General features: G+C 67.8%; 64 protein-coding genes (1 of these 64 running past the window's edge). 29 read left to right on the top strand and 35 right to left on the bottom strand.

Annotation, left to right across the window (positions count from 1 at the left end; all coding sequences use genetic code 11):
* Together P3X83_RS40095 and P3X83_RS40090 are read left to right on the top strand one after the other, a co-directional pair.
* Window positions 1-1297, top strand: the 3' portion of a protein-coding gene (locus P3X83_RS40095; protein ID WP_277310649.1) for a hypothetical protein. Its footprint begins 692 nt before the window's first position; only the last 1297 of its 1989 coding nucleotides appear in the window; its start codon lies beyond the left edge, outside the window; its stop codon occupies window positions 1295-1297.
* A gap of 151 nt (window positions 1298-1448) precedes the next feature.
* The gene (locus tag P3X83_RS40090) at window positions 1449-1703 is read left to right on the top strand and encodes a hypothetical protein (protein WP_277310648.1); all 255 of its coding nucleotides are present in this window, start codon (window positions 1449-1451) and stop codon (window positions 1701-1703) included.
* Between the two features lie 344 nt (window positions 1704-2047).
* On the opposite strand, the gene P3X83_RS40085 is transcribed toward P3X83_RS40090, so the two are convergent.
* The 11 genes from P3X83_RS40085 to P3X83_RS40035 form a co-directional block, all read right to left on the bottom strand.
* Window positions 2048-2212, bottom strand: coding sequence for a phosphotransferase (locus P3X83_RS40085; RefSeq protein WP_277310647.1), 165 nt, complete (start codon window positions 2210-2212; stop codon window positions 2048-2050).
* Window positions 2205-3320: a hypothetical protein gene (locus P3X83_RS40080; RefSeq protein WP_277310646.1), complete on the bottom strand. Its 1116-nt coding sequence runs from the start codon at window positions 3318-3320 to the stop codon at window positions 2205-2207. The genes P3X83_RS40085 and P3X83_RS40080 overlap by 8 nt, the downstream gene beginning before the upstream one ends.
* A gap of 2 nt (window positions 3321-3322) precedes the next feature.
* Complete coding sequence (gene fxlM / locus P3X83_RS40075) at window positions 3323-4555, bottom strand: methyltransferase, FxLD system (RefSeq protein ID WP_277310644.1); 1233 nt, start codon at window positions 4553-4555, stop codon at window positions 3323-3325.
* A 23-nt stretch (window positions 4556-4578) separates the two neighbouring features.
* The gene (locus P3X83_RS40070; RefSeq protein WP_277310643.1) at window positions 4579-5364 is read right to left on the bottom strand and encodes a thiopeptide-type bacteriocin biosynthesis protein; all 786 of its coding nucleotides are present in this window, start codon (window positions 5362-5364) and stop codon (window positions 4579-4581) included.
* A 68-nt stretch (window positions 5365-5432) separates the two neighbouring features.
* A complete protein-coding gene (locus P3X83_RS40065) occupies window positions 5433-6674 on the bottom strand; it encodes a lanthionine synthetase C family protein (RefSeq protein WP_277310642.1) in 1242 nt (413 codons plus the stop codon).
* Window positions 6671-9679, bottom strand: coding sequence for a lantibiotic dehydratase (locus tag P3X83_RS40060; RefSeq protein ID WP_277310641.1), 3009 nt, complete (start codon window positions 9677-9679; stop codon window positions 6671-6673). Before P3X83_RS40060 ends, P3X83_RS40065 begins: the two co-directional genes overlap by 4 nt.
* Before the next feature lie 236 nt (window positions 9680-9915).
* Window positions 9916-10074: an FxLD family lanthipeptide gene (locus tag P3X83_RS40055; RefSeq protein WP_277310640.1), complete on the bottom strand. Its 159-nt coding sequence runs from the start codon at window positions 10072-10074 to the stop codon at window positions 9916-9918.
* 250 nt (window positions 10075-10324) lie between these two features.
* Window positions 10325-11191: a helix-turn-helix transcriptional regulator gene (locus P3X83_RS40050; RefSeq protein WP_277310639.1), complete on the bottom strand. Its 867-nt coding sequence runs from the start codon at window positions 11189-11191 to the stop codon at window positions 10325-10327.
* On the bottom strand, window positions 11175-11720 hold the full coding sequence (locus P3X83_RS40045; RefSeq protein ID WP_346742789.1) for a DUF6879 family protein: 546 nt from the start codon (window positions 11718-11720) through the stop codon (window positions 11175-11177). The genes P3X83_RS40050 and P3X83_RS40045 overlap by 17 nt, the downstream gene beginning before the upstream one ends.
* A gap of 8 nt (window positions 11721-11728) precedes the next feature.
* Entirely contained in the window at window positions 11729-11935 is a 207-nt protein-coding gene (locus P3X83_RS40040; RefSeq protein WP_277310637.1) for a hypothetical protein, read from the bottom strand.
* 128 nt (window positions 11936-12063) lie between these two features.
* Complete coding sequence (locus P3X83_RS40035) at window positions 12064-12720, bottom strand: ATP-binding protein (RefSeq protein WP_277310636.1); 657 nt, start codon at window positions 12718-12720, stop codon at window positions 12064-12066.
* Between the two features lie 351 nt (window positions 12721-13071).
* Between P3X83_RS40035 and P3X83_RS40030 the strand changes: the two genes are divergently transcribed.
* Window positions 13072-13920: a helix-turn-helix transcriptional regulator gene (locus tag P3X83_RS40030; RefSeq protein WP_277310635.1), complete on the top strand. Its 849-nt coding sequence runs from the start codon at window positions 13072-13074 to the stop codon at window positions 13918-13920.
* 11 nt (window positions 13921-13931) lie between these two features.
* Complete coding sequence (locus P3X83_RS40025; protein WP_277310634.1) at window positions 13932-14150, top strand: DUF397 domain-containing protein; 219 nt, start codon at window positions 13932-13934, stop codon at window positions 14148-14150.
* Between the two features lie 20 nt (window positions 14151-14170).
* Here the strand turns inward: P3X83_RS40025 and P3X83_RS40020 are convergent, their stop codons facing one another.
* Together P3X83_RS40020 and P3X83_RS40015 are read right to left on the bottom strand one after the other, a co-directional pair.
* Window positions 14171-15172, bottom strand: coding sequence for an aminoglycoside phosphotransferase family protein (locus tag P3X83_RS40020; protein ID WP_277310633.1), 1002 nt, complete (start codon window positions 15170-15172; stop codon window positions 14171-14173).
* A complete protein-coding gene (locus P3X83_RS40015; protein ID WP_277310632.1) occupies window positions 15169-17307 on the bottom strand; it encodes a hypothetical protein in 2139 nt (712 codons plus the stop codon). The genes P3X83_RS40020 and P3X83_RS40015 overlap by 4 nt, the downstream gene beginning before the upstream one ends.
* On the opposite strand from P3X83_RS40015, the gene P3X83_RS40010 reads away from it, so the two are divergent.
* The gene (locus tag P3X83_RS40010; RefSeq protein WP_277310631.1) at window positions 17290-17691 is read left to right on the top strand and encodes a hypothetical protein; all 402 of its coding nucleotides are present in this window, start codon (window positions 17290-17292) and stop codon (window positions 17689-17691) included. The genes P3X83_RS40015 and P3X83_RS40010 overlap by 18 nt on opposite strands.
* A gap of 152 nt (window positions 17692-17843) precedes the next feature.
* Here P3X83_RS40010 and P3X83_RS40005 read toward each other — a convergent pair whose 3' ends face one another.
* The 4 genes from P3X83_RS40005 to P3X83_RS39990 form a co-directional block, all read right to left on the bottom strand.
* Window positions 17844-19397 carry a tyrosine-type recombinase/integrase gene (locus P3X83_RS40005; RefSeq protein WP_277310630.1) on the bottom strand — a complete coding sequence of 518 codons (1554 nt, stop codon included), beginning with the start codon at window positions 19395-19397 and terminating at the stop codon, window positions 17844-17846.
* Window positions 19398-19404: 7 nt separating this feature from the next.
* Window positions 19405-19623 carry a helix-turn-helix domain-containing protein gene (locus P3X83_RS40000; RefSeq protein WP_277310628.1) on the bottom strand — a complete coding sequence of 73 codons (219 nt, stop codon included), beginning with the start codon at window positions 19621-19623 and terminating at the stop codon, window positions 19405-19407.
* A gap of 74 nt (window positions 19624-19697) precedes the next feature.
* Window positions 19698-20558 carry a DNA methyltransferase gene (locus tag P3X83_RS39995; RefSeq protein WP_277310626.1) on the bottom strand — a complete coding sequence of 287 codons (861 nt, stop codon included), beginning with the start codon at window positions 20556-20558 and terminating at the stop codon, window positions 19698-19700.
* Window positions 20555-21205 carry a hypothetical protein gene (locus P3X83_RS39990; protein ID WP_277310625.1) on the bottom strand — a complete coding sequence of 217 codons (651 nt, stop codon included), beginning with the start codon at window positions 21203-21205 and terminating at the stop codon, window positions 20555-20557. The genes P3X83_RS39995 and P3X83_RS39990 overlap by 4 nt, the downstream gene beginning before the upstream one ends.
* A 448-nt stretch (window positions 21206-21653) precedes the next feature.
* On the opposite strand from P3X83_RS39990, the gene P3X83_RS39985 reads away from it, so the two are divergent.
* The 10 genes from P3X83_RS39985 to P3X83_RS39940 all read left to right on the top strand — a co-directional run bounded on the left by P3X83_RS39985 (window position 21654) and on the right by P3X83_RS39940 (window position 33334).
* The gene (locus tag P3X83_RS39985) at window positions 21654-22442 is read left to right on the top strand and encodes a hypothetical protein (RefSeq protein ID WP_277310624.1); all 789 of its coding nucleotides are present in this window, start codon (window positions 21654-21656) and stop codon (window positions 22440-22442) included.
* A gap of 226 nt (window positions 22443-22668) precedes the next feature.
* On the top strand, window positions 22669-23013 hold the full coding sequence (locus P3X83_RS39980; protein WP_277310623.1) for a pilin: 345 nt from the start codon (window positions 22669-22671) through the stop codon (window positions 23011-23013).
* A 2-nt stretch (window positions 23014-23015) separates the two neighbouring features.
* A complete protein-coding gene (locus P3X83_RS39975) occupies window positions 23016-24332 on the top strand; it encodes a type IV secretion system protein (RefSeq protein WP_277310622.1) in 1317 nt (438 codons plus the stop codon).
* On the top strand, window positions 24329-25246 hold the full coding sequence (locus P3X83_RS39970; RefSeq protein WP_277310621.1) for a PrgI family protein: 918 nt from the start codon (window positions 24329-24331) through the stop codon (window positions 25244-25246). Before P3X83_RS39975 ends, P3X83_RS39970 begins: the two co-directional genes overlap by 4 nt.
* Window positions 25246-26994: an ATP-binding protein gene (locus P3X83_RS39965; protein WP_277310619.1), complete on the top strand. Its 1749-nt coding sequence runs from the start codon at window positions 25246-25248 to the stop codon at window positions 26992-26994. The genes P3X83_RS39970 and P3X83_RS39965 overlap by 1 nt, the downstream gene beginning before the upstream one ends.
* Window positions 26995-27029: 35 nt before the next feature.
* The gene (locus tag P3X83_RS39960; protein WP_277310618.1) at window positions 27030-29363 is read left to right on the top strand and encodes a type IV secretion system DNA-binding domain-containing protein; all 2334 of its coding nucleotides are present in this window, start codon (window positions 27030-27032) and stop codon (window positions 29361-29363) included.
* The gene (locus P3X83_RS39955) at window positions 29360-30226 is read left to right on the top strand and encodes a replication-relaxation family protein (RefSeq protein WP_277310617.1); all 867 of its coding nucleotides are present in this window, start codon (window positions 29360-29362) and stop codon (window positions 30224-30226) included. Before P3X83_RS39960 ends, P3X83_RS39955 begins: the two co-directional genes overlap by 4 nt.
* Window positions 30223-31125, top strand: a complete 903-nt coding sequence (locus P3X83_RS39950) for a C40 family peptidase (RefSeq protein WP_277310616.1) — start codon at window positions 30223-30225, stop codon at window positions 31123-31125. Before P3X83_RS39955 ends, P3X83_RS39950 begins: the two co-directional genes overlap by 4 nt.
* 43 nt (window positions 31126-31168) lie before the next feature.
* Entirely contained in the window at window positions 31169-32035 is an 867-nt protein-coding gene (locus P3X83_RS39945; RefSeq protein ID WP_277310615.1) for a hypothetical protein, read from the top strand.
* Window positions 32036-32221: 186 nt separating this feature from the next.
* Window positions 32222-33334 (top strand): plasmid pRiA4b ORF-3 family protein, encoded by a 1113-nt coding sequence (locus tag P3X83_RS39940; RefSeq protein ID WP_277310614.1) that lies wholly within the window; start codon window positions 32222-32224, stop codon window positions 33332-33334.
* Window positions 33335-33380: 46 nt separating this feature from the next.
* Here the strand turns inward: P3X83_RS39940 and P3X83_RS39935 are convergent, their stop codons facing one another.
* The 9 genes from P3X83_RS39935 to P3X83_RS39895 all read right to left on the bottom strand — a co-directional run bounded on the left by P3X83_RS39935 (window position 33381) and on the right by P3X83_RS39895 (window position 43276).
* Window positions 33381-34916: a hypothetical protein gene (locus P3X83_RS39935; RefSeq protein ID WP_277310613.1), complete on the bottom strand. Its 1536-nt coding sequence runs from the start codon at window positions 34914-34916 to the stop codon at window positions 33381-33383.
* A gap of 339 nt (window positions 34917-35255) precedes the next feature.
* Window positions 35256-35627 carry a hypothetical protein gene (locus tag P3X83_RS39930; protein WP_277310612.1) on the bottom strand — a complete coding sequence of 124 codons (372 nt, stop codon included), beginning with the start codon at window positions 35625-35627 and terminating at the stop codon, window positions 35256-35258.
* A complete protein-coding gene (locus P3X83_RS39925; RefSeq protein WP_277310611.1) occupies window positions 35624-36037 on the bottom strand; it encodes a hypothetical protein in 414 nt (137 codons plus the stop codon). The genes P3X83_RS39930 and P3X83_RS39925 overlap by 4 nt, the downstream gene beginning before the upstream one ends.
* Window positions 36038-36039: 2 nt before the next feature.
* Entirely contained in the window at window positions 36040-36348 is a 309-nt protein-coding gene (locus P3X83_RS39920) for a hypothetical protein (RefSeq protein ID WP_277310610.1), read from the bottom strand.
* A gap of 32 nt (window positions 36349-36380) precedes the next feature.
* Window positions 36381-37382: a DUF932 domain-containing protein gene (locus P3X83_RS39915; protein ID WP_277310609.1), complete on the bottom strand. Its 1002-nt coding sequence runs from the start codon at window positions 37380-37382 to the stop codon at window positions 36381-36383.
* Window positions 37383-37457: 75 nt separating this feature from the next.
* On the bottom strand, window positions 37458-38387 hold the full coding sequence (locus P3X83_RS39910) for a hypothetical protein (protein WP_277310608.1): 930 nt from the start codon (window positions 38385-38387) through the stop codon (window positions 37458-37460).
* A gap of 550 nt (window positions 38388-38937) precedes the next feature.
* Window positions 38938-39426, bottom strand: a complete 489-nt coding sequence (locus P3X83_RS39905; RefSeq protein WP_277310607.1) for an ATP-binding protein — start codon at window positions 39424-39426, stop codon at window positions 38938-38940.
* 181 nt (window positions 39427-39607) lie between these two features.
* Window positions 39608-41245 carry a BTAD domain-containing putative transcriptional regulator gene (locus tag P3X83_RS39900; protein ID WP_277310606.1) on the bottom strand — a complete coding sequence of 546 codons (1638 nt, stop codon included), beginning with the start codon at window positions 41243-41245 and terminating at the stop codon, window positions 39608-39610.
* 489 nt (window positions 41246-41734) lie between these two features.
* Window positions 41735-43276, bottom strand: coding sequence for a hypothetical protein (locus P3X83_RS39895; protein WP_277310605.1), 1542 nt, complete (start codon window positions 43274-43276; stop codon window positions 41735-41737).
* Between the two features lie 885 nt (window positions 43277-44161).
* Here P3X83_RS39895 and P3X83_RS39890 point away from each other — a divergent pair.
* On the top strand, window positions 44162-44578 hold the full coding sequence (locus tag P3X83_RS39890; RefSeq protein ID WP_277310604.1) for a hypothetical protein: 417 nt from the start codon (window positions 44162-44164) through the stop codon (window positions 44576-44578).
* Between the two features lie 177 nt (window positions 44579-44755).
* Here the strand turns inward: P3X83_RS39890 and P3X83_RS39885 are convergent, their stop codons facing one another.
* The 3 genes from P3X83_RS39885 to P3X83_RS39875 form a co-directional block, all read right to left on the bottom strand.
* Window positions 44756-44959, bottom strand: a complete 204-nt coding sequence (locus P3X83_RS39885) for a DUF397 domain-containing protein (protein ID WP_277310603.1) — start codon at window positions 44957-44959, stop codon at window positions 44756-44758.
* Between the two features lie 10 nt (window positions 44960-44969).
* Window positions 44970-45836 carry a helix-turn-helix transcriptional regulator gene (locus P3X83_RS39880; RefSeq protein ID WP_277310654.1) on the bottom strand — a complete coding sequence of 289 codons (867 nt, stop codon included), beginning with the start codon at window positions 45834-45836 and terminating at the stop codon, window positions 44970-44972.
* A gap of 256 nt (window positions 45837-46092) precedes the next feature.
* Entirely contained in the window at window positions 46093-46347 is a 255-nt protein-coding gene (locus P3X83_RS39875; protein WP_277310602.1) for a GntR family transcriptional regulator, read from the bottom strand.
* A 200-nt stretch (window positions 46348-46547) separates the two neighbouring features.
* On the opposite strand from P3X83_RS39875, the gene P3X83_RS39870 reads away from it, so the two are divergent.
* From P3X83_RS39870 to P3X83_RS39860, 3 genes are read left to right on the top strand one after another with little or no spacing between them, the layout of a single operon-like run.
* Complete coding sequence (locus P3X83_RS39870) at window positions 46548-46772, top strand: hypothetical protein (protein WP_277310601.1); 225 nt, start codon at window positions 46548-46550, stop codon at window positions 46770-46772.
* Window positions 46769-47254 carry an ATP-binding protein gene (locus P3X83_RS39865; protein ID WP_277310600.1) on the top strand — a complete coding sequence of 162 codons (486 nt, stop codon included), beginning with the start codon at window positions 46769-46771 and terminating at the stop codon, window positions 47252-47254. The genes P3X83_RS39870 and P3X83_RS39865 overlap by 4 nt, the downstream gene beginning before the upstream one ends.
* The gene (locus P3X83_RS39860) at window positions 47251-47466 is read left to right on the top strand and encodes a hypothetical protein (RefSeq protein ID WP_277310599.1); all 216 of its coding nucleotides are present in this window, start codon (window positions 47251-47253) and stop codon (window positions 47464-47466) included. The genes P3X83_RS39865 and P3X83_RS39860 overlap by 4 nt, the downstream gene beginning before the upstream one ends.
* A 153-nt stretch (window positions 47467-47619) precedes the next feature.
* Here P3X83_RS39860 and P3X83_RS39855 read toward each other — a convergent pair whose 3' ends face one another.
* The 6 genes from P3X83_RS39855 to P3X83_RS39830 form a co-directional block, all read right to left on the bottom strand.
* Window positions 47620-47868, bottom strand: coding sequence for a hypothetical protein (locus tag P3X83_RS39855; RefSeq protein ID WP_277310598.1), 249 nt, complete (start codon window positions 47866-47868; stop codon window positions 47620-47622).
* Entirely contained in the window at window positions 47869-48213 is a 345-nt protein-coding gene (locus tag P3X83_RS39850; RefSeq protein ID WP_277310597.1) for a DUF6247 family protein, read from the bottom strand.
* Window positions 48214-48436: 223 nt separating this feature from the next.
* On the bottom strand, window positions 48437-48841 hold the full coding sequence (locus tag P3X83_RS39845; protein WP_277310596.1) for an NUDIX hydrolase: 405 nt from the start codon (window positions 48839-48841) through the stop codon (window positions 48437-48439).
* Entirely contained in the window at window positions 48825-49184 is a 360-nt protein-coding gene (locus tag P3X83_RS39840) for a hypothetical protein (protein ID WP_277310595.1), read from the bottom strand. Before P3X83_RS39840 ends, P3X83_RS39845 begins: the two co-directional genes overlap by 17 nt.
* Before the next feature lie 559 nt (window positions 49185-49743).
* Complete coding sequence (locus P3X83_RS39835; protein ID WP_277310594.1) at window positions 49744-50328, bottom strand: hypothetical protein; 585 nt, start codon at window positions 50326-50328, stop codon at window positions 49744-49746.
* A 15-nt stretch (window positions 50329-50343) separates the two neighbouring features.
* A complete protein-coding gene (locus tag P3X83_RS39830; RefSeq protein ID WP_277310593.1) occupies window positions 50344-51054 on the bottom strand; it encodes a GntR family transcriptional regulator in 711 nt (236 codons plus the stop codon).
* Window positions 51055-51283: 229 nt separating this feature from the next.
* On the opposite strand from P3X83_RS39830, the gene P3X83_RS39825 reads away from it, so the two are divergent.
* The 10 genes from P3X83_RS39825 to P3X83_RS39780 all read left to right on the top strand — a co-directional run bounded on the left by P3X83_RS39825 (window position 51284) and on the right by P3X83_RS39780 (window position 55488).
* The gene (locus P3X83_RS39825) at window positions 51284-51514 is read left to right on the top strand and encodes a helix-turn-helix domain-containing protein (protein ID WP_277310592.1); all 231 of its coding nucleotides are present in this window, start codon (window positions 51284-51286) and stop codon (window positions 51512-51514) included.
* 17 nt (window positions 51515-51531) lie between these two features.
* Window positions 51532-51780, top strand: a complete 249-nt coding sequence (locus P3X83_RS39820; RefSeq protein ID WP_277310591.1) for a hypothetical protein — start codon at window positions 51532-51534, stop codon at window positions 51778-51780.
* Entirely contained in the window at window positions 51780-51938 is a 159-nt protein-coding gene (locus tag P3X83_RS39815; RefSeq protein ID WP_277310590.1) for a hypothetical protein, read from the top strand. Before P3X83_RS39820 ends, P3X83_RS39815 begins: the two co-directional genes overlap by 1 nt.
* Window positions 51935-52264 carry a hypothetical protein gene (locus P3X83_RS39810; protein ID WP_277310589.1) on the top strand — a complete coding sequence of 110 codons (330 nt, stop codon included), beginning with the start codon at window positions 51935-51937 and terminating at the stop codon, window positions 52262-52264. The genes P3X83_RS39815 and P3X83_RS39810 overlap by 4 nt, the downstream gene beginning before the upstream one ends.
* On the top strand, window positions 52261-52434 hold the full coding sequence (locus P3X83_RS39805; protein ID WP_277310588.1) for a hypothetical protein: 174 nt from the start codon (window positions 52261-52263) through the stop codon (window positions 52432-52434). Before P3X83_RS39810 ends, P3X83_RS39805 begins: the two co-directional genes overlap by 4 nt.
* Window positions 52431-52625: a hypothetical protein gene (locus P3X83_RS39800; protein ID WP_277310587.1), complete on the top strand. Its 195-nt coding sequence runs from the start codon at window positions 52431-52433 to the stop codon at window positions 52623-52625. The genes P3X83_RS39805 and P3X83_RS39800 overlap by 4 nt, the downstream gene beginning before the upstream one ends.
* Before the next feature lie 170 nt (window positions 52626-52795).
* On the top strand, window positions 52796-53092 hold the full coding sequence (locus tag P3X83_RS39795) for a hypothetical protein (protein WP_277310585.1): 297 nt from the start codon (window positions 52796-52798) through the stop codon (window positions 53090-53092).
* Between the two features lie 87 nt (window positions 53093-53179).
* Window positions 53180-53599 carry a hypothetical protein gene (locus P3X83_RS39790; protein WP_277310584.1) on the top strand — a complete coding sequence of 140 codons (420 nt, stop codon included), beginning with the start codon at window positions 53180-53182 and terminating at the stop codon, window positions 53597-53599.
* 75 nt (window positions 53600-53674) lie between these two features.
* Window positions 53675-55261: a hypothetical protein gene (locus P3X83_RS39785; RefSeq protein WP_277310583.1), complete on the top strand. Its 1587-nt coding sequence runs from the start codon at window positions 53675-53677 to the stop codon at window positions 55259-55261.
* Window positions 55258-55488, top strand: a complete 231-nt coding sequence (locus P3X83_RS39780; protein WP_277310582.1) for a hypothetical protein — start codon at window positions 55258-55260, stop codon at window positions 55486-55488. The genes P3X83_RS39785 and P3X83_RS39780 overlap by 4 nt, the downstream gene beginning before the upstream one ends.
* Window positions 55489-55538: the final 50 nt, after the last annotated feature.

Here is a 55538-nt window from a genome sequence, read left to right as displayed (position 1 = left end):
CGCCACCTATACCCCGATGCGGACGATCACCTGCGAATGCGGCAAAACCGATCGCCTCGCCGATCGCGCTGAGACCTGGCAATGGGAGATCGTCCTCGTCGATAGGTCCAGCCGCACCGCGCGTGAGATCGACATCCCTACCGAGGCCGAACGCGAGCGGGCCGACTCGGGTGGATGGCAGCCAGCTCACGATCTGGGAGCGATCCCGCCAGGCCAAGAAACGAACGTACTCATCCGTCACGGCTTCCAGCGCTGGCAGGACCTGTACCCCAACCGGCAGCGCCACATGCTCGAGCGCATGCTCGATCTGGCAAGCCGTTGTTCGACAGATCCTTCGGTCCTACGCGCGGCGGAACTGGCCGTCGTTGGTAGCGCCGAGATGGCCGGGCACCTGTCCCGCTGGGACCGGTTCTACCTCAAGAGCTTCGAATCAATGGCAGGTCATCGATTCAACCTTACGACCCTGGCTGTCGAGCCGAACGTTTGGGGCGGCGTTGGCCGCGGACGCGGAACCGTCTTGCGACGCCTCAACCAGCTCGTCAAGTCCGCGAACTGGTTGCATGAGAAGACAGGCCGTGAGCTGCTCGTCCAAGGCCCGCTCACCAGCAGTACACCGGCCACCGCCATGAACGAGTGGGACGTACGCGTTGTCGAAGGCAGCAGCGAGCAGATTGTCCTACCATCGGAATCCGTGCATCTGGTTCTGACCGATCCGCCGTACCACGACGACGTGCAGTACGCAGAATTGTCTGGCCCCTTACGCGCGTGGGCTCGTCTCGCGAACGAGAAGCTCACCAACGAGGCACTCACCGGCGAAGCCGTGGTTAATAGCGCCACCGGCCAACTCGTCGACGCCGGCGCCTACGAGGCGCTGCTCGGCCGCATCTTCAAAGAGGCTGGACGTACACTTCGACCGGACGGACATCTCGTCTTCAGCTACGCCAACCGAAGCCCACGCGCCTGGATCGCCGTCTTCGGCGCGCTGCAAAGCGCTGGCCTGCGCGCGGTGGGCTGCGAGATGGTGCACAGCGAGAACGAGACCGACCATGCAAAGCGGGGCGTGCGAGCCTGCACCCTCGACCTCGTGCTCGACCTCGTTCCGGCTGGACCTTGTGCCGTCGAGCAGCATAGGCCGCATCCCGCTCCAGACATCCCGCTCACTGACGAACGACGGTTCCTCAACGTCGTCGCCGACATGTTCCTTCGAGTTGGCGACCTCGAGGACGGATGGCGGTCCGAGGTCCACAAGGCGTTGTCAGAGCACCCCTTCATTACGCCCGTCGAGCGGGCCACATGAGCTGGAGAGACTCGCGCTGCTCGGCCCACGACGCACGCCGCGATTCGGCAATCTCAAGAACGGCTCCTGCAGGGGTGTTCACGAGTGCCTCTCACCTGTGACGAAGCGGAGGGCCGGAAGATCGCTTCCCAGGTCGCGCTGATCGGGGCTCGTGCAGCGACTGCTCGCCGACCCGAACCTGGTCCAGCAGACCCGGGTGAACTCGAAGAAGCAGTTCATGGAGTCGCAGGACTTCCAGTCCGCCGTCGCTGAGGCCGTCGCCGGCAACCAGGACGCGCACAACACCATGGCCGACTACTTCTTCACCGACGGGCCTGCGATCAAGGGGAGCATCGTGGCGCTCGCCGACGCGCTTACGAGGCCGGCGATCGACAAGGGGGCAGGTCAGCCTCGATCCGGATCTTGAGGCATACCCTCACAGTTCCTCCCTCGTGTTCGCGGAGCCTTGCAGATCACACCCCTCGGGGCGGTGCGGGCCCGCAACCGGGCAATTCGAATATCAACGCTCCATGGGTGCTCATGACAGGCGACTGGATTGGTGAGATTTGCCAGGCGGCATTGCGACCGGAAATACGGACCGGTGCTCGATGACGGTTACCTTCCTGCTCACCAGGTCCCGCAATGGTCGCCCACCCCTACGATGCGGATCCGTGCGAGCTGGGCGGCGAATTCCGCTACTCGCTGATGACGTTGTTTCCAGAGGACGGCCGACCACCGGAGGGCGGTAGTGCGTTGGGCCGCGTGGAAGCGTTATCGACGCGTCTCGACTCCGAGTTCTGACACGAGGGCTTCCCAGGTCTCGTCGCTGACGCTTCTGGAGCTGATGTGCTCGATCAGGTCCGCGGCGTCGAAGGCGGGGTCGCTGCGGTCGGCGAACTCGAAGTCGACGCATCCGATTGTGCCGTCGTCATGCACCTCCGAGGGGTGTGAGCGCGCGGGTGAGTTCGGTTTCGCTGGTGGCGAGCGCGGTTTCGAGATCGGTACGCAGGTCGGCGGGCAGGTCGTGCGTGCCGAGCGCGCATGCGATTACTACTGCGGTGAGGTCGCGACTTTGGGAGGGGGTGAGGAGACTGGCACAGTCCGTGTGGGAGAGCAGTTCTCGCGCTGTGTATCCGTCGCTGGCTGCGATGGTGTGATCGATGAGGTCGAGAGCGATCTGGCGAGCCGATGGGCTGGTTGTGCCGCCAAGCGTGTCGATGATGGTCAGGCCGAGCCGGGTATGGAAAACGTCCAGACCGGGAATGGGGGGAAGTAGCTGGTAGCGGTCGATCAAGAGGGTGGAGTTCTGATCACCGAGCTGGCCGGTACAACCGCGGCAAAGTGCGCTCAGGCAGGCGGTGACGGCGTTTTCCCAAGGCTCGCCGGGTTGGGTGTCGTCCAAAAGGGCGAGGGCGCCCGTGGTGTCGCCGGAGGTGGCGTGGGCGAGGATGGCGACTTGGCGACCATCGAGCATGCGTCGGCCGATGCCCTTGTAGCGGCGGAGTTGGGTGTGCGCCTCTTCCCAGCGTCCGGCGATGGCCAGGGCGCGCGCACCGGCGGCCAGCGTATTGGCCCAGAGCCATCGCCGCAGGTCCTGATGGTCCTCGTTGGTGATGGACAGGGTGGCGCCAGGAATGTCTATTCCGTCGATTATGGTGTCGGTGCGGTTGCAGATGGCCGTATACATCGCGTCGAGGAAGTTGAAGGCGCGCTCGCCATCGCCGGCGCGCATGTGGAGACGGGCGATGTTGATGAGGGGTTCGAGAGCGTGGCGCGCGGCCTGTGTGCCCAGAGGGCGGGCGCTCAGATAGACGTTCGACTGGCGAAGACACCAGCGGCGGGCGAGGTCGGGTAGGCCAAGGTCGGAGGCGAGGAGCGCGGCCAGGTTGCACACGGCGGCGGCCCCCGCCATGTCTCCGGCCTGACCGACCGCGCGGGCGCGGTCGGTCAGATCGGCCACCCGCTGTGGCAGCGGTGTGCAGGCGGGGCGGGTGCGTGCGATGAGGGGGAACTGGCGTGCGATCGGGCCGGTGGGATCCAGCATGGTCATTCCCAGGTCACGGTGATCGGGCGGTGGGGGCGATGCAGGACGAACCGGCCGTGATCGGGGTCTGCTGCGGGTGGCGTGTCGGGAAGGGCGAAGCGGACGCTGCGGGTGCGGGAGTCTTGGGCCCAGGTGACGATGTCGCTTCGGACGCGCTCGGCGAGGTCCGGTCCGGCTGAGCCGTGGCCGATGACGCCGACCTCGAACTGTTTGCCGCCATCGGCGGCCGATGGTGCGGTTCGGATAGTGAGGTAGGCCAGGCTGTTGCTCGTTGCGGTGGCCATGGCGACGGTGGGGAACATGGGAGAGACCAGGCCACGTTCCTTGGCGGCGGGCTCGACGTTCATCCGCATGATGGGGTTGTCCAGGCGGCATGCCAGCCACAGGTCAAGCCATTCGAAGGAGACCCCGGATCCGAACAGCACACCGGTCCATGTCTCGTGGCGAGTACTGTTCAGAATCCCGGCGAGCGCGGCCTGTTCACATTCGTGGTTGTCCTTGTGGGCTTGCAAGGTCACCTCACCGGTTCCGGTGAGGTCGATGGTGCGGCGAGCGTCGTCGCCGATGCCGCGCAGGGGCATGAAAACGGCCATTTCGCTGCCGCGGTCAGCCCATCCGTTGGCGTCTCGCTCAAGGATGATGCTGCGGGAGACGGCTCCCGCGAGGCGTAGCGGAACGACGAGGCGGCCCCCTGGGGCGAGCTGCTCCAGCCAGCTGGTGGGGGTTTCGAAGGCGCCCACGGTGGCGATCAACCGGTCGTAGGGGGCCGCTGGGGGATGCCCGAGCGCGCCGTCCGCCAGGACCACTTCAACATTCCTTACGCTGGCGGCGGCCAGGTGCTCGCGGGCGCCGTCGACCAGGTCCTGATCGATGTCGATGGTGATGACATGGCCGCCTTCTCCGACGATCGCGCCGATCAAAGCCGCGTTGTAGCCGGTGCCCGCGCCCAGTTCCAGGACTCGCTGGCCGGGGCGGAGCTGGAGTTGCTCCAACATCATCGCGACGATCTCCGGCTGGGAGGCGGCACTGATGGAGGCGGCGCTGGTTTCGTCGTGTTTGGTGTAGACAGCCTCGTTGGCGTAGGCATCTTCCAGGGGGACGCCAGGAACGAACAGATGCCGGGGCACGGTGCGGATCGCGGAATCCACGGCGGGGCTACGGACGGCGTTGCGGCCGCGTAGGAGGTCGACAAGCTTGTTACGAAGGTGACTAACAGAATCGTTGATCTCACCCATGGTAGTTGTCACGTGGTGGCACCTTACTGATGTTGGATGCGGTTGCCGGTGAAACCCGGTTCTTGGGAGTGGAAGACGGTGGCTGTGGCCAGCGCCGCCAGGGTGGCCTGGTCCGCAGCGGAGAGGCCGGCGCGGTTCGCATGGAAGATGAAGTGATGCGCAAGTACGGCGCGCAGCCCTCGCCGCAGGCACCCGGTCATCGCCAGGTCGAGCAAGACGCCGCCGGTCATGGTGAATGCGAGCATCCACGACGTGCAGATCAGGTCAGACGTCGTACGGGGGTCGATGGTCATCAGCCGCTGCATCGCCCGGCCCAGGCGCGTAGATCTTTCCGCGGTCAGCGTGTGCGAGGCTGGGCGCAGCTCCCCGATTTTCGCCCAGACGTCGCCATACTCGAACCAATCGAGGCCGGCGGCTCGCAGCATGGCGCTGAACAGCAAGACGCTGGTCTCGCGTTGTCCCAGAGCCGCAGCCGAGCCACCGCGCGCGGCCCTAGTGAGGAAATGCCGGGCGTCGTGGTGGAACAGATCGTGGGCGGTTTCCATCGCGGCCGGGCCGCCGAAGGCGAGCGTCTCCGGTTCGTAGATACCGCGCGCCCAGCCGCTGATATGGCCCTGGGCGGCCAGCGTGGCCAGCAGATCCTCCGCGAGCTCGGGCTCGTGGGACCGGTACCGGACGCGCAAGCCGGGCGGCTTGCGGATATACCACCAAGTGTCCAGCAGGCCGACCGCTTGCGCGTGGTTCAGGGCCGGGGCGAGGTGTCGCGCCATGGTGTCGTCTGCTGGGCTACAGGCGGCGAACTCGATCATGTACTGGTGCCAGTCACTTGTCGCCATCGAAGTCGAGGACTCCCCTCCAGGGGCCGGGGTGGGACGGTTCAGGTGATCAGCAAGCAGGTATCCCAACCTGTCGAGGGCGGGCCTATCGTGGGCGTGAGGGCGGCCAGGGCTACACCGGCGGCGCCCTCAAGGACCCCGGGAACCGGCTCGGCTTCGGCGGAGTTCGGGTGGGCCAGCGCCAGGCCGAGCAGCTCGGCCGCGAGCTTCCGCAGCGTTGCTGCCGCGGGCTTCTCGGCGTCGTCGGCAGCACGGGATGCGATGCGGGCGAGCCCGGCGTATCCATGGCACAGCGACGCGTCAGTGGTCGCGGCCCGGAGTGTCGGGTCTGAGAAGGCGCGAATCAGCGCGTGTTCGGCCATGCGGCGGCGCGTCGCGTTACCGGTGGCCAGCGCCGCGAGTTGCTGGGCGCGGCCCAGACCGGCGGAGCCGTAGCACCACGATGGGCGCCGTATCGGTCCGTTGTTGCCCGGCGGAAGGGGACCGGCGTCCAGCTGCGCGCGGCTGATCAGGTACGGCCAGGCGGGGCCGGAATCGGTGTCGGTACGCCAGGAGTCAAGCCAAGCGCAGACGGTTTCGATGGCCTCTACCTGTCCGGGCACGGTGACGCCCTTCAAGGCGGCGACCGCGAGGGCTGCGAGGGGCCCGCCGATGCCGTGGGCCATGCCCGCGTTGCCGTGCCCTTCTGGATAGTCCTTATCGGGGCGTCCGGTCGCGCCGGTGCGCGTCCACCATCCCGGCACGAGCTTCCCCTCGTCGATGCTCACCGGCCTGGTCAGATCGACCAGGTACTCAAGGACAGCGCGTACGGCCTGCCCGCCCGGATCCCGGCGCAGCAGCAATACCGCGATCCCGGCCAGGCCACGGATCGTGTCGAACTCCGCCAGCGCCGGAAGGCGACCGGCGGCGATGCGGGCACGGGCCTCGGCTACGCGGCGGCGCGCGTCCGCGGCGACCGGCTCATCCAGCGAGGCGAGGGCGCTGCGGTAGGCGCCGGAGCGCACGGATGCGGCCGCGGCGAGGGTGAAAGCCAGGGCGGGCGCGCCGTAGAACAGGCCCGTGCTTCGACCGGTCGTGATCGGAGAATGCGCGGTGACGGTCAGCCAGTCCTGGACGCGCTGCCAGGATCGCAGGCCGGCAGCGGCCACCTCGATATGCAGCAAGGCGACACCGGGAGCGCCGTGTGCGAGAGACTGCGGCCACCACGCGTGGGCGGAGGGCAGGCCGCGGGTGGTCGGGACCGCAAGGCGATCCGCGGTCTGGAGGGCGTGTTCGACGTTCACGGACGGACCTGCGTACGGGCGGTCGCGGCCAGCGCGGCAGCTCTGGCCAGGTAAAGGCACACCGACTTGTCCTTCGGGGCGATGCCACTGGCACGCAGAAAGTGGGTGTGCAGGAGGGAGTCGAGGGCGTCGTCGGCCTGGATGCCGGTGGTGTCCGGTCCGGGGAAGTGCGTGCGGTACGCAGTAAGCGCTTCGGCGCGCTGAGTCCAGGCGTCCACTATCGCGGTGCCCCCGGGCACACCTCGCAGGGCGAAGAAGTCATCATGAGGGTCGGCCAGCCGTACGGCTTCGGTGAACACCGGCCGTGGCACCGGCGCCGGCGCGGTGGCGGGAATGCAACGGAGCAGCCACGCCAAGCCGTCGGAGATGCCGCCGGTGAACGCGATCGTCATAGCGACGAAGTTCGCCGCGGCAAGCGCTTGAGCTTTGGGCCGGACGGGGAGGGCGAGCTGGGTGAGCACCGCGGCGGAATCGGCAGCGAATGCCGTTTGAGCCGCGTTCAGCGCGTGGCCGCCGCCCCAACGTCCCGTCTGTGGATAGGAGGTGGCGTAGGCCACGTCGCGCAGCAGCCCGCCCCGGCGCAGCTCATCAGCCCATGCGCTCACTGCGCCCGCCGCCTGGCCGAACGACTCGGCGGTATCCGTCGGCAGGATGATCCGCAACCGCAGGCGGCACTCGCCTCTGTCGCGGAACCGCAGAAACCACCAAACGGGCCACGTATCACCCCACCGGGCCAGCAGAGCCGGCAGGTGCTGGGCAAGGACGGTGTCTTGGCGACTGGCCTCCCCGTACAGCTCGGCGCACAGCACCCGGGACGCCCCCGGCATACAGCCGTAGTCGCGCCCGACGATCCGCTGCCGGACCGGGCGGGGCAGCCGAGGCCACCTCGGTGGCTGCGCTGCGGCCAGCGGCACGACGACCTCGTGCGCGCGCCCTTCGCACCATCCGGCAGCCTGCTCATCGGGGGCCTCTTCCAGGACCGCCAGCAGCTGGGTGTTCATGTGTTCATGCAGCAGAACCCGGTGACCGGCATCGTCCAAATCCAAGGGCAGGCGTTGGTCGTCTACGACCAGGTACACCAGCCGGGGCAAGCGACGCCGAGCGCACCACTCCGCCAGAGCCGCCTCCCAGCTTTTCCAACCGGCAGTGCGTCTGGGCAATTCACCGGCGCCGAGCCGCCACCGTGCCGGGGAGAGAATCGTACGGCCGTGCCGCAGGCGAGGCAGAAACGGCAACTGCCCGGCGGCACCCCAGTCGAAGTCGGTCACCTGGACGGACTGCGCACGGCTGATCTCGGTGACGAAGCGCGCGAGGGGCGGTGTGTGGGTGCGCAGGTTCAGCGCATGCAGTGCCCAGGCCTCAACTCGTTTTCCCCAGGCCGGGACGGCCAGATACAGGCGATGGCCATCACATCCGACCGCCAGGTCTTCCGCCGTCAGTATGTTCGGATCGGTGACGCTATCTCGATGCTCGGCGAAACTGATCACGCTCGGGAGAGCCCGCAAGGTTCGGACGACGTGCGCGGTGGCCGGGTCCAGCGGCGGGAAGGTCAACTGCGCGCATACCGTGTCCGGGTTGCTGCCGGGAAGACGAGCCAGGCCGGAGACAAGTTCCGCCCGTCCCGCCTGGTCGAGGACGGTCAGGAAGCGCCCGCTGACCACTCCCGCCGCCCGGGACACCGACACCATCGTCAGGCGGAAGTCACCGCGCTGCAGGGCATCCAGATCGGCGGCGTGGATGCGGACGCACAGTTCCAGGTGTAGGGGTAGCCGCACCTTTCCCGGAGTGCCCTGTTCCAGTTCGGCGATCAGCGGCTCGTCCAGCACAACCTCATACCGTCCGTCCAAGGCCGCGGTCTGGGCCAAGGCCAGCAGCGTCTCGTCGCGACCGGATCGCGCGGCAGGGCGCGTGGCGTTCGGGGCACCGGGGTAGCCGTCCGGCCACCCGATGCCGCTGTCGGCAACGACGTCCAGCAACGGGACCAGGGCTCCGACGCCGAACCGCTGGTAGAACCGCCGGTGGAAGTCGCTCCACGCGGGCTCGCCGAAAGGATGCGCACTCAGCCGGGCCAGTGCCCGCGCCGCACGTTCGCTCTCGCGGGCCACGGCTGCGGGCAGAACGATACTCGCGTCCCATCTCAGATCCACCGCGACCGGGTGCCGGTGCGTGAAAGCCAGGCCACGCATCCGCCGATTCAGATGCGCCCGGATGGCGCGGCTCTGACGGACGGATACCTTACTGTGCCGGTCCAAAAGCCGATGGATCTCTCGCAGGTCGCCGATTACAGGGGCGACGGAGGGAACCGCAGCGCCATCGAGTTCTTCCAGGTGGGCGAGTATCCATCCCAGCGCGTCCGGCTCGGTGCCCGGTGCGTGCAGGCTGGTGATCAGCGCACGGCGCGCGACCAACGCGGTGAGCATCTCGGTCGCCTTCGCAGGAGCCACGGCAGGGAATGTGGTGACCAGGAGCGCCACCAGCTTTCCGAAAGCGACCGGCGTTCGAGCCGCTTCAATCGCGGTGCGCACGGCGTCGGTGTAGCGCAGCGACACCTCCACCGTTCCCACACGGCCTTCTCCCACCGGCGCCTTGGGCTGGTGGGGGACGATCAACCGATCCCCACGGACGATCGCCATGGAGTTCACGACCACGGCCAGACGCTCAAGGAGCGCTGGGCACCCCTCCAGCGAACCGATGACATCGGCCAGCCAGCCGGCATCGGCCCTGGCCACAGCCCTATGCCCGCTGCCCCATCGCACGAACGGCTGCTCGGCGAACGTGGCAGGAGCCACTCCTGCCAGCAGCCCCACAGGCGTCGGCCGACCGGTCATCCGCCGCACGTATCGGGCCACGGACAGCACAGCCCTTCGGGTCGCCCGCGCCTCGGGCCGGTTCATGGCGAGCAGCGCGCGGACGCGCTCGTCCAGCGCTGGACTGGCGTGGGCGAGGGTGTCGGCGACCTCGGGGGTGGCCCATACTTTGCGAAGCCAGTCGACCCAACCGATCACGCTGGAGGGGTCCGTGCGGGCCGGGTCGATACAGGCCAGGTCGGGCCATGGAGGAAGTGGGAGCCCGGAGTGGTGAGCGGCGCGGATGAGCGCTCCACCCATTACCCGGAAACCCTGCTCGCTGTCATCTGGTGATCTCACGCGGACCCCTGGCGAAGATGCAGAAGTGGGAGGTGGGTGGCCGGACACCACCTGCGGTCGTGCGGCGAGTGGCGTGCGGCCATCGGTGACGCGGGCTAGGCCCCGGTGACGCAAGTGGACTTCTCGCAGGTAGAACCACAGTTGTCGTCGGTCATGTTGACCAGGCCGGCCGGGTCCGATACCTCCAGCAGGGAGATGTCCAGGTCGAACAGGCCGGGTGGTGAAATGGGCTGGGGCGGGCTCGCAGTATCCATCGCTTCTCCCAACTTCCGGGTCCGGACCGCTCCGGCCCGGGCTTCTTCCGGCGGTTTGTCCACCTCTGCCTGGCGGAATCCACCACACCGCCCTCATGGGCGGAGAGCGGTACGCCGTTGCCGACTTCCGCTGATGTCCAGAACTGTGCTGCTCCGCGGTGCCCGTGTCCGGGGCAGGAGCGTTGTCTCAGACGCTAAGAAGACCGCTACCAGCGCATCAAGCAGATTGCGCGAGATTTCTCGACGGGCATCAGGCTTGCTCGCTAGTTTCAGGGAAGAACTGCGCAGCAAGATCGTCGAGGACTCCGGTCATGATCGCTCTCGCCGGTCGGCCGTAGGTGGCGACGTCGTGCATGAGCGCGAAGATCCGGCCGTACAGCTCGATCTCATCCGGCTGGATAAGCGACATCTCCGCCGAAAACGTCTCAACCATGACAAGGGTTTCTTCGTAGATCCAGAAGCCGTGAACGGGGCTTTTGGGCAGGCGAGCCGTGAACGGGATGACACCCACCACCACGTTGGGGAGAGTGCTCGTCGCGATAAGTCGTTCGATCTGGCCCATCAGCACGTCCGGCGGGGCTACCAGGTTTCGCAGCGCCGCCTCGGTCACGATGAAGTGGAATTTACGTCCCGGGCGATAAAGGATCTTCTGGCGCTCCATCCGCGCCTCCACCCCTTCGTCCAGGTCGTCCGGGATTTTGTGCATGGCGATCGCCTGGGCGAAAATGCTTCTGGCGTACTCCGGGGTCTGCAAAAGCCCCGGAACCGTCGCAGGCTCGAATATCCGCAGCAGCGAAGCGCCTGCTTCTATCGCCGCGAGTTGGACCTGCCTGGCTCGGGTGCCCGTACGAAGATGACGCTTCCACTCGGCGTGGGCGAGTTCCAAGCTTCGGAGCTGCGATATCAGCGCGCCGGCCTGCTCGGGTGCGCCACTGGCCACAGCCCAGGCCCTGATCTCCGCGTCGGTGGGTGTCTGCTTCCCATGCTCGATCTTGGAGACCTTGGCGGGTTGCCAGCCCAGCGACTGCGCGAGCTGCCGACCGTTCATTCCCGCGTCGGTACGCAGCTCACGCAGTCGATTTCCCAGCGCCTCACGCGCCTCACGGACGTTCGGCACCGCGCCACTTCTTGACGTACTCAGCGAAGGGAGTGGCCACCGCCCAGGCGGTATCGCGTCCTTCGCTATATCTGGCCACCGTGCCGGGATCGTCGATCAACTCGGTCGAGACCAGCGCATCGTCATCGTCGAAGCGCATCAGCGCCAGACGCCGACGATCGAACAGCCAGTAGTCCTCCGACGGCAAATCCAGATCGTCGGCGACATGGCGGGGAAGATACCTGATGTCCTCACCCGCGTCGGCGTTTCCCGGGTTCAGTGCCAGCTCGAAACGGATGTAGTCGCTCGGCGGCTCCGACACCACCCGGACGCGCTGGACGTGCCGTCCCGTCATGGTCGCCTCGCGCATCAGGCGCATCCAGGTCGCACGCTGGGACTCGTTGAGCCGGTCCAGTTCCGCCCAGTCACGGACCTGGAACGCCTCCCAGCGGGCGCGCTCCTCGGGCACGTTGTACCGGTCACGCAGCTCCAAGCGGAACGCGCCTGACCGCATCTGGGTGAACAAGGCGAGGAAGTCCCCCCCTGCCACCAGGTGTGTCACCGCTCCTCCCGTGCGTGCCGGAGGACGTCGGCGGGGATCTCTACGACCGTCTCGTCGGCGGCGAGGTCGCGCACACCGGCGAGCGCCTCGGCGTCGGTCACTTTCTTCCCCTGTACGACGTATGTCCCTCGGTCGGTGCGGTAGAGCGCAGGACAGTTGCCCTCGTTCGATCCGCCGGTCTTGCCCAAGAACGTTAGCCGCATGACACCCTCCCTGGGTACGGAGTTTCGCATGATTGCGCCACTCAACTCGATGATTGCTGATCATTTCTCGGAGCGGAAGCCCCACAAGGGTGATCACAAGAGCGATGCCACGTGCGGAGGTCGAGAGGTCACGAGACAGTGCGTTTGGTGCACCATGCGGTCTTGCCACTCGGGGCGGGGTCAAAGCCCCAGGTGTCGGCGAGCTTGGCGACCAGGTGTAGTCCGCGGCCATGCTCCTCATCCACGTCGGGCGGCCCGACGTTAGGGGACGGGAAATGAGGGTGATTGTCGGTCACCTCAACGCGAACCAGATTGCCGATGTAGTGAAGGGTGAGGGTGATAGGGGCCTTGCCATACCGCACTGCGTTGGTAACAAGTTCGCTGACCAGGAGGGTCACGTCGTAGATCGCCTCGTCATGCACTTCCCAGGCGGTCAGGATGCGAGTGGTGAATCGGCGCGCTTCACCGACGGCTCGGTCGTCATGAGGAACGGCGTAGTGCGCTTCCTTGGTCATGATGCGGTCTGGACGAGGGTCAGTGCCGACGACAGCAGTGATCCGGGCGAGGAGCGCGCGGAGGTCCTCGTGGGTGTCCTGAGAGTTCAGGCCGAGGACCGCCCGTAGATCGACGGGGGTCGCCTCGCGGTCGAGGCCGGCCTGTTCAGCGGCCTTGATAATGGCCGCACGGCGGTCGGGTACGGCGTCGCCGTACAGGATGCCGGTGAGGAAGCCGGTGCGAAACAGCACTTCATCGGGCGCGGCCCGAAGGGGCATACTGGCGGTCATCGAGGTCAGAAACTCCCTTCCTAGTTCCTGATCCAGCCCCAGGCCGGGTGGCCGCCCGCGCCTGGGGCCATCTTGTTTTCACAGCGTCCGCGAACATCGCAGCGCATACAGGGCGCAGCGTGACCGAGGTGACGTCCTTCGCTCGATCACTCCATCTCCTCCCGGCTTCGGGAGCGGATGGCACGCCAGCTTGTGCCACTATCAGTCATCGCACACTCACTGTCAGCGACCGGCGAGTGCTAGGTTCATACTTGCCCTCGCAGAGCGAATTTGCAAGACAAACGCTTAAGCAAGCAAAGAAGCGCAATACAAAGTCATTCAAATGCCATCTTTCCCCCAAGGAGGTCATTGGTGACCTACAGCCCGACGGTGCGCCGACGCCGTCTCTCATCGCTCCTGCGCCAGCTCCGGCAGTCCGCCGGCTTCCACGCCGACGAGGTCGCCCGCCGCCTGGAGTGGACCGCGTCCAAGCTGACCAGGATGGAGCGCAATGAGTGGAAGCTCCCGAGCGTCCGGGACGTGCGCGATCTTCTCGACGTCTACGGCGTGACTGACAAGGCCCAGCGCGAGGCGGTGATCACGCTCGCTCGTGAAGCCCGGCAGCGCGGCTGGTGGGAGGAGTACAAGGATGTGTTCGAGCTCGGCTCGGTCCCCGAGTTCGAAGCGGAGGCGGCGAAGATTCTCACCTTCCAGGCGCTCCTGGTCCCCGGCCTGCTGCAGACCGCCGACTACGCCGCTGCCGTCTTTCGCGGTGGCCAGGTCGTGCGCGAGGAGACGATCAGCCGTCGCGTCGAGGCCCGGATGGCGCGCCAGCAGATCCTTGAAGGTAAGAAGCCGCCCATCCTCTGGGCCGTCATTGACGAGGCTGCACTCACCAAGCATGTGGGAGGCGTGGCCGTCATGCGACAGCAGCTACTGCACATCGCCAAGATGGCCGAACGCCCGAACATCGGCGTTCAGGTGATACCGCACACGGTCGGCGCCCACGCTGCCGCCGAGAACTCGTTCACGATCCTGGAGTTCGCTACGCCGGACGATCCGAGTATCGTGAACATCGGCATGATCACAGGGGATCTGTACCTGGAGAAACCCGAGGAAGTCAGAACCTATGTGCTGGCATATGATCACGTTCGCGCATCAGCGCTGAGCGCAGATGCGTCGCTGGCGTATCTGGCCGGTTTGGCGGAACAACTTCAATAGAGGCGAGAGTCATGGACCTTACCCAGTCCGAGGAACTCACCTGGCGTAAAAGCTCGTACAGCGGAGCCAACAGCTCTGACTGCGTCGAGATCGCGACGTTGCCCGAGGGAGGCCGGGCCGTGCGCGACAGCAAGGACTCCGGCGGACCGATACTGCGCTTCGCGCCTTCCGAGTGGAGAGCATTCGTCGACGGCATCAAGGATGGCACTCACGCGCCGAAGCTGCAGTAAGCGCATTCCTGCTCGCCAGGTCAGTCCGGCTGGGCGGGATCTCCTTCGCGCAGGAGGGCAGCTACCTGTGCCTCCGTGATCAAGGCGTCATGCTGCCAGACCCTCCCCGCAGCATGAAGTTTGGCGACCAACTTGCGGATCAGATGCGCTTCCTCTGCTTCGTCGAGGGTTTCGGCCCTGATCAGCTGCGTGTAGCGGACGGTGTCGACAATGGATGACTTTACCCGCTCATGCGCGAGGTAGATGTCGAGATCGTCCTTCCAGCCCTCGGTGGACCGTGATGGCATTCCATCCAGCCATCCGCCAAGTACGGCTGCGTGCTCGTCCTCCTGGTACGCCATCTTGTGGAAATGAACGGCCAGCTCGTAGACAGGATCGCCCCATAAAGCGAGCTCCCAATCAAGGAAGACGACACGCCCGTCGCTGAGGATCATGTTCTTGCGGTGAACGTCAGTGTGGATAAGCCCGAACGGCCGTGGGGTCAGATCGGGCCAGCGTGCGAGGACGGAGGCGAGCGGATCGTCGGGAATGCCGAGTGCCGAGAAGAGCGATCGGTACTCGTCCCCAAAAGTCGTATAGACCTGTCGCGTGATGCCGGACAGGAGGCTCGCGAAACCAACCGTGTCCCCATCCTCCGGCCACGATGGTGGAAGCTCGGGCAGTTCCGCCAGCGGAACGCTCGTGAGCTGAACGAACAGCTCCACCACGTCATGCACCACAACCGGCGGAAGGCGCCGCCCGCGAGGCGCGATGTCCGCGATGAGGTCACCGGCGATGAACTCATGTACCTGGAAGCGCGGATCCTGCGATACGTGCAGCAACCGCGGCGCATGGCTTACGTGGGCAGTAAGCGTGGCCAGGACCTCTTGTTCGGGCCAGAGGCGAAGGTCCATCGAGTCGGCACCGGCTATGGGGATACGGACGACGACGGGCCCGGTTTCCGTGTCCACTCGCACGTTGTCGTTGTAGAAACCGCTGGAGCCTCCGCGAGACTGGAGGGCCGCTTCGTAAAGATCGTTCATGCCAACAGCCCTCGCAGGTGGTACTGCAATCGCGCTTCGAGCGCGTCCAACGAGTCCAACGCTTCTATCCTGGTTCTCGCCTCCTCAGCCGCCCGGCTGACCTTGTCATCGGTACGGCCGAGCGCACCGAGGAGGTGCGCCGCCACCATCAGAAGGGTCGGGTAGACCTCGACCTTGACCAGTTCGTCGACGGCCCAGGACACCGATGCCTCCGCCTCATCCGCATGGCCCCGCCGTGCGTGGAGGGTGGCCTTGACCAGCTCGGCTCTCGCCCGACCGGAGCGGTACCCCGCCTTCTCCAGAGCCCGGCACCCTTGATCAAGGGAGCTCTCCGCTTCCTCGAACCGCCCGATGGCCAGGTGTGCGTGCCCCATGGCGGTGTAGGCCTTGCCCACCTCGTGCAGGGCTCCCAGATCGGCATTGGCGGCCACGGCATCGAGCGAGACGTCGATCGCGGAGAACGGATCCGTCCAGGCGAGCAGTTCGGCCCTGTTCGTCTTGATCAGTGCCGCGCCCACGATCGTCCCAGCCTGCTGGTAACAGATCTCCGCCTCACGGAGGTACTGATCAGCATGCTGGAAGTCGTAGCTGAAACGTGCGGCGAGATACAACAGGCGAGCGAGATCGCCCCTGAGGACATAGGCATCCGCCGGACATGTGGCGGCAAGCTCGTTCGCCAGACGGATCGCAGCCCCGAACCTCCCCTGCGCCATATGCAGATCCGCGCTCCACAGCCCCGCAGGGTGCCGTTCCGGTCCTTGGCGGCCCTCCCACACGCTGGCGTAGATGGTCAGGGCTTCGGACGTGTCGCCGGCGATACGGCGCCCGTGACCTGCGGCGACCGCTAGACGCGCACCGGCCATGGTCGCCAGCGACCACGAGCCCGCAGGCGTGAGATCGTTGATCCTGCTGGTGTCGCCCAGCAGGACGGCCGACTCTGCGGCAAGACAACGAGCGGTCTGCTCCAGAGTCTCGTCGGACTTGTGACCGCCGAGATACTCGGTCAGATCGGAGACGAGCACGGCCATTCCCTGCGACCCTCCAGATGCGGTGATCCGGTCGGCGTACTCCAGGAGCCGGTCGCTGGACAGCATCTCGGCGTGGAGTCCGTGGTACACCGCTTCGCACAGGGCATCTGTGGCGTTGTCCTTCTCGGCGCGGTCCCTCCACAGTTCGTGCAGCATGCTGTGGGTGTCGCGAGCGATGGCGGACGAGAGCCGTACGCACAGGGAATTGGCCATGAGCTGGTGCAGTTGGAAACGCTCGTCCGACGCCGGGTAGACGAACGAATAGGCCACCAGCCGTTCCCAGGCGAGTCGGCTGGCGGGCAGGTGGAAAGCCTGTGCGAGCCGGGTGAACAGTTCGAAGTCGAAAGTCCGCGAGGCGCTGAGCAGGTCAAGGTAACGACGCTCGTCTGGGTCCACATGCTGCAGGAAGCGCTGCATGATCTCGTCCTGTGAAACGACGCGTCCCTTGCCCTCGCTGTCGACCGCGAGATGCAAGTAGAACGGGACGCCCACGCTGGCGTTCGCGATGACCTCCTGGAGTTGCGGGTCACTGACTCCGCCGTCTGCCAGCAGTTCCATCCGGGACTCCATCGGAAGCCCCTCCAACGGAAGAACGCGGATCACCTCCTCCCAATCCGCGTCGACTTGGTGCCAGGCCACGGGTTCCCTGCTTGCTATCACCGTGAGACCACGGTCCAGCTGCCCCACCAGGTCACGCAGCCAGGTATCGGCGCTCGGCAGGCCAAGTGCCTCGTACGCGTCCACCACGACCAGGTAGGGGGTGTCCTTGCAGCCGATCCGGAGGTCTTCCGCGAAGAGGTACGTGACCGCGTCCACCAGGTCGGCCCCCGGCAACTGGTCGAGTTGGGCCAAGGTGCCGTCGGTGCGGAGGTGGCGACGCCGTCTCTTCGCGCCGACGCCACGATCCATGAGCTTGACCAGCCCCACCGCGGTGGCGAACACCGGGACGCTCGCGACGCCGTCAAGTATCTCGCTCAGTACCTCGCTGTGCTCGACGAAGGGCAGGTCGCGCCGGCTCAGCCCGAGGTGTGGATGCAGGCGCTGCCACAGCACCGCATAGGCGATGTCGTAGCGATCAAAGCGCACCCCTTGCTCGCCGAGCTGCATCCGCAGTACGGCAAGGGCATCCACCTGCTGCCGGTGCGCCGGGACCTGAAGGTCCAGCGTGGCCACGAGAAAGTCGCTCCTGACATGCCGCTCGAACTCGCGCAGCAGGCGCGACTTGCCGATCCCGCCGACTCCGACGACGTTCAGGACGCGGGGGCCATGACCGATCTTGCCGAGTTCCTCCTCGAAGACAGCCCGCGGGCCTTCACGGTTGACGAAACGGCGATGCAGTGCCGCGACCCGATGAAATCGGGGTTCGAGGGGCATGAAACCTCTCCTGTGATCGGTCCGAATCCGACGCACCAAGACATTGCTCTTCGACAACGCGTGATGCGCAGCCCCACCTGCAGGATCTTGGCGGGGCCACAGACCATCAAAGATTGAGGTGTCGTCCCCGGTCAACACCCATCGCGGAACGCGGTAATTAGGTCACCATTTTCAATCCCGAAACCGGGCAATATCCCGACTGATTCCACAAAAGCTACCTTTTCAGGACGGGCTGCATTGCTGGTTGAATCTGCCATTGTGAGAGACCGCTACCTGCCAGTGAGCCCTGGCCATACCACTCTCAGTCGCCTTGGCCCGGAGGGCCGTCTGCTGCTGCTCACCAGTGCCGCAGTGGACTCGGCGGCGGCCGCGGCCACCTCGGGGAAGACACTGGTGTAGGTGTCCCGGGTGAACGTCGAAGACACATGCCCCAAGGTCTCCTGCACCACCTTCAACTCCACCCCGGCCGCCAGCATCAGCGACGCCGCTCCGTGGCGCAGGTCGTGCAGCCGGATCGGCGGCAGGCCCGCCTCGTACACCAGTAGGTAGAACTGATCGGTCACATACTGCGGGTGCAGGGGACGGCCAAGTTCGTCGGTAAAGGCGAAACCAGTGTCGATCCAGTCCTCCCCCAGCGCCAGCCGTTCCCTCGCCTGCCGGGCGCGGTGGGCCTGGAGCGCCGCCAGCGTCTCGGCGTCCACCGCGATGGTGCGGTCGCTGGCGTCGGTCTTCGGCTTGCCCTGGATCGGGGTCCAGCCGAGCTGGGTGATCTGCCAGTGCACGCCGATCACACCCGCAGCGGCGTTCACATCCCGCCAGCGCAGCCCGACCGCCTCACCCCGCCGCAGGCCACGTAGGGCGATCAGCCGGAACAGCGCGAACAGCCGGTGACTCCGGGCGTGGTCGAGGAATGCCGAGGTCTGGACCGGTGTCCACACCATCACCGGCGACGGGCGCGGCGCGGAGATGTAGGCCGCCAAAGCGCTGCGCCCGTCCTGCGTAGCGAGGTGGCGGGCGTGGTCGGCGTGCCACTGGGTGACGCGTTCCTCGCTCCACACCACCGGCCTGGGCCGTACGGCCACCGGCAGCTCGACCACGGCGGCGGGGTTGAAGTCGAGCAGCCGGTCCTGCTTGATCGCGATGTTGAGGGCGTGCCGCAGCGTCGCGCGGATACTGTGCATGGTCCGCGCCCCGACCGGACGCCGGTACTTCACCCCCGCCAGTTGCTCCGGGTCGCCGCTCGCGCGGGCGGCGGTGATGACGTCGTTGAACTCCTCGATCGCGTCGAACATCCCGGCCACGTCGGAGACCCGCAACCGGTCCAGCCGGATACCGCCCAGGTAGGGATCCAGGTAGAGCCGAATGTGCGTCGCGTACAGGCGGCGGGTGGTCTCATCGATGCGCCGCTTGCGTTTCAGGAACTCCCCCAGCCACTCCCCCACGGTGATCTGCCGGTTCAGGTCCTGGCCGGTGCGGACCTTGCGGCGTACCTCCTCCACCGGCGGCAGTTGCCTGGTGGCCTTGAGCGTGGCCAGCATCAGCTCGGTGATCTGCCGCCTGACCCCGGGATCGGCGTCCAAGGCGAGCAGGCCGCAGGCGTGGTCGAGTTCGGCCTCGGCGTCGGCCAGGGTGGGGAACCCGCTGCGCCGCAGCGGGTTACGGCGTCGCCCGTCGGCGTGCGGGGGCAGCTCCAGCTGGTAGGCCCACCGCCCGTGGGTGGTGCTCCAGCGCTGGCTCCCGCGTCCGTGGAGCTTCGGGCAGCTCTTGCCGAGCCGCCGTCCGCTCTCCTCATCGCGGCAGGAACAATTCTTGTAGATGGCCACTGGCCCCTCATCCTTCCGACCCGTCGTACCCCAGCAGTGATCGCACCCCGCGCGCCGGTACGGCATAGCGCCCGCCGATCCGCAGCACCCGGCACGGGAACTCCCCAGACCGGGCCAACCGGTAGGCCTTGGTACGGCCCATACCGAGCAGCCGCCCGGCCGTGAGCAGATCCAGTACCGGCGGAAGGCGGTCCAGATCCGCCGCTGCCGTAACGTGCTTCGCCACGAATCACCTCCAGGTTGGGAATCGACGAACCCGTCGCGCGGGGGTGGTATCGACGCCCGCCTTCGTACCGCAGGTCAAGCGACACCGTCCGCGGGCATCGGGGGGCACCGGAAGACCAGCAGGTCCTCGTGCGCGACCGCGTGGATCGGGATGCCGCGCGCCCACGCCTTACGCGCCTCATGCAGCTGGAAGAACGAGGCCCGGTTCAGCAGCCTGCCGTCCCCCAGCCCGCACAGCAGGCACACCACCCGGTCGGCGAGGACGAGCCCCGCCCGCTGCCCGACCTCGATGACGTGTCCGGGCAGGTCGACCAGCTCGCCGCGATGCCGGAAGGGCCGTACTGTCACCGCCACGATCCCGTCCGGCCGCAGCAGCCGCGCGCTCCCAGCGAGAATGCCGGCGAACCCGTCCAGCAGTGCGGGAAGGCTCTGGTGGGCCAGGTTGGCGCGGTCGCGGGAGTAGCGGTGGTTCGACTTGCGGATGCCCGGCTCGCCGCTGTCGCGGGTGGAGCGGACGTGCCCGTGTGTGGCCGGGCCGTACGGCGGCGACGTCAGCACCAGCGCCGCCCGCCCGGCCGCCTCCGGCAGGAGCTGGGTGATCCGCCGGGCATCACCGGCGATCACCCGTCCGGTCCCTATCGCGTCCTGGCTGCGGGCGAGCGCGAGATTGGCCACCGCGAGCGCGGCCCAGCCGTACTCGAACTCCACCCCCACCGCGTCCCGGCCCAGGTGAACCGCCTCGACCAGAGTGGTGCCGATCCCGCACATCGGATCGACCACCAGGTCCCCCGGCCGGGTGAACGCGGCGACCGCCCTGGCCGCGATTGCGGGCAGCATCTTTCCCGGATGCTTCATCGACTCCGGCACGTACCGGCCCTGCCGCTGCGCCCGCGACGGCTGCTGCCCGGTCGGCCACACCGAAGAAGTCGATGTCATCGCTCACCGCCCAGCGCAGACCTGGTGAAGATCAGCACATCGCTGTGCGCACGTCTACTCATAACCTCGCCCCGCGAGTACGGCGGAGCGGGCTCCTCGGCACGGCGAAGAGGAATCTGAAGTGCCACGACGTGCTGTAGGTAGATCAGCCCGTTCGCTTTGGCGCAGATGATGATCTGCGGAGCTGGATCGATCACCCTGCGCCCCTTCTGGTGCAGTCCAGCGACGACGGCGAGGTGACCGCCCGGTCTCAACAGCCCGCTCAAGTGAGGGAGCTGGTCCGTCACTCGGGTACGGCAGGTCTGCTTCGCTACGACCGTGGCCGCTGTGCCGTACAGATCGGCGAGTCCCGCACCGGGACCGGCAGGCCCGGTGACACGCAAATCCAGCTCCCCAGGATCGACCGGGCCGACCGCCCGGCGCGCGGCCTCCGCCGCAACCGCGTCGCCGAAGGTGCCGACGGCATGGCAACCGAGCTTCAGCGCGGTGGAGACGACCACGTGGTCGGCGGCGTCGATGTCGACGACTAGATCTCCCGGCCGCGCACAGGCGGTCAGCAGGTGATGCGCCAGCGCATGACTGACCGGGACGCAGCAGGGGTGTGGGCAACCGTGCTTCGACTCCCGGTCGGCGGCGGCCTGCCACACACTCAACGGCAGATGCCGCGAAACTCCGTATCTGGAACGCGAAGGTGCTGTCACGATGACGTGGCCCGATCACACCGGCCACCTGATCCCTGTCACCCTGAGAAATACTGGCCACGGACCACAAGATCGGACACCTCGAGACGAGGTCTTCCAACGCACCTGAGACCGGCGGGCAGCTTGGTGGAAACTTGACCTGTTGAATCGGGATGATCTGCGTTTATGCAGGTCAGCGCTATCCAGAACACCATCCGGCAGCCATGACCAGGCCGGCACGAGAAGTCCGGTTGACCGCTCAGCGGGGGTTGCCGCAGGTCAAAGCATGTATCGATGCATTCCACAGTCTTTGGCGACCTCTTACCCGTGCCGAGGTCCGTACCGATCATGTCCCGATCTTGCGGGACACCGCTGGCACACAGGCAGCAATCGACCGATCACCTCGGGAGCTGCCATGTCGCACATCGCTTCCACCACCGGCACGATCAACTCGGTCACCCTCAAGTATCCGAAGGCCCAGACTTCCACGCTGCCGCTGGACGTCGCTGAGAGAGCCTTCACCCTCCTGACCCGAATGCCCCAGCCGATCAGCATCGACGGAGAGGCGCTCGGCTTGGGCCTGCCCGCACGCCCCGTCCCGCTCGACGAGCTCCGCGCGATCCTGCTCCACCCGTCCTGCTCGCGAACCAGCCGCGACGAGATCTGGCGGCACCTGATCTGCCAAGCCAGAACCCACCGGGGTGACTGGACCATCGCGATTACGGCGCTTGCCATGCCGATGCTGCGCTCTCTCACCAGGTCCCTCGACACGACCGACCGCGAGGAACTCGAAGCCGACGTGCTGGCCTGCTTCATGGACGCGCTGGACCGCGTGAATCTGACCTGGAGTCACCCGGTTCTACGGCTGTCCCGGCTGACCCGTTACGCCGTCCTGCGTGCCCGCGCCGCCGAACGGCCGCAGTTGCTGGCCGACCCCGATCCGGTCGAGGACCGCAGCCTCACCTACCCCGCGGGCAACGCCGATCTGCTGCTGGCCGAGGCCGTACGCCAGGGGATCATCAGCGCCGAGGCCGCGGAACTGATCGGCGCGACACGGCTGGAGGGCGTGCCGCTCAGCGCGTACTGCCGCCGCCACGGGCTGCTCTACTGCGCCGTGCTCAAGCGCCGTCAGCGCGCAGAGAACCGCCTCCGCCAGGCACTCATCGCGGGAGACCTGACCGGCGATCAGCCGGGCCATGGCTGAGCAAAATCCGCGACCGCCGCTGTCCCACCCATCGCCCGTTTCCAAGTCTTTCCGCAGATGAAGAGCAGCGCGGACGGCACCGATCCCGCCGGGGACGCATCGGCCACCGGTCCCTGTCACCACCGGTAGCTCGCACCTCGAAGGAGGACGCCCAACACGCCCGGCGGGATGGTGCCTCCGCCGCTGCTCCTCACCTCCACACGTTCGACGATCAAAGGAGGTGGCAATGTCATCCCGCCTCAAGCTCGCCCTTATCGCCATGATCGTGGTCGCCGCTATCGGGCTCGGCACGCTCCTTGAGGTCGGCATCGCCCGCAGCGCCACGACGCTCGCCGTACCGGCCACTCTGAACCAGGTAGTCGACAATCTGCGCAAGGTCATCGTGGGGTTGCTGGTCGCCCTGGCCACCCTGTTCCTGACCGTTGGCGGAGTCCGATACATCCTCGCCGGGGGCGACCCCGGCGAGGTGGAGGCCGCCAAGAAGACGCTCCGCTATGCCGCGCTCGGGTATGGCATCGCCGCTCTCGCGCCACTGCTGGTGAACATCCTCAAGAGCATCGTGGGCGCGTAGCGGTGCCCAGCCCCGCGCCGAGCTGTGACTGGCTGGACTTCGGATGCAAGATCAACGAAGCGGTGGACGGCTGGTTCACCTCGCTCGTCGTGGGTGCGATCGAGCCTGCCTTCGTCATGGTCGGGCACACCCTGCTGTCCTCGCCGCCGCCGTCGATGCTGTCGCGCGTTCAGGAGCTGTCCGGTCACGTGCAACTGGTGGCCAACGCGCTCCTGGTGCTCTTCGTGCTGGCCGGTGGCCTGATCGTGATGGCACACGGAAGCGTGCAGACCTCGACCGCGGTCAAAGAGGTCGCGCCACGGCTGGTGGTCGCGACCATCGCGCTCAACACCTCGCTCATCCTCTGCCAGCACGCCGTCGAGTTCTGTAACGCGCTGGTCGGAGCCCTCCTTGGCAGCGGCGTGGACGGCAGGCGGGCGGGCAACCTGCTCGCCGGGCAGGTCGGCGCGCTCGTCGCCGATCCCGAGGGCACGGTGCTGTTCCTGGTGCTCATGGCGGGCGTGGCCGTGCTGATGGGGATCATCCTGGCCTTCATCGCCGTCGTACGGATCGCGCTGCTGCTCTTCCTGATCATCGCGGCGCCGCTCGCGCTGCTCTGCCATGCGCTGCCGCAGACCGAGGGCGTGGCGAAGCTGTGGTGGCGGGCCATCACGGGCGTGCTGGCCATCCAGGTTCTACAGGCCCTCGTGCTCATCCTCGGTTTCAAGGTCTTCCTCACCGACGCTCCGGGCGCTTTCGCCCTGCAGCCAGGGCAAGCGGCGATGTCAGTGGTACAGCCGACCATCAGCCGGGCGGTCGACGTCCTGGTGCTGATCGGGCTCTTCTACGTGCTGATCAAGATTCCCGGCTGGGTCGCCCGGTCCATCTGGCGGCAGGCGCACCCGACCCTGCTCACCCGCGTGGTCAAGGCGCTGATCATCTACAAGACCCTCGGGGCGGTCGGCCGCTTCCGAGGAGGACGTAGCCGGCCCGGCTCGGCGGGCACCGCTGTACGGCCTGCCCCTGGAAGGAGGAACCCGGTGATGCCGAAGAAGCCCGCAAGCACGTCAGTCCAGAAGGCCCGGCAACTGGAGCTTCCTCTCGGTATCCCGAAAGCGTCCCGTGACCGCCAGCTGGCGCTGCCGTTCCCGGTGACCCGCGTTGCGCGTCCACCCGCCAGCGCCGCGCCGCCACCTGCGGACACGCCCTGGATCAGGCCGCGCCCGCCGTACGCGCAGGACCGGCTGCCGGGCATGCCGACCCGCCCCGCCCGGCCGCGCCAGTTGCAGTTGCGGCTCGACCCGCCGCCGCGCCGCAGGCCGCGAGGGGAGGGACGATGAACGACCCGCTCATCGCGCGGATTCCGTCCGACGTGGATCAGCCCGACCGCATAGCTTTCGGGCTGACGGTACGCCAGCTCGCCGTCATCGCCGCCACCGGAGCCGTCGCGGCGGGCCTCTACTACGCCTTCCACAAGCTGCTCCCGGTGGTCGTGCTCGCCGGGCTGCTGCTGCCGCCGGTGGCCGCCGGGGTGGCGGTCGCGCTGGGACGCCGGGACGGGCTGACGCTGGACCGCTTCGCCCTGGCCGCGCTGCTGTTCGCACGCTCGCCGAAGAGGCTGGTGGCGGCGCCCGTGGTCGCGCCGCCCCGGTGGTGCCGCGTTCGCGGGAAGCTGCCCGCTCCGCTGCGGCTCCCGGTCCGTGCCGGACGCGCCGATGGAGTGCTGGAGCTGGCCGAGGGCGGGGTGGCGGTGCTGGTAGAGGCGTCCACCCTGTCATTTCATCTGCGTACGGCGGACGAGCAGGCGTCCCTGGTCGGGGCGTTCGGGCGCTGGCTGAACTCGCTGGAAGCGCCCGTGCAGATCCTCGTGCGGACCCGCCCGGTCGACCTGAGCCCGCTGATCGCCGGTGTCGAGCGGCAGGCCGACACCCTCCCGCATCCGGCTCTGGCCCAGGCGGCGGCCGAGCACGCGGCGTTTCTTACCGAGCTCGCGCAATCGGCGGACCTGCTGTCCCGCCAGGTCCTCATCGTCCTTCGAGAGCAGGCCGCGGGCCGCCGGGCCGTACGGCGGGACGCGGCTGCGCCGGTGGTTCTGCGCCGGGCCGCCGAAACCGCGCGGGCGCTGGGCGCGCTCGGCGTCCACGTGCGCGTGCTGGACGTCGAGCAGGCACGGCAGGCGCTCACGGAGTGCCTCGATCCGGGCGGGTGGCACCCGGCCGGAACCGATGAGCTGATCAGTGCCCGGGAGGCTTGATGAAACAGCACACCGGGCTGGCGGAACCCGGTTCCGTGGAGGTCGGCGCGCGGGCGCTCGGCCTGCCTAACGGGATGGCCGCCTCCTTCGCCGTGACCGGCTACCCGTACGAGGTGCATGCGGGCTGGCTTGAGCCGCTGCTCACCTATCCGGGCAGGCTCGACGTCTCCCTGCACATCGAGCCGGTCCCGCAGATGGTCGCGGCCATGCGGCTGCGCCGTCGGCTCGCCCGGCTGGAGTCGGCCAGCCGCGCCGACGCCGAGCATGGGCGGCTGCTCGACTTCGTCACCGAGGCCGCCGCCGACGACGCCACCGAGCTGGCGGCCGGCCTGGCGCGCGGCCATGGCCGCCTGTTCAAGGTGGGCCTGTACCTGACCGTCCACGCCGCCACGGCGGCGGAGCTCGACGCCGAGGTGGAACGGGTGCGGGCGCTCGCCGCCTCACTGTTGCTGGATGCGCAGCCGACCACCTTCCGCGCCATGCAGGGCTGGGTGACCTGCCTGCCTCTCGGGTGCGACGCCGTGGGCATGACTCGGAGCTTCGACACCGCCGCGCTCTCCGCGGCCTTCCCGTTCACCTCCCCGGACCTGGCCGTGCCTGCCGGTGACACGGCGGTGCTGTACGGCATGACCTCGTCCGGGGTGGTGCTGTGGGACCGGTTCGCCCAGGACAACCACAACTCCGTCGTACTGGCCCGGTCGGGAGCCGGCAAGAGCTTCTTCACCAAGCTCGAAGCCCTGCGTCTGCTCTACCACGGCGTCGAGGTCGCCGTAGTGGATCCCGAGGACGAGTACGCCCGGCTGGCCCGCGCGGTCGGCGGCTCCTACCTGCGGCTCGGCGCAGCGGGCGTGCGGTGGAACCCGTTCGACCTCCCCGTCGGCCAAGGCCCGAAGGACGACGTGCTCGCCCGGCGGGCACTGTTTCTGCACACGCTGATCGCCACCATGCTCGGCACGCCGATCGGGCCGCAGGCGCGTGCCGTACTCGATGCCGCGATCATCGGCACCTACGCCGCAGCGGGCATCACCCGCGACCCCGCCACGTGGAGCAGGGCCGCGCCGCTGCTCGGCGACCTGGTCGGCACGCTGGCCAAGTGCCGGGACGGTAAGGAACTGGCCACGCAGCTCGCCCCCTATGTGAACGGCTCCCATCGCGAGCTGTTCGACGGGCCGACCACCACCACGCCAGCCGGTCATCTGATCGTGTTCTCGCTGCGCGACCTGGCCGACGAGATCAAGCCGGTGGGCGTGCTGCTGGCGCTGGACGCGGTCTGGCGGCAGGTCGCCAACCCGCGCAACCGGAAGAAGCGGCTGGTCGTCGTGGATGAGGCATGGTTGCTGATGCGCGAGGCCGAGGGGGCGCGGTTTCTGTTCCGGATGGCGAAGGCGGCCCGCAAGCACTGGGCGGGGCTGGCCGTCGTCACCCAGGACGCCGCCGATCTGCTCGGCTCGGAGCTGGGGCAGGCCATCGTGGCGAACGCGGCCGGTCAGATCCTGCTCCGTCAGGCGCCGCAGGCGATCGGCACGGTCGGCGACGCCTTCGACCTGTCGGAGGGCGAGCGGCAGTTCCTGCTGACCGCGGAGCAGGGTGAGGCGCTCATGGTGGCCGGGCCGGCCAGCCGTACCGGCTTCCGGGTGGTCGCCTCCGCCTCCGAGGCGGAGCTGATCACGAGCGATCCGGCGGAGCTGGCCCGCATCGAGGCGGATGAGGCCGAACCGTACGACGTGGGTGACGGGGACCCGCTGTGAACGGCCTCGGGGAGCTACCGGAATACGGCTTGCTCGTGGCGGCTCTCTTCGCGACGGTCGCCCTGGTGCGCTACCTCGCCGGGTGGCTACGGCATACCCGTTTCGCGTCCGGTGCGCGGCTCGTCGAGATCGCCTGCCCGCCCCAGTCCGATCCCGGCGGCGCGGTCATGCTGTGGAGCCAGTTGGCCGGGCTGCTCCGCCCCCGGTGGAAGCGGTTCCTCGCCGGGCAACCGCACCTGGCCTGGGAGTACGTCGCCGACCAGTACGGCGTCCGCATCCGGATCTGGGTTCCCGGCGGCGTGCCACAGGGCCTGGTGGAGAAGGCCATCCTGGCGGCGTGGCCCGGCACGACGGTGACCACGCAGGCCGCCACCCCGTTTCCTCCGGCGACGAACATTGCGGGAGGCCGGATGGTGCCGGGCCGTGCCGAGCACTTCCCGCTCAAGACCGACCACCAGGCCGACCCGGTGCGCTCGCTCCTCGCCGCGATGAACGGCCTGCGCGACGGCGAGCACGCCGCCGTGCAGATCCTGGCCAGGCCCACCACCGGCAGGCGGCTACGGCACGCGCACCGAGCGGCGGCAACCCTGCGAGGCGCCCGGAGCGGCAGCCCGATCGGGCAGCTCCTGGACGAGCTGGCGCCGGTGTCCGGTCACGCTAACCCTGGCGAGCTGGCCCGGATGTACCCCGAGCGGGCCGAGCAGGTGCGCGCCATCCTCGCCAAGGCGGCCCAGCCCCGCTACGTGGTCGCCATCCGCTACGCCGTCGCCACCACCGCGCGGCACGACACGGCATCGGCCTGGCTACGCGGCCAGGCCCACACTCTGGCCGGAACCTTCGCGCTGTTCACCTCCGGCCACCAGTACCTCCGCCGTCGGCGCGCGCTCCGCCCGGGCTCGCTGATCGGCTCGCGCCGGTTGGACGGTGGCTACCTGCTTTCGGTTGCCGAGTTGGCCGCGCTCGCCCACCTGCCCTGGGACCCCGACGCCCCGGGCGTCACGCGCGCCGGAGCGCGCCCTGTGGCCCCGTCGCCGGACGTCCCGCACGGGCCGGGCGCTGGACCCGTGCGGGTCCTGGGGGACGCCGACGGCGGCCACCGGCGGCCCGTCGCGCTGCCGGTGGCGGACGCCCGGCACCACGTCCACGTGCTCGGCGGCACCGGGGTCGGCAAATCAACGCTGCTGGCGAGCATGGTGCTCGCCGACGCCGAAGCGGGCCGAGGGGCCCTGGTGATCGACCCGAAGGGCGACCTCATCACCGACATCCTCGCCCGGCTCCCGGAACGCGTGATCGGCAGAACTGCGGTCTTCGACCCGCAGGACCCGGCCCGGCCACCCGCGATCAACGTGCTGGCCGGTCCTAACCCCGCCTTCGCGGTCGACTCCGTCGTCACCATCTTTCACCGATGCTTCGCCTCCGCCTGGGGGCCGCGGGTGGACGACCTGCTCCGCTCGACGTGCCTGACGCTCACCAGGGTGCTCGGTCAGCGCGCCACGCTCGCCGACGTGCCACGGCTGCTCACCGACTCCGCCTACCGCGCCCGGATCACGGCCCGGCTGGATGACGAGCTCCTGGCCGGGTTCTGGGACGCCTACCAGGCGCTCACCCCGGCGGGGCAGGCCACGGTGATCGGGCCGGTGATGAACAAGCTGCGTGCCGTACTGCTCCGGCCGTTCGTCCGCCACGCGCTGACCAGTCCCGCCACCACTGTGCCGATCGGGCGGCTGCTCAGCGAGGGCGGGCTCGTCCTGGCCCGCCTGCCCAAGGGCATCCTCGGTGACGACGCCGCCCGGCTGCTCGGTTCGATCCTGCTGGCGCACACCTGGCAGGCCGCGACCCGCCGAGCCGTACTCGCCCCCGGCGACCGGCCGGACGCCGCTTGCTACATCGACGAGTGCCAGAACTTCCTGAACTTGCCCGGCCACATCAACGACGTACTCGCCGAAGCGCGCGGCTACCGCCTGTCGCTCGTGCTCGCCCACCAGCACCTGGACCAGCTTCCCGCCGACCTGCGGGAAGCCCTGTCGGCGGACGCCCGAAACAAGATCTACTTCGCCGTCTCGCCCAGGGACGCCCACGACCTCAAGGCGCACACCGCACCCCTGATCGCCCCGCACGACCTCACCCACCTGGGCGCCTACCAGGCCACCGCCCGGCTCATCGTCGCTGGTCGGCAAACTCCCGCCTTCACCTTGCGGACGCGTCCCCTCCCGCCGGCCACGCCCGGCCGAGAAGAAGCAGTACGGCAGGCATCCCGCGAACGCTTCTCGCATCCCGAGCCGCCCGCGCCCGCTCGCAGGCGGGCAGGCCGCATCGCCACAGAAAGGGACCCGCGAGCCGCACTCACCGATGGGGGAGATCGCACATGACACCGAACCGCCAGCCGCGCTTCGACCGCGCCGCGCTGGCCGAGCTGTCCGGCCGCCTCACACCGCGCGACTACGACATCCTGGCCCACCTGCACCAGCACCGGGTGTTGACGACGCATCAGATCCAGCGCATCTTCTTCACCCTCCCGCAGCCCACCCGGCGGCGGTTGCGTACCCTGCACCTGCTCAACGCCGTGACCAGGTTCCGCCCCTGGGTGCCCTACGGCGGCGGGTCGGCTCCCTCGCACTGGGTGCTCGGCCGCGCAGGAGCCGCCGTCCTCGCCATCAAGCAGGGCGGCACGCTCAGCGACCTCGGCTACAGCCCCGACAGCTCCCTCGCCATCTGCCTGTCCACGCGGCTGGGTCACCAGGTCGGCGTCAACGACTTCTTCACCGAGTTGCATCATCACGCGCGAACCGGTGCGAGCGGCGCGCGGGTGCTCGCCTGGTGGTCGGAACGGCGCTGCGCCAAGCTCTGGGGGGACCTGGCCCGTCCCGACGCCTACGGCCGCTGGGCGGAAGGCGGCCGGGAGGTGGACTTCTTCCTGGAGCACGACACCGGCTCCGAACCGCTGGCGAAGGTCGCGGGCAAGCTGGCCGACTACGCCGGGCTCGCCGAGGCGACGCACATCGTCACGCCCGTGCTGCTCTGGCTCCCGAGCGCCGCCCGGGAGGCGCACCTGCGCGAGCTCATCGCGGGCGCCGAGGTGCCGGTGGCCACCGCCGTACAGACGACGCTCGGCGGCGGACCGGCAGGGCGGGTGTGGCTACCCGCCGACTCCCGGGGTGACCGGCTGGCGCTGGCCGAGCTCGCGGACGCCTGGCCGCATCTCACGCCGCCGTCCGCCCGGCACTCGCGGTGACCTACGCCGTGGCCGGTGCGGCCCTCTTCGTCCTGCTCATGGTGGCCATCATCGGGGCGACCGCAGGCGTTCTCGGCGGCGGCCTCGAAAGCCCGGCGCACTGCCTTCCGGTGACCGGCCTGGACGGCGAGCAGACGCGTAACGCCGCGCTCATCGTCCAGACCGCCGTCCGGCTCCGCCTGCCGTCCCGGGCGGCCGTCATCGCGCTGGCCACCGCCATGCAGGAATCCCAGCTCCGCAACATCACGCACGGCCACCTCGACTCGCTGGGGTTGTTCCAGCAGCGGCCCTCCCAGGGGTGGGGCACCCCCGAGCAGATCCTTGAACCCGGCTTCGCCGCCAACCGGTTCTACGAGCGTCTTCTCCGTGTCCCCCGGTGGGAGCGGCTGCCGCTGACCGAGGCGGCGCAGGCCGTCCAGCGCTCGGCCTTCCCGGATGCGTACGCCCGGTGGGAACCGCTCGCGCAGCGGACCGTCGATGCGCTCACCGGTTCGTGCGTACCGCTGATCGCGGGCGATCGGGCCGCCGCCGTGGTCGCCTACGCTCACGCGCAGCTCGGGAAGCCGTATGTATGGGGAGCCGAGGGGCCCGGCTCCTTCGACTGCTCAGGGCTCACCATGCGCGCGTACCAGGCGGCGGGGATCGTGATTCCGCGCGTCGCGGCCGACCAGTGGCGGCATGGCCGGGGCATACGGGCTGGGCGGGAACAGCCGGGCGATCTGGTCTTCTTCCGCATGGAGGCGGACGGGCCCGGCCACGTCGGGATCGTGATCGGCGGTAGCCAGATGATCAACGCACCCGCCAGCGGAGACGTCGTCAAGGTCGCGTCTTACCGACGCTCAGACCTGGTCGGTTTCACCCGGCCTGTTGGCGGCTCTTCGGCGATCGCCGAATACTGAGCGGCTTCTGATCGATACTTGTCCGGGAAAGGAGGGGGCCCGGATGGAACTGAGCATTGAGAAGTCGCCGTTCAGGGTGCTCATGCCGGATGGCTTGGAGGGGCTGATCGAGGTCGTCTTCGAGTATCCGGGACTGCGAATGGCGGTGGTCGAGCGCGACCTCGCCGGGAAACTCGACCGGAGCTGGCAGGCGGCCGGGGTCTACTTCCTGCTCGACCGCCCGGACGCGCTGGGCCGGTGGGGTGCCTACGTCGGCATGGCCGCCCCCGGTGACCTGCGCGCCCGCCTCCGCTCCCACCTGCACAAGCGTGAGCACTGGTACCGCGCGGTCCTGGTGCGCCGGAACTCCAGCGACGACGGCTTCCACACCGGGCAGGCCGGATGGCTGGAAGGCCACCTCTACGACATCCTGGCGGGTGCCGACACGGTCCGGCTGAACAACCGCAACCGTCCCCGCGACCTCACCATCTCGGCGCACGACCAGGCCAGCATGCGGATCTACATTCCGCCCATCCTCGCCTGCCTGCGCCTCCTCGGGCACGAGCTCAGCCACCGTGAACTGGTTGACGACGTTCCGACACCTCCAGCGCCGGAGCCCGCGAAGAGCGAACCGGTGGCGAAGCGGCGAAGCTCCATCGAGGTCTCTGACCTGCTCTCGGCCGAACTGCTGAGCCCCGGCGCGGCGCTGATCCCGAAGTCCCGCAAGCACACCGAGCGAGCCGCGATCAACGCGGACGGCACGATCCGGTTCAGGGAGAAGAACTGGCCGACGCTGTCCGGACCGGCCCGCGCGCTGACCGGCCACCAGCAGAACGGCTGGGAGTTCTGGCGAGTCGATACCCCGGAAGGCTCGCTGCCGATATCCGCGCTGCGCGACCGGCTCGAACGGCAACGCGACGCAGGGGTCTAGATCGCGAATGGCGGTCTCGTGATGGGACAGGAAGGACTCGTTCGCGCGGCGCGTGCGGCTGAGGCCAGACTCGGTCATACCCTGAATGCCGTGCAGGAGGAGTTGCGGGCGTTTACCGAATGGGTGGGCGCAGGCCGGAAGCTGACTCAGACGGGAAAACTGACGCTATCGGATGCGCGGACGCTGGTGGCACTGCTGGAGACCGGCGACGAGATCGACCCGAAGATCGGCGATCGGGTGTTCCGGACGAAGAGCAGCACCGAACTGCCCGGATTGAACCTGATCGTGGAATGGGCCAAGGCGGTCGGACTGGTCCGGGTGGTCAAGGGGCGGCTGCTGCCGGTGAAGAAGGCAGTGCCACTGCTGATGGACTCGGAGCGGTTGTGGGAGGCGTCGTTCACGGCGTTGGGGAAGATGAGCGACGCGCTCTTCCCCAGGAGCCACTGGTACGCGTCCCTGGTCGGCGAGGAGTTCACGCTCATCTGGCCGGCACTGCTGCGCAGGTTGTACGGCGGGCCCGTGTCGGTTGCGAATCTGCGGGAACTGGCCTGGGAGATCGCGTCGCCGTACTACGAGATGCGCAACCCGGAAGCGCAGCGGCGGATGGCCGACCAGGACATCGATCGACTGCTGGCCGTCTTGGTACGGCTGGATGCGGTGGAACTCACGGAGGAGACGGCGACCCTGTCCCCGGTAGCGGTGAACGTCGTACGGCGCGGCCTGGGTGAGGCCGCACCGGGAGAGCCGATCTATCAGATCCGGGTGACGCTCCCGGAGAGTGCGGATCCCGTGATCTGGCGGCGCCTGCTCGTCTCACCCGGGATCACGATCGACAGGCTGCACGACATCCTGGTCGCGGCGATGGGCTGGGAGGGCCGTCATCTCCACCTGTTCACGGTGGGAGGTGTCCTGTACGGCGAACCGTCACCCGAGTGGGATCTGGACGTTGTGGACGAGAAGAAGACCTCGCTGGCGGAGGTGCTCGCACAGGTCGGGGCAGCCATGGAGTACGAGTACGACCTGGGTGACAGCTGGCGGCATGACATCGTGCTGGAGGAGATCCTCGCCGCGGAGGAAGGTGTCCGTTACCCGGTGCTGGTGGACGGGGTGGGCGCTTGCCCTCCAGAGGACGTCGGCGGCATCGGAGGCTACGCATACTTCCGTCTGGTGCTGGCCGATCCCGACCACCACGAGCACGACGAATATGTCCACTGGGCCGGTCTGGAGAGCGCGCAGGAGTTCGACCCGGCCCGGTTCGCCGTCGAAACCGCTCGCCGAACGCTGGCCTCGGCCGGGTGATCAGATGCGCATCGCAGACGCGCAGCCCGCAGGCCTCCCGCGAGCCCTAAAGCCAGGCACGTGCGGGGGGCAGGTCGTAGCGGCTGACGGTCAGGTACGTCTCCGGCGTCGCCGCCTCGAGGAGCCCCTCGTCGCCTGCCAGATCTAGTTCTGGCTCCTCAGGACGATGCAACAGATCACTCCATTCCCTTGTCGCTCCCTGAACGTAGGCCTGGCGGAGCAGGAAGTGCAGCCGGGGGCGGGCTTCCTCCTCCCGCTCGCGCAGGATCCGCCGCTCGGTAAATCGCTGTTCTTCCTGAGCGTCGTCCCCGAGTTCCTGGTCATCGGCCAGCTGGTCCTCGGCGCGCAGCCCAGGGATGCGCTGGGCGATCGCGAGGTCCTCCTCGTGGAGACGCTCGCAGGCGGCGAACAGCTGCCGGGACATGCCGAGGTGAACCCCGGTTCCGAGGATGCGGCAGGTGAGGAAGTCGTCGAGGCCCATGGAACGAAGCCTGGTACGCAGGGTGCGCCGGTCAGCGTAGTAGTTCGCCTCTGTGCGGGCCTCAGCCCGAAGGGCGCGGGTGAGGTCGTCGCTTTCCAAGGGTGTGATCAGCCCAGAGCGCCGATGGCGGGACGCGCTGTCGGCGGGAATGAGCACGGTGCGCAGTTGTGAGAAGGCAGCCGAGCGCAGCGCTAGGTAGGTGAGCATTTGGGCGCGGGCCGCGCCGATGAGCGCGTCGTCGCTGTCAGCGAGACGGTCTTCGAGACCGCCGGGTCCGACCGCTGACTCGTCGTCGATGTCGAATCCGGCCGGGGTACGCGGCGCTCGTCGAGGGTGCAGATCGTGGTCGATGGTGAGGAAGAGGTCATCTCCGGGCCGCACGGACGCTCCAACCAGGACGGTGCGGTGGGCGTACGAGCCGAGAACCTTGCTGCCGGCGGCCAGTTGCTCCCACCCCTCGCGGAGTTTGCTGAGGCCCACGTCGCCCCCCTTGGCCTCGATCAGCCAGCACAGGCCCTCTGCCTGGTGCTGCCCCCACAGGTCGGGCAACCTATTCTTCGGGTTCTTGAACGTGTTGCGCAGGGCGGGGATCGGGCCGCCGAATTCGAGGTGCTCGGTCTGTCCGAGGCCCAGCAGTGAGCGGCAGGCCCACTCGGCCATCGTCATACCCAGCCGGTAGGCGGCCGCGTTCTTCGCGCTGCGCTCGGTGCCGTACTCGTACACCGGGTTCAGAGTCAGGCGCCGGTCCGTGGTGCCTCGTACGGGGTGCCGAGGCTTGACGGGGTGCATGCCAAGATAGGCATACAGCGGGGAAACCCGGGCGACGAGTTCCCCGTGCGCGTACTGCGGCTGATTCCGCAAGTGCGGAGTGACGTCGCGGCCGACCTCGATGGCGGCCTTGATGATCTCCCGCCAGGTGGTGGTCGAGACGTACCAGCCGTTGGTCGCCGGAAATCCACCCATCCCCGCCCACGGCTTGTGCTTGGCCGTCCGCAACTGCCTCCTAGGGTTCTTCGCAGGCCTGTCACGGAAAAGGACCGGTACGTCGAAGCTGTCGGCGTAGGTGAGCGGTGGCTTGTCGGGGACGTGCGCGGGGATCACGTGAATCACTCTGGCACGGCCGGTTCGCTTCCGGCACCGGATACGGAGTTCTCGCCCGGTTTCCAGTGAGAGCCATTCGGTAGGCCTCGGGGCGGGTGTGGGGCTCAAGAGCAAGCACCACCCCACCATCTCCGCCTCCCGGGCCCGACACCGTCGGGGCAGAAGCACCTGATCGGCAGGGGATTCACCGAAGCAAAGCCGTCCACACGATCACAGCTCCGAACGGCAGCCCTTAAGGCAGGTTCCGGTACGGCCGGACCGGTGGTGCAGGAGGTGTGCCCCGGCCGTACACGTGATGTGCACGAACCGGGGCAATCCTCCTACGCCACCGGGCGCGGTCTACCGCCAGCCGTAGCCCTTCTCGCCGCCGTGGATGCGGCAGGCCCGCTCCTCCTCGGCGGTGAGCAGGATGACCGGCAGCCGTTCGGTTCCGGTGGCCAGGGCCTGGTGGATGCGGTGCCAGCCGTCGATGACGAGCGGCCCGCCGTCGTCGGGCACCGGGACGGCGATCACGGGCTCGGACACGTCGACCGTGGCGGCGTGGTCGCGGTCAATGGCGATCAGGGACAGCAGCCCCGCCCAACTGGCCGCCGCGAGCGCGCCGTTCGGTGCGCGGCCCGCCGCGTAGCCTTTGGCGGCTGTGACGTTCCAGCGCCATGCCAGGAGCTGGAACACCTCCACCTCCGAGCCCTCTTCGGCCGAGACGGTCACTTGGCCTCCTCATGAGGGAAGGCGTGCAGGGTGAGCAGCTCGCCGGTGGCGGTCAGGAAGTCCCGGGCGGCGGCCCGGGAGGCATGCGCGATGGCGTGGTCGAACAAGGTGCCGGGCAAAGCGGAACCTGGCTCGGAGGTGAGGTACTGCCGGGCCCAGGCGCGTACCCGGCGCAGGGCGTGGTCGGTGGCGATCTCGTCGGTGCCGATCTGCGTGATGACTGTGGCCCACCAGGTGCACAGGGCGCGGCCGTAGGCGGTGCCGTACATGGACCCGGCGGACAGCAGGTGCCCTCTGTCAACGCGGAAGGTGAGCTCGGCGGCGGCTGCGCCGTGCGCTCGGGTGGCGGACTCGATCACCCGCTGGGTGTGGAGTTTCAGGGTGCAAGGGACCTCACATGGTGGGATCACGGTCAGTTCCTTTCGATGTCGGCGAGGGCGTCGGCGAGTTTCCGAGTGGCGGTGAGGAACCGCTGGGCGGCCTGACGGCGGGCCTGGTTCATGGCTTGGGTGAACAGCTCGCCGTGGCACTCGGTGCCGATCAGTTCCGACACCGCCCGCCACCAGCCGTAGGCGTACTGAGCGACGGCGGCGCGGGAGATCTCTTCTGCGGTGAAGTCCTGTCCTTCGTCGGCGAGGTAGGTGAGCCGGGTGATCGCGGTGGCCCACTCCTCACCGGCTTTGGCGTGATGATCGCTGGCGAGGTCTTCGAGGTAACCCATGCGCCTTCTCTCTTTCGTGCGTGCCGGGACGGTCAGGCGGCGAGCAGATAGAAGGCGCGGCCCTTGATCTTGGTGTTGGCGTGGTCGTCGAGCAGAGCCCGCTCGGCGCGGACGATCGCGGCCTCGCGCCGCCCGATCACCGGGCTACGGTGGTCGAGCCGCTCGGTGACCGCGTTGTAGGCGGCCCAGCGGGTGCCCCGGATGGGCTCGTTGGTGGGGGCGGAAGTGAACAGCCACTCCAGTTCCCGCATCGCCAGCTCGTGGTTGCGGCGGGTGAGGTCCTTGGCGTCCGGGCTGAGCGGGTGCAGCGTGGCGGCGAACTGGCGGAACTCCTGGAGGTCCATCGGGGTGGCCAGCAGCTTCTCGGCCTCGACGGCGAACGCCTGGCCGTGCCGCCAGGTCAGCCGTAGCGCGTCGCGGGCCTCGGCGATGCGCCCGGCGATGTGGCCGGTGTGGCGGACTTTGAACATGGCGGCGTTGTTGCGTAGCGCGGCGCGTTCGGTGTTGGCGCAGACCACGCGGACCGGGGTGGCGACGGTGGTGAAGGACCCCCAGCCGTCGTGCCGGGAGAACGCGGCCAGGTACAGATCGACCTGGTCGAACCCGCCGACCATGAGCGGCTCGGGCAGGCGCATGGTGACGAACACCCGGCGTCCGCTGTGCAGCGAGCCGCCGGTGTCGAAGACCGCGCCGGACTCGTCCACGAGGGTCTGCAGGAAGTCGGCGACCTCCTCGTTCTGGACGATCTTGTAGTCCTTGCCGACCATGCCGAGCCGTTCGGGCTGCCCGGTGCCGGGGTTGGTGCGGACGATCAGGAAGTCCTCGTCGGCGGTCACCGGCTGGCCGGTGTCGGGGTCGGTGACCTGCCCGACGGGGACCTTACGGACGTTCCAGTCGGCGAGCTGGGCGTGGGTGAGCAGTTCCCCGGCGGTCATCGGGCCGGGCGCGGTGTAGCCGAGCCGGTGCCAGCCGGGCTTGACGGCGGCGGCGAACGCGGCGGATCCGTCGGCGAAGACTTCAAGCTCGTGAGCCATGACGATTACCTCCATGCAGGTTGGGTGGGCGGGCCGTACCGGGCCTCCGTCGGCCCGGTACGGCGGGCTTCGGGGTCAGGACGCGAGGGAGAACCGGCGGGGACGCTCACAGGTCAGCTCGGCCTGACCGAGGCTGACCAGCCGGTCCAGGGCGTTGGCGACCGCGCCGGAGGAGCTGTCCAGAACGCGGCCGATCTCGTAGGGAGTGAAGTCCTTGCCCGCGTGCTGGGTCAGGTGCTCCAGGACCCGGTCCCGGAGCTGGCCGGGCCGGACCGCGCCACCGGTGGCCGCCGTTGTGGCGGGTGCGGTGCGGCTGGCCGTACGGCCGGGGGCGGAGGTGCCGGTCAGCAGGGCGCGGGCGTTGCGGTGCACCTGGGGGGCCTTGGCCATGAACATCTCCAACCGGCCCAGGGCGATGATCGCCTCATCGGTCTCCATGGCGGTCACCGTGCCGATGATCAGATCGGCCAGTTCGAGGAGTTCGCTACGGGCCTGACTGCGGGCCGGGTCCTCCTCGGCATCCGGCTCGTCCGGCTCGCCGTCGGATTCGCTGTCCGCGTCGGCCTCCGGCGTGTCCGCAGGTTCGTCACCCTGCGGCTCGGCGTGGTCGTCCTGCTCCGGCTCCGGCACGCCGTTCTCCGCTGCCGGAGCGATCTCATCCGGCTCCTCGGGCGACTCGCCGGTGTGCTCACCGTCATCGGCTGGCGCGGACACTGCGGTGTCGGCGGGGTGCCAGCAATCCGGCGTACGGCCGCGCCCGTCGTGACCGCCCGGCGTCCGCGTGGCCCGGCCGTCGCCCTCGAACTGCTTGAGGATCTTGCTGGCGGTGATCCGGCTGATCCCGGCCTCCGCGCCGAGGATGGTCGCCGAGGCTCCCGGGTTGGCCATCAGCGCCGCCCACATGGCCTCCTGCCGGTCGTTCGGCGCGGCGGTGGTGTCGGTGTCCGGCGACGGGGTCGCTGCGGTGTCGGGGACCGTGGCGGCCGTGTCCGCGTGAATCGTCATCGGGTAAGGCTCCTTTCCGGTTGCGTCCCGGCCGGTTTCGGCGGGCCGCGTTTTGTTGGAGCTCGACCATTGCTCGCCTCCGGCGGTTAACTCAAGCGGTGACACGATATTTTTAGTCACCACGACGGCTGGAGAGGCTTACCTGACGCCACCACATTCGCCCAGCCGGATACTCATTTCTTCTCGAATAGGGCGAGCGAGGGGGGCGAGCCGTTTTTCAATGCAGCTCGGCCAACGACTCGACGAGGCCGAGCCGACAGGGCAGCGAGCAGCTCGCACGCCGCCGGCACCCGCCGCGCGAAGCAGTGAGGCCGACCATCCGAGCAGGGAAAGTTGCGTACGGCGAGCACCACGACGGCAAATTGAAAAGGACCTGCATTCGTACGGGCCGCCACATATTCACACGTCGCCCTCAGGCGAGTCGGGAGCCCCAACGCATCGATCCGAAGCGCCACGACATGCAAGGAATCGCTATTACCATCGATGCGCTCTTAACCGCGACTCCGAACGCGACACACAACGCCACAGCGAACGCATCAGCGATTGGTGGTCAATCCTTATGCGGGGAAGCGGCTTGCACGTCAGAGCACTCCAAGCCGAGTTCCGCCCAGACCTCATGCCCGGCGTTCGGGTCTCCGTCCACCCCGACCGCGGCAGCCAGCTCGCCGACGCCACGCAGGCCGTACCCGTGCTCGTCCAGCTCACCGCCCAGCACCTGCCACGAGGGAGTAAGCCGCGGAACGCCGCCACCGCCGAGGTCCCGGACGGCGATCCGCGCGATGCGCGAATCCCGCCGTACCTCGACCACAAAGAACCCGCGCGGCCTACCCGACCGGCTGTAGAGCAGCGCGTTGCTGATCAACTCCGCTGCCACCCACTCCGCGTCATCGCCACGGTTTGTGTCACCCAGCAGCGTCCGCACCAGATGCCGCGCCGGGGCAACCTGATCCCCCCGACCCGCAAAGACACGCCGCCACACCATGACATCGCGGGTGGAGACGCCTGACTTGACCGGCCGGTAGTACTCGCGCTGATTCACCGCTGACGCCCTCCGTCAGGTCCCGAAACCGGGACGGGGCCAGCACCATGAACCGACTCAACGCCCCGGCTCAAGCCCCCGCAGCCCCGCGATCAACACCCGCCCACAGCCCCCACCCCCTGGGCAAACTCACCCCGGCCTATCCACCACACCGGAGCAGTCCAGCCCCGGCGAAGGCGTATCACCCCACCAGCCGCTGATAGGTCTGCCGCGCCTGACGGCTCGGCACCAGATCGATCTCCGCCAACCGTTCGGTGAGCTGCTGAAACGCCCACCGCACGGCAGGCAACCGCCCCAGCTCCGCCTGAACGGTCATGATCTGGCACCACAGCACCTCGTTGTACCGATCGACCCGGTCCACCGCCAGGGTCAGCACATCCAACGCCCGGCCGGGATCCCTCTTCCGCTCGTTCTCCGCCAGCCGCATCGCCGCGTTCACCGCCTGCGTCTCGGCCGCATGCCGCAGCGGCAAAGACCACAGATCGTCCCGATCGGCCAGCAACGGCCCCTGGTAGAGCGCCAGCATCTCCCGCAGCGCCCGCACCCGGACCGCCTCGTCCTCACCGGTGTGAGACCGCACGTACGCCTCCTGGAACTGCCACCAGTCGACGTCGAAGTACGCCGCCGACAACCGGCGCCGTCGGCCCACCTTCACCACGAACTTCACCTCGGTCGCCAGCCTCGTCGCGTGCCTCATCGCGGCGTTGACGTCCCGGACTCCCGTCTCCAGCCGGAGGTTGCCCCGCCCGACCTCATCCGGCCACAACCGCTCGATCACGCTGTCGGTGGGCTCGCCCTCCTTCGACGCGGCCAGCAGCGCGAACAGGTCCCGCCCCTCGGCCCGCCCGAACGACACTTCTTGCTCGCCCACGGTCACCCGTACCGGGCCGAACAGCTGAACCTTCGCCCGCGAGGGAGCCGTTACCGCAGTTCTCGGCGAGGCGCTCACCACGGTCCCTGCGGGGTGAGCGAACACCTCGTCGGGGCCTGCATCGCCACCGACGAGCGGCTCATCAACCGGCGAAGACCCCACGGACGAAGCAGCGACCCGTGCCTCAGATCCGGCCCTCTCCATGGAACGCGGTCGCCTCCCGCCGCGAAGCTGGCGCGCCAGCAGCGTGCTCCCGAACATCACCACGGCCCCGAACAGCGCCGCAGAGCCAAAGCCGACGACAGCGGACCGCCCGTCACCGGGCGCCGCGGAGGCCATCGGCTTGGCACGCAACGTCGTCGGTGCCGACGCACTGGGCACCGGCGGCGGAGGCGGTGTGATCGCAGGCGTCACGGTGTGGTGCATCGTCTCCCGTACCACACGAGGCCGCTCGGCAGGCGGCTTCGCACGTCTCGCATGCTGACGCTCCGCTGCCCCCACCGTCCGTGCCCGGCGCCCTTCAACCGGCACGGACCTCCCGCGCCGCTCTCGCTGAGGCTGCTCGGCGATCGCTGACCTGTCCGCCTCGTGCTCTATCCCCGGCCTCTGCTCCTTCTTTTCGGGATTGCTTCGTTCTCGTGGAGGAGGCTTCGCTTCGCGGGATCGCTCCTTCGCGACGGCGACGGGCGGTGGATCGGCATGGCCTGGGGGGAATCGCTGTGCCTCCTCGAAGCGCTCGCGCACGCTCACGGTCTGACCGCTCACCACGTCTCGGATGATGCTCTCGCAGAGCTTTTCCATGTTCCAGTACCGATCGGCGAGCGGAGTGATCCCAGCCGGGCAATCAGTGGCCACGGCCGCAGCCGGTGCGGGAGCCGCCAGCACCGCGGCCACGACGAACGGCGTCGCGGTGCACGCCCGCACCAGGCGCAGCAGCCGCTGCGACATCGGTCGATCCGTACCTACATCCGAGTGTCCCTGTCGCTTCACAGCAGCCCCCCAGTTCACCCGATGATCACGTCACCGATATCCCGCAGATTCCCTCGCAAGGTTCACAGGTCACACCAGAGAAGATCATGATCTAGAAAAGACCGCGAGTCCCGTAGATGCACTGCGGTGTCGGCCGGGGGCGCCGACAGTAAAGCGAACAAAGTTTCGCTTTGCGTCGTGCCAAGGTTCTGAGACCGGAACCGCTTTCGCCAGCCCCCACCTCAGCCAACCGGACCGCATGATTGTTTAACGAGGTCGCTACTGTATCTGCGTTCCGGATCAGGAAGGGTGATCTGTAGCGAGCCTGTGACCTGCGACGTCACGGTAAAAAGAGTTCACTATTAACCAGCCTTCGTACAGAAGTTCCTGTCCATTTGTCAATGGATGGGCAAGCGGTCGAACGAAGGCAATCGTATGCGAATTTTCGTAAGACGCATTTCTCACGGGCTATGCATCCACTGGATCTTCGATAGTATCCATGTGCGCGTAGGTGGCGCATACTGTCCCGGGCGCTTCTACGCTTTCTGGACACCACTCGCCATTCTCCAGAATTCCAGCACAGAGGACGGACGGTCTCTCGTTAATGGAGTCTGGGAACTCCACGGGCTTCCTGGCTCCAGAGGCAGTAGGATGCTCTTTGGAGACTACTGTGGGAGGTGGCACGCGCCATGTGGAGCTCGTCTCTGTGAGATAGCTTCCGTGGGGAAGAATCAGCTCAAAGAATGTCTTCGCGACGCTCCCAAGCGTATGCCAAGACACCTCAAACTGAGTGTGATTTACCTTCCACCTGTCGCGCTGGGCATTTTCTACATTTCTAATAAGAGAGGTGGCGGCACATGAGGATACGGCCTCCGCCTTTAGGTACGGCCCATGCTTTTCTCCCCATACGATGGCGTCTCGGGCGGAGCGCCAGCAGAGATTTCGAAGCTGACCGATGCTGAAATGCTCAGCGACTCCCAACAGGCTAGCCTCGAGTTCCGCTCTACGGTGTTCTGGCACGGGCGGTCTTGGATCGTGGAACTCAAATGCAAGCTGGCCGTCAAGGTAGTTCATCGCATCTTGCACTGCAAGGTCCACCCAGAGTCTCCTGACCTCGTCAATTCCGTAGCAATTCACAATTTCCTGTGCAGTTTCTATCTGAGCCAGAAGCTCTAGGACCCCGCTGCCTGGCATGTAGAAAGCTTCGAGGGGATACCAGCTTTCCAGTTCGCCATCGACCATCTTGAAAGCCTTCTGAGGGCTGTCGGCTGTAGGGGCCATTATTCCCATTGCCACCATTGTCCCGACAAGGTCGCAGTCAGCTATTGGAGGGCCTATCAGAGGCTGAAGCACTCTTCCTCTAAGATTCCCTGCAGTCATCCTCTGAACCGGACTGCCCGATTTCGGGATGAAGATGACCTTAACCGCTAGCGCCGCCAATAGAGGTATTTCGACGGGTGCTGGCGCGATCATACTGTCGCACCAAATACTGATGTCCTCTAGGTCTTCGCGCCTGACCCGCTGAACGCAGTCCCAGCATTTTTTCGGCTTGGGATCGACCAGTTCCCGAGCAGCCGACGACCGGTTTTTGACAGGCTCTCCGTTTCCACACTCAGGACAAGCGCTACCGACGATGTAAGCGCACGCCCATTGGCTTAGCGCTGTCGCCAATTTTCCTACCGGAATTCCCAGCTTCTCGGCCGCGTCCTTTGCTGGCCATTTCCAATTTTGATTGCCGTCGTCCCATTCCCAATAGGTTCGCAGTACTTCGATGATTTCGTCAGAGCAGTGCGTAGACGCCTCGACCCTGATCTGGCTACTTTCCAGTGAAATTACAAGGAGTCCCGATTCGGTGCGACTGGCGATGTTAGGCCGTTCCTCAACAGTTGGCATCGGGTCGCTTTCGAGAGCTTTCCCATCTTCGACAATCGCGTCTGCAGCCACAGGCGCGCGCCGTGAAATGTTCTTAGATGACCTAGTTGTACGCTGCTTCTTCTTGCGCTTGGGCACGAAAACTCCCTCTAATCGCTCCCGGCGAATCGGTTCGGCTATAAATAGCAGAGCCTAGACTCCATCCGCACGCCAACAGCGATACGCGCCTTTAGTGTAATGTGAACCGTCACGAGCGATTTGGCAAAAAATAGGATTGCCGGATACCGTTTCGCTCCAGAGGCCCCGTAGGAGCCCTGGAGCCCATGATCTTGGCAGATGAAGAGGAGCAATAGATCCGGATTTGGGATCGGCCTCAAGTCGCAAGTCATGCCTGTATCTGGCAGCGCGAGCAGTTCGCAGGGCAGCCTGTGAGACCGGCAGCCCAGAACGACTCTGTAGGGGCGAGGTTCGCTAGGCACGCGGTTCGCCTTCAGTCACCCACGTGTGCGTGATGGCCCGAATGACCTGGACAACCCGTGCACCATCGCCTGCCTCGCGCTTGCGATGGGCCGCACATGACCTTCCTGTGGCTCCACCTTGGCAGCCGGCCGTAGGATGCCCCGGCTGGGGAGGCCGATGGGTGCCCGCGAGCAGCGGGCGAGCGGGCCTGCGAGGGCAACACCTCACCGCGAGTCTCTCGGAGCGAGAAACCGCAGGTCAGATGGGGTGTGAGTGGTGGGGCGCCAGGGGCTCGAACCCTGAACCTACAGATTAAAAGTCTCCACCATTCGATCAATCAGGAGTATTCAGCACTAATCAGAAGGACGATATTTGCTGGTCAGAGCCATGATCGCACTATTCAAGAGAGAGCATCAAAGATCATAAGATCGAAGGCGTTGGGTCCGGCATTGGTCCGGCAGACCATCTCCCAGATGGAGTCCCAAGAGAACGACACTCAGCGCCAACGTCACCACCGGTCACCGCGTCTTCTCCCATGGCCGCCATGTCGAACCGGGAGCCGCCGTGCCGCGCTACATCCTCGCCATCGTCCTCGTCCTCTTCGTCATCGCGATCGGCGGCATCGCCTTCACCACGCGCACCCCCGGCCCGCTGCCACCCCTCCCGCCCTCCCAGACCGAGCCGACCGCACTGCCGGTCGCGAACCCGGGCGGCACGGTGGTATACGCCGTCACCGGGACGGCGGACTCGGCCGGCGTCACCGTGGCCACCTCCACCGGGACCGAGCAGGCGTCCGGCCGGGCCGTGCCGATGCGGTACGAGGTCGAGATGACGCCGGGCGACTTCGTCTACCTGTCCGCGCAGAACGAGGGCGTCTCGGGGACGATCACGTGTGAGATCTCCGTCGGCGGCGTGGTGATCAGCCGGAACACCTCGGCCGGCGGCTACACCATCGCCAGCTGCCAGGGGACGGTGCCGTAGCGGCAAGGCGCCGGGAATGGCGATCTGGCGAGGCCCACATATGCCCTGTCCGGAAAAGGAAGGATCGCCTAATAGGTCCTGTCAGATAGTCGCGAAAGGGGTTGCCCTCACCTATGGTGGGCGATGGGTAAGGTCCGGGCGGACCCTCCACGTGGACGGTCCGCCCGAGGCCATTGATCATCTATCGAAGGTGCCGTCCTTCACCGCGGCGACGAATGACGACCACTCGGACGCGGTGAAGACCAGCTTCCCGCCGTCAGGGTTCTTGCTGTCCCTGACGGCGACACCAGCGGCAATTGACGCCACCTGGACGCAGTTCTGCCCCTGCGCTGAACTGTGGGACGACGTGCGCCAAGGGAGCTCGGGGTGGGTAAGGTCCACGATCTCGCCTCTATTTCAGTTGTTTGGCCAGGCCTTCAATGTAGGCCGCCGATGCCTCGACGCTCAGTGCCGAGGCACGGAGGTAACCGTAGCTGTCCCGATAGGCCGCCACAGCCTCCGGCTTCTCCAGGAACAGGTCACCGGCCGCGCCGGCCTCCACGTAGATGATCGTGGGGTCTTCCGGCGCCTCGTAGTCCAGGATGGTGAAACCGCACGTCATAGCGGTGTGCGCGCCGACGGTGTCGAGTAGCACCTGAATGCCGATGTTCGGCCGCTCGGCCATGCGGCACAGGTGGTGCAGCTGCTCGCGCATCACGGCCGGGCCGCCCACGTGCTTGCGCAGCGCAGCCTCGTCGATCACCGCCCAGAACATCGGCGGGTTCTCACGGGTGAGGATGCGCTGCCTGGCCAGCCGAGCCTCCACCATCCGCTGGATCGGCGCCGGTTCGGACACCCGGCCACCCTTGAAGACCGCCGTGGCGTAGTCCGCGGTCTGTAGCAGTCCAGGGATCAGTGCGAGCTCGAACGCCTCGATGTCGTTGGCTTCCCATTCCAGGCCGACCAGCGCGCCACCGAGGATGTCCTTGTACTCCTCTTCCCACCAGCCGCGGCGGCGGCTCTCACGGGCGAGAGTGATCATCGCGTTGCAGGTGGCCTCGTCGGTCACCTCGTAGATGTCGAGCAGGTCCATGACGTCGTTGACGGTGGGCCGCCGCCATTCGTCGCGCTCGATCCGGGTGACCTTGCTGGGCTGCCAGCCGAGCCGCTTGGCGGCTTCCTTGGAGTCCATGTTCGCGGCTTCGCGGAATTGTTTCAGCGCGTTCGACAGTCGTCGGCGCCTGACGGTGGGGCTATACACCAGACCATCCCTCCGCATGCGGGACATTGAGCCACAGATGGGCCCATATCGGTCTTGTTAAAATTGAGTATTGCCGAGAATTGGTCTTGGCACCATGATGATGCTAGCCCTTTCCCGCTATCGGGAGTATGGAGATCATGACGCTGACCGACCGGCGGGTGTCCGCAGATCCGCGAACGCATCCCGGCCGGCCTGCCCGGCAGTCGCAAGCCTCCCGCGTCGCCCAGGCGCGCCGAACGCTCAAGCAGACCGGGGCGATCACACCATGACTCGCTTATCCCCTGCTCTGTGGCCACTCGGCCCGGGGACGGACGTACGTTCCCCGGCCCCGGATCGGCCGGACGAACCCCTCCTCGGCGAGAAGCGTCACCACCTTGACGATCGTGCCGCGACTGACGGGGAACTCCTGGTCGAGCTGGCGCAGGCTCGGGATGGGCATCCGCTCCCGGTACCTGCCATCCTCAATACGACGACGAAGCTCCCTGTAGAGCTGCAGCCACACAAGCTCGTCCTCGGCAAACTCGACCATGCGGCAGACGGTAGAAAGCCGCGTCCTGCCACAGCATGCACGGGGAGTCCATGGTTGTTCGTGGTATTCCATGGCACACCGTGTAACGGCTTACTCGAAAATCGATCACGAAACCACCGCAGAACCGGGCGAACCAACCCGCGCCCGCCGACCCCACCGGGCGCAGGACACCGGACCCCTCACCGAGCGATGGGGCCCCGATGAGCCCGGACAGCGCCGATCCCTCCCTGGCCGCGTCGCAGCGCAGCACCGGCCCGTACGGCGAAATCGTGTCCTTCCCCTCCCCCGACGACGGCATCGTCATCGGCCTATGGCTCGTCCGCGACGAACTCCCCCTCGCCGACGCCGAGCGATACGTCGCCGATCTCAGTGCCCATCTCGCCGCCGCACGGGCCGCCAACAACGACGTTGGGAACAGAAAATGACGCGCCAGGCCGTCCTCCAATCCGCCACCTACACGCTCAACCACCGCCCCACCTCCGTCCGCAGCGCGCGCGCGTGCACACGCAGAACGCTGGCCGCCTGGGCCCTCCTGGACATCGCCGACGATGTGACCCTCTTGGTCAGCGAACTGGTCACCAACGCGATCGTCCACACCGCCGACGCGGTCCGCTGTCAGATCGAGCTGGCCCTGAACCTGTCAGGCCGCACCCTGCGAGCCGACATCACCGACCATGGCCACAGCTGGCCCGGCCCGATGGAGCCGCCGAGGGCCGTCCCGGATGACGAAAGCGGGCGCGGTCTGACCGTCGTCAACTCCCTGGCGGACAAGTGGGGTGTCGAACTCCTCCCAGACGGCAAGACCGTGTGGTTCCTCATCACCGTACGCCGCGCCGTACCGTGTCTCCGGCCATCTCGGACCCCCTCCCCGAGGTGGCCGGGCATCGCCCCTGCGGACCACGGGTGAACCCCGACGTACTCGAAGCGATCCGCACCACCTATCCCGGATGGCGGATCACCCGGCTCGGCGCCCTGTGGTGGGCAACCCTGCATACGGCACCAGACGCGGCAGAGCGGGCGCTGGGGGTCCAGCACCAGGTCGCCCAGCCCAGTGTCGGAGAGCTCGTGGTCGCCCTAGCTCACCAGGCGCATCTGCTGTCGCTGATCCGCCGCACCTGACCCTTGCCGGCCACCGCGTTCCCGCCCCTGCGGGTGGCTGGTTTCCCCGCCTGGCCTGGCCTACTCCCCGAGGCGGGTCAGGCGACCGGGTGGCCCCGCGTTGAGGGTCGCGGGGCCACCCGGCCTCCACCGTTGAAGAGAGCGCGGCGAAGATCAGATCCAGTGGACGCGGATGATGTACACCTCGCGCTGCGGCTCCATGACGATGTACGTGATCATGCCCCTGCCGCCGAACTTCAGCGTGCGCATGTTCCCCTCCGGATTGTCCGGGCGGAACAGATCGCCATTCCCTGGGGCGAGCTTGAGAACCTTGAACGCCTCCGCGAGATAGCGGGCCGCATCGTCCGGCAGCGCGGCGATCTGCTCCTGGGCAATGGGGTCGGGCTTCGTCAGCTCATACATCTACAGCTCAATGCCGCGCGCTGCGAGCAGCTCCTCCCACGTCTTGTCCCCGCGAGGGATCGGCTTCCCCTCTGCGGCGAGCTGCTGCACGCGGGCGGCCCGCCGATGCATCTCGCGCCGCCCTTCGGGATCCCTGACCGAGTCACAGGCCATGAGCCACCAGGTGTCGACGAAGTCCGTCAGCTTGGCGAGGTCCAACGTCGCGCCCACTTCGGCGAGGGCGACGCGCAGCCCGGCGTCGAAGGCGTCGCGGTCCTCGGGAACGACGAGGGCGGCGCGAATGGAGCGCAGCGTCTTGTCCGGCAGCTGGCCGGCGGCCGGGACGTCGTGCGGCTGTGCGCTCATGCGGTCAGTGTATGCACGAGTGCTCAGCGCGGACTGGCCGTTTGCCGTGACGCTCATGTCTCATCCCCTCGCCGGGACCGGTGGTGATCCTCAACGCGACGGTATGCGCTGGTCCGACGGGCGTCTTCTGACTGTACGGGGACGATGGCCTGGCTATGCCGTGTCGGCATGGTCACGAAGCGTCTCCCACAGCGGGCCAGGTTCTGTGGTCATCAGCACCAGGTCAGGTCAGATGCTCGTCGAGGTGCGCCTGGACCGGCGCGAAGAAGGAGAACGGCACCAGTTCGGCGACGCGCGTCCGGCCACACCACTCGACCTCGGCCACTTCCTCGACGTCGGCGACGCGGGCCGTGCCGGCCACCGTCTCGCACACGACGTAGATCATGCGGCGGCCGGTCGCGGGGTGGATGCGGGCACCGAGGGCCTTCACGGCGGTGACGTCGAGTCCGACTTCCTCGCGAGTCTCGCGTACGGCAGCCTGCTCGCCGGATTCGCCTAACTCGACCTGGCCGCCGGGGAACGTCCACAACAGCTCGCCTTCGGCGACACGTCGGCGGATGAGCAGGACCTTGCCGCGCCGCACGATGATGGCGGCGGCCACAGCGGGCGCGTCAGACTGTCTGGTCATCCGGGATGGTGCAGGCGGGGCAGTCGGCCATGGTAAGCACGTTGCCGCGCTGGACACCGCTGCCGAGGTTGATGACCTTGCCCGATCCGAGGCAGTAGCGGCAGGGGATCGCGGCGGATACGGCCGGGTCGCACCACACCTTGTGCTCCCACGCTGGCGGCGGCTCCGGCGGCGGCCGGTGATCGCGCTCGGCGGGTTCGTGCTCGCCGCCGACCCAGCCCCTTCCGCAGCAGAACCGGCAGGCCAGGAACAGCTCACCGACGCGGTGGCCCTTCTTGCCCTCGCACTCGGGGCAGGTGATGGGGTCGGTCATGCGCGCCCGGTCCCCTCGCAGGTGGAGCACGGCACCCACTCCTTGTGTGCTTCCTCGGTGCCGTTCTTCCAGATCCATTCCCCGCCTGCGCCGAGACAGACCCGGCAGACGGGGGGCTCGTCATCCTTGTCGGCCACGCACTCACGGTACGCCGGTCAGCGCCCAGCGTCATGGGCACGGCACAGAACGTTGAACCGGGCAAGGTCTGTCTCTCGTGCCATCGACGCCAGCGGATCGTGCCCACGCGCAGAGTATGCGGAGTCACGGCGGGTTCGTACGGTCCCGGTATGGCGGCGAGAAGGAAGAGCTGGGTCAAGGGGCACTATCGGCGGCGACCAGGTGGAGGGCGCACCTGGGTCTCCCCCCACACCCGTGGCGGCAAGACGGTACTCGTCGGCGGGGCGCTGGTCGTAGCGGCGCTTGCCGGCTGGGCTGCGTTCGCCAGAGGTGGCACAGAGCCGCCACCTCCGCCTCCGCCCCCTCCCACCTCCACGAGTCCCACCCCGTGACCGGGGCTTGGCTGGTCACCGACTGGAGCGGCAGGCGAAGCATGACCCGTCCGGCTCCAGCAGCACCCCGCACGCGAAAGTCAGCCACGGGAGATGATGGCTGTCAGCAAGTCCGTGCGACCGTGCTCAACCAGGTACTCAACAAGTCGGCGCTGAGCCTTTGGGGTCGCGTTACCTCGGACGTTGAAGATCGGCGACTCATCCGAGATCGCCTTATGCTCGGCTGCCTCCGCTTCGGACCGACTCGGATAGCGCTCGATGGTCGATCGAACTGCGAAGGCCATCCAATCCGACGCTCTCACGTGGTTCCGTGTGCGCAGGGAGAGATCGTTGGTCATCCCCACATACAGCAGTCGATCCTGGTCATCGAAGTATCGGTACAGCGCCGTGATTCCGGTCGGTATTTCACGAGGTACACGAGGTAGCCGCTTCTTCTCTCCCTGTCCTCGCTTCGGCACCTCCACCGCCCGCTTGTGATCGACGGTCTGGCTTTTTGGCGCATCTCGCGCAACCCGCCAGGCGATACGAGGTGTGCCGTCCTCGTCAACGGACGAGACATTCTCCCACCTGCTGCCTGGAGGGGCCCAGAAGCCGCCAATGGCTATGCCGGCCTCTGCTGGAAAATCAGGCAGCCAGACCCATCCATCATCCCGAGTGTCAGGCACTGAACCTCCTTTGGACTACTGCTCATCATCCACGGCCTGCCGATACGTCAGTTCGTACAGGTGCCCTGGCTTAATCAGCACCGATACTTCGACCGGTCGATCGTCCTCGGAGAAGATCGTGCGGAACTGACGAAGGACCGGCACGCCGTCGGGGATCTCCAGGATCTCCGCTTCTTCGGTTGTTGGGACGCGGGTGGACACTCGGTCGGTCCATTCGAGTTCCGGGTAGCCGAGGTCGGCGAGTACGGCAGGCGCGCCTCCTCGGATACGGCCCCGCCCAGTAAGGGGCGTTCCTGCCGCAAGGCTCATCGGATAGTAGGAGCGCGAGAGCTCCATGGGCGTCTCGCCACGCATCGTGAGCCTGGAGCGGCAGACCGCGCGATCCTCCTTCAGAGCGGCGGCAACATCGGCCGGAGGCTGTAGCTCGGCTACGTCAAGGATTCGATAGGCGACCCCACGGGACGCGGGGTCGTAGTAGGCGGCGGTCTCAACTGTGAACGCGTGGTCGCGGCTCACGTAGACGCCGGCCCCCGCGCGGCTCGTGACGAATCCTTCGGCCTTGAGCATGCGGACGGCGTTCTGGATGGTCGTTGGGGCGGCGTCGTACCGCTCCGCGAGCTGTGGAGTTGAGGGCAACTGCTCATCGGGTTTCAACAGCCCGGCCATGATCTTCGCCCGTAGATCGGCAGCGACCTTGTGGGACGGGTGTCTGGTATCTGGTCTCACGGCTCCCCATGCCCCTTTCACCGCATCGTGTCCTAGTCACCTTATCTGCGGGGCAACAAGGTTGGGTACCAGCTCACTCTACTTCGCGCCTTGTCAGCTCACGCGTGAGGCAGTATGGTCTGGCTTAAGCAAGCCAACCACCGCCCGATCCGGGCCTGACTGGCGCTATGTCCAGATTCGGAGGTGCCGTGTGAGTGCCGACACCGTCGGCCGTCCGCTCAGTCCACTGATGACCACCGAAGAGGTTGCGGCCTTCTTCAAGGTCGACCCAGAGACGGTGAGGGTGTGGGCGCGCACCGGGAAGATCCAGGCCAGCAAGAATCCCGGCGGCAGGGTCTTCGTTTACCGCCGAGTCGATGTCGAGTCGATGGCCGACACTCCCGCCCCCATCGAGACCCTCAACGCAAGCGGGCCTGCCGGTGCAGCAACACCGGCAGGCCCTGAGATCAACCGTCCCTAGCAGTGAAAGGCAATCTCATGGCACAGGCTACCGCGCCACCGTCGACCGTCCAGTGCAAGCCGTGGTGCACCGACCACCGGCACAGCTACTGCCAGACGACCAGCACCTCCCCCGCCTACGGCGACATCATCGTGGGCGACACCGACCACGGCCCGACCGTGTTCCTGTGGCAGAGCATCACGGAGCTGCCCCTCGACCAGGCCGAGGCGTACTTCCGCACCGGCTTGGACCTGGTCACCCGCGCCCGGAACGGAGCAGCGGCGTGATGGGCAAGGTCATCACCGTCCCCGGCGCCACGCGCCGGCAGGCCGAGCCGGACACGCTGGCCGCGCAGACGCCGCACACCTGGGTGTGCGCGTGCGGCACGGTCAACAGCAAGGCCATCGCCGGGCCGTGCCGCACCTGCCGGGGAGGCACCCGATGACCCGCGAACAGGAAGAAGCGTTCGCCGCCCGCTCCCGTGAGGAAGAGGCGATCTACCGCTTCGAGGCCGCGCTCGGCCAGGACGGTGCCGACGCGGCGATCACCACGATGGTCGCCGACATCCGCGCTGCCGTCCGCGACCGGGAGCGCCTGCGCGAGCAGGGGGCCTCCGCCTATGCCGTGCAGTCCGCCACCCGCTACATCCACGGCCTGATCATCGGCCTCGGACGTCTCCTCGCCCTCCGTGACGGCATGGGCGCCGAGAAGCCCAGCGCCGCATGGGTCCGGGGCTGCCAGCACCTGCGCGACCTGGGGGTGGACCAGTGACCCGCTGCGCCAAGTTCCTCGCCCTGCATGGGGTGACCGAGGACGACGTCGCCCCGCCCGAGCAGCGCACCGCGCCGACGTACACCTCCGACCGGTCCTACAACGCCGACGACGCCCGCCGGCCGTTGCACTCCAGCAACCCCATCCCGGCCAAGAAGGAGCGACGGTGAACCCCGGCGAGCGCATCGCGACGGTCCTGATCGCCACCGACGTCCTGGAGGACCGCATCGCCTCGGCCGGCCCCGACGGCATCTGGCCCAAGGGCGAGCGCCCCGCCGGGCCGGAGTGGTCGAAGGGCCGCGGCTGCCGCAAGGCGTACGACCGCAAGGCCAAGGCCCAGGCCAAGAAGGACAAGCGGTGAGGCGCCGCACCGCGATCCTCCTGGCGATCGGCGCCGTGCTCGGCGCGATGGCCACCCTGGCCAGCGCCGCGCTGATCCTCTACATCCTCCGCCACTGAGCCGCTGCCGGGCCAGAACCCCCCGGCCCGGCAGCACCCCAACCGCCGACCACAAGATCCGAAAGGACCACTGTGACCGCCCAGCAGACCGCCTGGCCCGACGGGGTCATCGCCCGCTTTCTCACCGTGGGGGGCGCCACCGTCGACCTGACCGAGCACGCCGATGCCGAGTGTCCCGCAGCGAGTAGAACCGTCCCGCGCTGCGCCGGATGTGGCACGCAGCGGGATTTCGACTGGCTGCGAGAGACCTGGGAGTCAACCGCCGTTCGGTACATCGACACACACCGCCACGAGGCCGCGCAGCACGCCCGCAACTGGGCCCAGGAGCACGCCGAGCGCTGCCGAGCCATGCCCCGCCCTACCCCCTGAGACCGCTGCCGGGCCGGGCCCCACACCCACCCCCGGCCCGGCAGCACCCCACCAACGACCGCAGGCCATCCCGACCAGGAGATCACGATGCGTTTGCTCGGCAAGAAGCACGACCGTCAGGCCAGCGAGCTCAAGGCCGCGCAGCGAGAAAGCCTCATCCGCGTCAGCGATGCCGACCTCAACGAGGTCACCGCCATCTGCACGTCCGCGCTCGCCGGATGGTACGGGACGCTGCTGGACGCAACCGTCACCCGGGGCGGAATCGTCGTCCGAGGCGCCGGAACGATCGGCCTGAGCGCCGCCAAGGCGATGCGTAGGGCCCTGGAATCGGTCGGCTACGTGATCGGCGACGACTTCGGCTTCGACGGCGTCATGGTCATCGGCTTCGACCCGGGCCGGTACAGCGGCCCGCAGCTGACCGTGGCCCGGATCGACGACCGGATCGAGGAGCTGCTGGCGCTGCGCGCCGAGCTCCTGGAGTCCGAGCGGGCCTTGCCCCGCACCTGACGCCCACAGCCCGACCGGCGCTCACCCGGGCGGGCACCGAACCCGAACACCACGACCAGGAAGGACAGACCAACCATGGGACCCGCCCCGCCGCCGCCCGACGATGGGCAGTTCCCCCTCGTCGACCAGGTGCTCAACGCCGCGCGCGAGGCGCTCGCCGCAGTGCCCACCATCGTGTGGGCCGCCGCCGCCGGGACCGCCACGCTCTTCGTGCTGTGGACCATCGTGCGTGCCGCCCGACGAACCGCCATCCCTTTCGCCGACGTCCTCACCTACCTGGCCGCCGGCATCGCCACCGGCGTGTCCGCCCAGGGCATGTGGACGTTCTTCGACAAGGCGTTCGATCTCCCCGTCCTTCTCCAGGGAGCGCTGTTCGCGTTCATCGAGATCGGCATGCTCGCCTCCGCCGTGCGCGCACGGCGGAACGTGCGCGACAGCGCCGAACTCGCCAAGACCGACCCGCTCATCCGCCCTTCCGCCGGAATCGACGGCACCGCCGTATGGGCCCTCACGACCCTCACCGCCGTGCTGTCGTCCCTGGAAGCCTCCTCCTGGCCGGAGTTCCTCTTCCGGCTCGTCGCCCCGTTCGTCGCCGCCTGGCTATGGGAACGCGGAATGGCGATCGAGCGGCAGCAGATCTCCGGGCTCAAAGCGATCAACTGGCGGCTCACCCCCGAGCGGATCCTGGTGCGGCTCGGCCTGGCCGAAGCCCGCGACCGCTCGGCCAGCGAGGTCGACGCGCACCGCCGCCTGACCCGCGTCGCGCTCGCGGCCAAGCGGGCCCGCGCCCTGTATGACGCCGGCGCGAAGCCGAAGAAGCAGGCCGCCGCCCTGGCCCGGCTCGACAAGGCCCTCGACCGCGCCGTCGAGTACACCGACCTCGCCCGCAACCCGCGGACGCGCGCGGCCATGCTCGACCAGATCACCACCCTGTACGGCGCGCGCGGCCTGCTCTCCCTGCCAGCCGCCGGGCCATGGGAGCACGACGACCACCCCGCCATCCTCGGCCTCGACCGCCGCTCGGACGCCGCCGAGCTCGCCGCCGCCCTCGACCGCAACACCGCGGCCCGAGCCGAGGTCTACCCGCGTCCGGTCGCGACCACCGCCCCGTCGGCGACCGCGCCGCGACCGGACGGCGACCACCCGGCGACCGGTCACGACCTGTCGGCCACCCCCTCGACGGCCCCCGGCGGGACCGCCCGCGCGGGGTCCGAAGGGCGGCCCTGGGCGACCGTCCTGGTGCCGTGGTCGCGACCGCAGCCGCGACCGGTCGCCGATGACGACGACGACCGGCAGCCGGTCGCCGAACCGGTCGCGGAACTGGTCGCCGACGGGGCGGTGGTCGCGACCGAGTCGCGACCGGTCGCGGACCGCAGAAGGCCCGATGAGCAGGACAAACGCCGAGCCATTCGCCTGTGGGTCAGCCGCGCGAAGAAGGGCAACATCGGCTCCAAGCGGGACCTCGCCGACTGGACCGGATTCAGCGAAACATGGGCGCTCGGCTGCATCCAGGAAGCCCGCCAAATCATGATCGACGGCGGGTGGACCTTCGACGATCGCGGCACTCCTGCACCCCCGCGACCGGTCGCGGACCCGGTCGCGACCACCCCCGCCGTCAACGGCTCGCACGCGACCACCCCGGCGGGCGGTGAGGACCGATGATCGCCCGCCTGCCCCGCGTCCTTCGTCTCCTCGTGCTCGGCGTCGTCCTCGACCTCCTCGACGCGCTCATCTACTTCGCCGCGATCGCCGTCTCCACAGTGATGCTCGTCATCGTGCTGCCCCTGCCCGTCGCGTTCGCGGTGTCGCTCCTAGCCGTCAGCACCTGGCACGGCTACCGCATCGCCCGTCGCATCGAGCGTGCCCGAGAGAGGGGTGAGGAGCGATGACCGCGGCCGACTGCGAGCGCGCGCAGATCGCCGAGCTGACCGGCATGTCC

Source organism: Spongiactinospora sp. TRM90649 (genome assembly GCF_029382225.1).
GTDB lineage: Bacteria > Actinomycetota > Actinomycetes > Streptosporangiales > Streptosporangiaceae > Spongiactinospora.
This window is presented reverse-complemented; position numbering and strand designations above follow the sequence as displayed.

What these genes read in the sequence shown, in the direction of transcription:
- P3X83_RS40070 (WP_277310643.1), bottom strand. Translation starts at nt 5,364, where the DNA reads ATGATCGAGTTCGCCGCCTGTAGCCCAGCAGACGACACCATGGCGCGA.
- P3X83_RS39785 (WP_277310583.1), top strand. Translation starts at nt 53,675, where the DNA reads ATGGGACCCGCCCCGCCGCCGCCCGACGATGGGCAGTTCCCCCTCGTC.
- P3X83_RS39815 (WP_277310590.1), top strand. Translation starts at nt 51,780, where the DNA reads ATGGGCAAGGTCATCACCGTCCCCGGCGCCACGCGCCGGCAGGCCGAG.
- P3X83_RS39965 (WP_277310619.1), top strand. Translation starts at nt 25,246, where the DNA reads ATGAAACAGCACACCGGGCTGGCGGAACCCGGTTCCGTGGAGGTCGGC.
- P3X83_RS40015 (WP_277310632.1), bottom strand. Translation starts at nt 17,307, where the DNA reads ATGCAGCTCGGCGAGCAAGGGGTGCGCTTTGATCGCTACGACATCGCC.
- P3X83_RS39910 (WP_277310608.1), bottom strand. Translation starts at nt 38,387, where the DNA reads ATGACGATTCACGCGGACACGGCCGCCACGGTCCCCGACACCGCAGCG.
- P3X83_RS39790 (WP_277310584.1), top strand. Translation starts at nt 53,180, where the DNA reads ATGCGTTTGCTCGGCAAGAAGCACGACCGTCAGGCCAGCGAGCTCAAG.
- P3X83_RS39820 (WP_277310591.1), top strand. Translation starts at nt 51,532, where the DNA reads ATGGCACAGGCTACCGCGCCACCGTCGACCGTCCAGTGCAAGCCGTGG.
- P3X83_RS40080 (WP_277310646.1), bottom strand. Translation starts at nt 3,320, where the DNA reads ATGCTGGATCCCACCGGCCCGATCGCACGCCAGTTCCCCCTCATCGCA.
- P3X83_RS40040 (WP_277310637.1), bottom strand. Translation starts at nt 11,935, where the DNA reads ATGCGGCTAACGTTCTTGGGCAAGACCGGCGGATCGAACGAGGGCAAC.
- P3X83_RS40055 (WP_277310640.1), bottom strand. Translation starts at nt 10,074, where the DNA reads ATGGATACTGCGAGCCCGCCCCAGCCCATTTCACCACCCGGCCTGTTC.
- fxlM (WP_277310644.1), bottom strand. Translation starts at nt 4,555, where the DNA reads ATGGGTGAGATCAACGATTCTGTTAGTCACCTTCGTAACAAGCTTGTC.
- P3X83_RS39915 (WP_277310609.1), bottom strand. Translation starts at nt 37,382, where the DNA reads ATGGCTCACGAGCTTGAAGTCTTCGCCGACGGATCCGCCGCGTTCGCC.
- P3X83_RS40025 (WP_277310634.1), top strand. Translation starts at nt 13,932, where the DNA reads ATGGACCTTACCCAGTCCGAGGAACTCACCTGGCGTAAAAGCTCGTAC.
- P3X83_RS40020 (WP_277310633.1), bottom strand. Translation starts at nt 15,172, where the DNA reads ATGAACGATCTTTACGAAGCGGCCCTCCAGTCTCGCGGAGGCTCCAGC.
- P3X83_RS39810 (WP_277310589.1), top strand. Translation starts at nt 51,935, where the DNA reads ATGACCCGCGAACAGGAAGAAGCGTTCGCCGCCCGCTCCCGTGAGGAA.
- P3X83_RS39850 (WP_277310597.1), bottom strand. Translation starts at nt 48,213, where the DNA reads ATGAGCGCACAGCCGCACGACGTCCCGGCCGCCGGCCAGCTGCCGGAC.
- P3X83_RS39865 (WP_277310600.1), top strand. Translation starts at nt 46,769, where the DNA reads ATGACGCGCCAGGCCGTCCTCCAATCCGCCACCTACACGCTCAACCAC.
- P3X83_RS39995 (WP_277310626.1), bottom strand. Translation starts at nt 20,558, where the DNA reads ATGACATCGACTTCTTCGGTGTGGCCGACCGGGCAGCAGCCGTCGCGG.
- P3X83_RS39875 (WP_277310602.1), bottom strand. Translation starts at nt 46,347, where the DNA reads ATGGTCGAGTTTGCCGAGGACGAGCTTGTGTGGCTGCAGCTCTACAGG.
- P3X83_RS39900 (WP_277310606.1), bottom strand. Translation starts at nt 41,245, where the DNA reads ATGTCGCAGCGGCTGCTGCGCCTGGTGCGGGCGTGCACCGCGACGCCG.
- P3X83_RS39955 (WP_277310617.1), top strand. Translation starts at nt 29,360, where the DNA reads ATGACACCGAACCGCCAGCCGCGCTTCGACCGCGCCGCGCTGGCCGAG.
- P3X83_RS39970 (WP_277310621.1), top strand. Translation starts at nt 24,329, where the DNA reads ATGAACGACCCGCTCATCGCGCGGATTCCGTCCGACGTGGATCAGCCC.
- P3X83_RS39825 (WP_277310592.1), top strand. Translation starts at nt 51,284, where the DNA reads ATGACCACCGAAGAGGTTGCGGCCTTCTTCAAGGTCGACCCAGAGACG.
- P3X83_RS39780 (WP_277310582.1), top strand. Translation starts at nt 55,258, where the DNA reads ATGATCGCCCGCCTGCCCCGCGTCCTTCGTCTCCTCGTGCTCGGCGTC.
- P3X83_RS39980 (WP_277310623.1), top strand. Translation starts at nt 22,669, where the DNA reads ATGTCATCCCGCCTCAAGCTCGCCCTTATCGCCATGATCGTGGTCGCC.
- P3X83_RS39880 (WP_277310654.1), bottom strand. Translation starts at nt 45,836, where the DNA reads ATGCGGAGGGATGGTCTGGTGTATAGCCCCACCGTCAGGCGCCGACGA.
- P3X83_RS40035 (WP_277310636.1), bottom strand. Translation starts at nt 12,720, where the DNA reads ATGACCGCCAGTATGCCCCTTCGGGCCGCGCCCGATGAAGTGCTGTTT.
- P3X83_RS39855 (WP_277310598.1), bottom strand. Translation starts at nt 47,868, where the DNA reads ATGTATGAGCTGACGAAGCCCGACCCCATTGCCCAGGAGCAGATCGCC.
- P3X83_RS39870 (WP_277310601.1), top strand. Translation starts at nt 46,548, where the DNA reads ATGAGCCCGGACAGCGCCGATCCCTCCCTGGCCGCGTCGCAGCGCAGC.
- P3X83_RS39920 (WP_277310610.1), bottom strand. Translation starts at nt 36,348, where the DNA reads ATGGGTTACCTCGAAGACCTCGCCAGCGATCATCACGCCAAAGCCGGT.
- P3X83_RS39945 (WP_277310615.1), top strand. Translation starts at nt 31,169, where the DNA reads ATGGAACTGAGCATTGAGAAGTCGCCGTTCAGGGTGCTCATGCCGGAT.
- P3X83_RS39985 (WP_277310624.1), top strand. Translation starts at nt 21,654, where the DNA reads ATGTCGCACATCGCTTCCACCACCGGCACGATCAACTCGGTCACCCTC.
- P3X83_RS39845 (WP_277310596.1), bottom strand. Translation starts at nt 48,841, where the DNA reads ATGACCAGACAGTCTGACGCGCCCGCTGTGGCCGCCGCCATCATCGTG.